We start from the raw sequence: 57,671 nt of genomic DNA, 5'->3' as shown, positions 1-57,671 counted from the left end.
AAGACCATTAGACTTGTTGCTGATCGCGGAAGTATATCCTTCGCTCGGAGAGATGGCAGCCATAACAAAATTCCTCTAAACACTTGTTCTTAATAAACATTAACGGCCAATCATCCATTAACTTTAAGATTTATTTATTTTATGCAAACTGACCGTAATTTTGATAATTTAGTCGAAAAATTTGAACAACGTGTTTATGGCACCTTAAAGGGCGGCCTGAGACTCAAACTTATCAAAGAGGATCTGAAAACCTTCCAGCAATCTTCCGCTCTTTCAATATGGGATGCTGGCTGTGGCTTCGCCCAAATCAGCGCCTGGTTTGCCGAAAGGGGTCATGACCTCACCCTCTGTGATTTATCCTCGAAGATGTTACAACGCGCCCAACAACACTTTACGGATCAAAATCTATCCGCCACTTTTTTACACGGTGCCGCTCAAGATCTCGCAGCCGATTTACCACAGTTTGACCTCGTGCTGTTTCATGCCGTTTTAGAATGGCTCGCATCCCCCAAGGCCACATTGAAAGCCGTTGCCGACAAGGTCGCACCCAAAGGCCATCTCTCTTTGTTGTACTACAATCGTAATTCAATCGTCATGAGCAATGCTCTTAAGGGGGATTGGCGACTACAATTTTTATTAAACGATCACTATATGGGCAAAGGGAAAAGGTTAACGCCCCCTAACCCGCAATTTCCGCATGCGGTTTTAGATTGGCTTCAACAATGGGGGTTTCGCGTTAAGGTCGAAACGGGCATTCGAGTATTTCATGACTATATCCCCCCCGCAGCGTTTGAAAAAACAGACTCGCAAGAACTGGCCGAACTCGAATATCGCTATTGCCGCGCGCCCGATTTTCGACACATGGCGCGCTATATTCATCTGGTTGCCCAACGACATTGAGTTAAGATACCAAAAATCAGGCACCCTTTTTTAAACTTATAAACGGAGGCCAAATCATGTTTGAAATGGCAAAACAAAGACTAAAAGATGTCTTTAACTATATCGATGTTGAAGAAGAGGTTATGACCCGCTTATCGGTTCCTAACCGCTCAATTATCGTTAATATTCCCGTCAGAATGGATGATGGGCGTTTACAAGTCTTCACCGGCTATCGCGTTCAATATGATGACACCCGAGGCCCCACCAAGGGCGGCATTCGCTATCACCCAAGAGTGAATCTTGATGAAGTCACTTCCCTCAGTTTTTGGATGACCGTTAAATGTGCTGTTGCAGGGTTACCTTTTGGCGGCGCAAAAGGTGGCATTACAGTTAACCCCAAAGAGCTCTCTTTACTTGAAATTGAGCGGCTCTCTCGAGGCTATATTCGAGCCTTTGCGGATATTATTGGGGAGAGCCGTGATATTCCTGCCCCAGACATGTACACCAATGCCACCATTATGGGATGGATGGCAGACGAATATGCGATGATTTCACGTCGCCAAATTCCGGGCATTATTACCGGTAAACCCGTGCATCTTAATGGGTCTGAAGGCCGTGAACAGGCCACGGGTCAGGGTGCGCTTTTCTGCTTGGATGTCTATGCCCATCGCCAAAACTGGGAACCCAATGAAATCACCATTGCCGTTCAAGGCTTTGGGAATGCCGGTTACCACTTTGCTCAATTAGCACAACAGCAAGGCTTTCGTGTTGTCGCCATCTCCGATTCGAAAGGCGCCATCAAATGCCCTTCTGGACTAAACATAGCCAATGTCAAAGCTTTTAAGGACAAAGCACACCAATTAGGGTCTGCCTATTGTGATGAATCAATCTGCGCCATTGAAACCTATGAAACCATAACCAATCAACAATTGTTAGAGCTAGATGTCGATGTTTTAGTATTGGCTGCAATGGAAAATCAAATTACGCAAGAAAATGTCGATCAGATTAAAGCGCATACTATTTTAGAAATTGCCAATGGTCCAATCTCCCCCCAAGCAGATGAAATTCTTTATGCTAAAAACATCCAGGTGATTCCCGACGTCCTAGCGAACGCAGGCGGTGTCACCGTGAGTTATTTTGAATGGGTACAAAACCGTGCTGGTTTTTACTGGGATGCCAAAGAGGTGCAAACCCAACTAGAAAAGACGATGAAGAAAGAAGCAAATAAGGTGTATGACATGGCTCACCACTTTGCATCTTCGATGCGCACGGCGGCGTATATTCATGGAATTAAACGGCTGGCAGGTGCCATTAATGAACGGGGAAATCGTAAACTCTTTAAAAAGAACTGAAACGCGCTTTCACATTCACAGCGCCCTACAGAATCCGTTATAATATTGAGCAGTTTTTATAACCATTTGCTTAAAGAGGTTAAAATGCATTCAACCATTTGTTTTATCGGTGCCGGAAATATGTCACTGAGCTTGATTGGCGGTCTGATTGCCAGTGGTTACCCCAAATCATTAATTACGGCAACCGACAAAAGTGACGCCCAGCGACGAACCATAACTGAAAAACTGGGCATTCATTGCGACGCCAACAATGCAGAAGCCGCCTCAAAGGCTGATATCATCGTGCTTGCTGTCAAGCCCCAGTTGCTGGAAACGGTCTGCACTGAGCTGGGTGAAGCTGCCAATTTACAAGATTCGCTAATCATATCAATTGCGGCTGGCGTTCGCTCAACCGACATTGACCGTTGGTTAGGCGGCGTAAACGCGATTGTCCGCGCGATGCCCAATACCCCCGCGCTCGTGCAAAGTGGCGCAACGGGTTTATTCGCTAATGCCAAAGTAACGCTCGCCCAAAAAGAGCAAGCAGAGCATATTTTGCGTGCGGCTGGACTGACACTTTGGCTCAAGCAAGAAGCCGACTTGGATACGGTCACAGCCTTGTCTGGCAGTGGGCCGGCTTATTTTTTCTTAATGATGGAAGCTATGCAACAAACCGGGCAAACCCTTGGATTAGATGAAACCGCTGCACGGCTGCTAACGATCCAAACGGCTTTTGGTGCGGCCAAAATGGCATTGGAGAGCCGAGAAGATTGTGCCGCCCTACGTCACAAAGTAACGTCTCCCAATGGAACCACTGAGAAAGCCATTGAAAGCTTTGAAGAGAATGACTTTAAAAACATCGTTGAAACGGCAATTCGTGCTGCGAAGCATAGAGCCACCCAACTCGCCGACGAACTAGGCGATTATAAAGGAGCGCCATAATGTCACCCGCAGGTCAAGGAGGCTTATTTCTTTTACAATTTCTAGCAGGCCTGGTTATTTTTGCCTTATTATTACGATTCTTTATGCGGGCTACCCATATTGACTGGCGGCACCCGGTTGTCAATTTTATTGCCAAAATCACCAATCCACTTTGCGCTCCGACCAACCAAGTTCTACCGCGCCCAAATCGTTGGGACTGGAGTGCTTTAATCACAGCAGCGCTTATTCAAGCACTCGTCGTCGTTGTTATTGGCTGGCTGACAGAACGCCAATTTGGTATTCCCTTAATCGTGATTTCTTCTGTGACCGAAATCATGAATCAGCTATTGGATATGATGTTTTGGTTAATCATTATCCAAGTGATATTGAGCTGGGTATCGCCTGGCTACAACCCGAACACGGCCATCTTTTACGCTTTAGCTAGCCCTATTTTAAAGCCATTTCAACGATTAATTCCGCCGATGGGGGGGCTTGATCTGTCACCGATTGTTGCCATTTTAGCGATTAAATTAACGCAAATAGTCGTTGTTGGATCCCTTGCTCAATATGGCCAACGGCTGGTGTCATAGCAAAGCTTATGAAAATGGATCAAGAATGGGTTAGCCCGCAAACACTGCATATTGATACACCACTTGAAATGGTTTCAGGCTCGGTTTTACCACAGTATGACCTAGTCTATGAAACCTATGGTCAGCTAAATGACACCGCATCCAATGCCCTGCTTATCTGTCATGCCCTGAGCGGCAACCACCATGTGGCTGGCTATTATGAAGGGGATAAAAATCCTGGTTGGTGGCATGCTTACATTGGCCCGGGCAAGCCGATTGATACCGACCATTTTTTTGTGGTTTGCTCCAATAATTTAGGCGGCTGTCACGGCTCAACGGGTCCAGCAAGCATTAACCCGCGTACTGGACAGGTTTATGGTCCCGACTTTCCCATCGTCACATGTAAGGACTGGGTGCATAGCCAAAATCAATTACGCCAACATCTTAATATTGACCGTTGGGCAGCCGTCATAGGCGGCTCTATGGGAGGCATGCAAGTTCTACAGTGGGCCATCGACTACCCTGATCAGCTACAACATGCGATCGTAATTGCCGCCGCCCCAAAACTCTCGGCACAAAATATTGCCTTTAATGAAGTGGCACGGCGTGCCATTATGACAGATCCCGACTTTCACAATGGGCGTTTTATTGAGGCCAACACCACCCCAAAAAAAGGGTTGGCACTGGCTCGGATGTTGGGGCATTTGACCTATTTATCGGACGATATGATGGGCACCAAATTTGGTCGTGAGTTGCGTGAAGGCAAGCTGAGTTATAGCTTTGATGTCGAGTTTCAAGTTGAAAGCTACTTACGATATCAAGGTGAAAAATTTGCCACCAAACAAAATTTTGATGCAAATACTTATCTATTAATGACCAAAGCATTGGATTATTTTGATCCTGCCGCCGAATTTGATAACAACCTTAGCCATGCCTTAGCCAAAGCGACGGCTCAGTTTTTGGTGATCTCTTTTACCTCTGACTGGCGATTTGCACCGGAGCGTTCCCGAGAAATTGTCAAAGCCCTGCTCGACAATGATGCTGAGGTGAGTTATGCGGAAGTGAATTCACAACACGGGCACGATGCATTTTTATTGCCCAATGATCATTATGAAGGTATTTTTAGAGCGTATATGAAAAGAATTTTAGCCGATACCTGCGCGGAAGGAGCCTCATCATGAGTTCTCGTCAGCCAGAGTTTAACCTGATTTCTGAATGGATTTTGCCCAATAGCCGTGTGCTTGACTTAGGTTGTGGTGATGGCACTTTATTGCATCACCTAAAGGAAACGCGCCAAACAACGGGTTACGGTATGGAAATTGATCCCGAAAAAAATATTGTGGCAATTTCCCGTGGCATTAATGTTATTCAAAGTAACCTCAATAGCAACGATATCTGCAGTTACTTTGATGAAGATTCTTTTGACTATGTCATTATGACCCAGGCGCTTCAAGTTGTCAGTCGCCCTGACCTACTGATTGATGAAATGCTGGCGGTGGGAAAAGAAGGCATTATCACGTTCCCCAACTTCGGACATTGGCGCAATCTGTCAAGACTGTTTTTCCAGGGGCGTATGCCACAAAATGCGACCCTACCCAACCCTTGGTACAATACGGCAAATATTCACCTCTGCACCTTCAGCGACTTTGAGGACCTGTGTGAGGAAAAGGACGTTGCCATTGTTGAACGCAAGGTTGTTAATAGTCAACATCAGTCCAGCTTAATCACCCATTTATCGCCCAACTTATTGGGAGAAGTCGCGCTTTATCGTATTAAACGTAAACCGAAAATAGAGTCCTCATCATCCAATTGACGACCATTCAAGCATGCCATAAAGAAATAACCCTTAACGCTAGTTGCATTTGTTAATAATAATTATTATCATTATCGTTATGACACAATTACCTCACCATACCCATCACCGCCTGTCAGAAGGACAAGCAGGTGAAACTTATCAAATTACGGCATTAAATGGGGATTTACCCTGCAAATTGCACTTGGTAAACCTTGGGTTTCACACAGATAGCTTTATCAAACTGATTCTAAAGCGACATCAACAATGGGTCGTATCAGTAGATGGCAGCCGTTTTGCCATTGGTCAAGATATCGCCCAACAAATTGAAGTCAAATCAGCAATATGAGTAAAAAGCATCCAGCTACCCCTCTTCAAATTGCGCTCATCGGCAGTCCAAATGCGGGTAAAACAACGCTCTTTAACCGTTTAACAGGTGCCAACCAAACAACAGGGAATTGGCCGGGCGTGACCGTTGAAAAGAAGGTCGGTCGATTAAAAGTCAATAAACACCCTGCCATTCTGACAGATTTACCTGGGGTTTATAGCTTGGAAGACAATGCGCACTCAGGGCTAGATGAGAAAGTTGCACGGGATTTCCTGCAAAGCCAGCCGGTTGATCTGTTAATCAATGTGGTGGATGCCAATTGTTTAGAAAGGCAACTGTTTTTGACAGCACAGCTTTTGCATATGGGACTCCCAGTGGTGGTTGCCTTAAACCGCACGGATCAACTCAGTGCAAACCACTTGGATGTAGATATTGAAAAGTTGTCAGAAAAACTAGGATGCCCCGTTTTTCCAATATCGGCATATACCAATGCAGGCGTATCAGCGTTCAAACAAAAACTACCAGGCCTGGTCGAAAAACATCCACCATTGCACCTGGATTTACCCGATACTTTACATAATTCAGTGCATGAAATCCGTGACCAGTTACCAAATAATCAAGCGCAAGATACCTGTTGGAAAGCGTTACACATTCTAATGAATCCCAAAGCCGCTCCAACTGAGTTACAAAGCTTTGCGCAACAGCAAAAACAACAACTTGAAGCACACTACCAAGAAGACTTAGCATTAATTACCGCCGACCTCTATTTTCAATTTGCCCATGAAGCGACTCATCTGAGCTTAACTCGAACAGACAGTTTAAAACGCAGTACCACTGATCAAATAGACAAGTGGGTACTACATCCTTGGTTTGGTATGCCGATTTTTCTATTGGTGATGTATTTCATGTTTGCCACCTCTATTACGCTGGGAAATCTGTTTATCGATTTTTTCGACCAAACCGCTCAAGCACTCTTTGTTGACTTACCGACAAATTTACTCACTGACCTAAATGCGCCCGCATGGCTAACCACCCTTTTGGCGGATGGGATTGGTAGTGGCCTACAAGTCGTTGCTACCTTTATTCCTGTCATTGGTGCTTTATTTCTAGTTTTATCATTATTAGAAGAAAGCGGCTATATGCAGCGCGCCGCCTTTATTATGGACAGAAGCATGCGTAGATTAGGGCTATCAGGACAAGCCTTTATTCCACTGGTGGTGGGCCTAGGGTGCAATATTCCTGCAGTGCTCGCCAGTCGAACCCTACCGGATCCGAAAGTGCGCATAATGACCACTATGATGACACCTTTTATGTCTTGTAGCGCGCGCTTAACGGTTTATGTCTTATTTGCCACCGCTTTCTTTGCTGATCATGCGACCTTAATGGTTTTTTCGCTGTATTTAATCGGCATTTTGGCAGCCATCTTGACGGCTTTATTGCTTAAACATACGCTATTAAAAGGTGAACCTCAGTCCTTACTGATGGAGCTACCAACTTACCACAAACCTGCCTTGACCAATATTGCACTCAATACCCACAATAAAATGAAAGGCTTTTTGTTTGGTGCGGGCAAAATTATCGTCATCGTTGTTCTGATTATCAATCTATTGAACAGCTTTGGTACTGATGGTAGCTTTGGCCACCAAAACCAGAATGACTCTATCCTCAGTCAAGCTGCTCAATTTGCCACCCCTGTGGTCGAACCCTTAGGGATTACCGAAGACAACTGGCCAGCTACTGTTGGGATTTTGACAGGTGTGTTAGCCAAGGAAGTCGTGGTGGGTGCTTTAGACAATCTCTACCACACAATGGATAATCCAGAGGCATTAGCCTCTCCTCAACACGATCGTCCTCTCAGCGAAAAGCTCCTGCAAGCGCTCACCACCATCTCCGATAACGGCCAACAGTTTATTCATGATCTGCTGGATCCGTTAGGCCTTGGCCAGCTGGATAAAATCGATAATGCGCAACAGATGGTGGCTGAATTAAATATCAGCGACCGGTCAATCGATAAACTAATTGGTCACTTTAACGGTACCGTTGGAGCCTATGCCTATCTACTGTTAATTTTGCTGTATTTCCCTTGTGTTGCGACCTTCGCCGCCATTCGTTCTGAGTTAGGCTGGCGCTGGGCGCTGAGCAGTGCAGGCTGGAGCTTGTTTTTAGGCTACACCACTTCTGTCGGCTTCTATCAGGCCATGACCTTTAGCCAAAATCCCGTAACGGCATCCATTTGGTTGGTATCGATTATCATCGCTTATGCGAGCGTCTACTTTGGCCTTAGACACCTGGGAGCGATTTCCACGGTTCGGAGCTTTCCGTGATTCTATTAGCCATCAAGGACTATATCCGCAAACACCAAGCCGTCAGTCGTCAGGCACTTCAAAATCACTTTGACTTAGATGCCGAAGCATTAGATGGCCTTTTGGGACCATTAATTCAACAAGGTCACGTGATTGAGACTCAGTCGCAAGCAGACTCGACCTCCAGCAGTTGTCAATCAGGAACTTGTGGCGATCATTGTCAGCTGCCAGACCCCAAGCTCATTCTCTGGTGTGAAAAACCTTTAAAGCCTCTACCTATTCGCATACAAATCAACTAAAATGAGGTCTTTGACAAGGCTCCCAACACAATAATCCGCGAGCCTCTGCTACATAATCTTGATTACCCCGCACAGAGTCATAAATGAATAGATGGTTCCATAAAGGTAATTCCAGGCGTTTTTTTCGAATGGATATGCCACTTAAAATCTTCGTATCGCCTGCCTCTCCGATCCGGGACAGAGATATTTTTGCGACGGGCATCGACTATTTCCCACCGACCATCAAACAATTAATGGAACTGCAAAAAAATGATACCTTCTATTGGATAGATCGTATCCAAGACCAGAAAGTCATTATGACTGACTTATTTGAAGAAACGATCAATACCATTGAGTTTTTTGGTCGATGTGCAGAGTCGGTTTCCAGGGGAATTAATCCTAAATTAGATCCAAACTATTGGGTCACTATCAAACAACATCAACAAGGGTTTTCTACCATAGAACCGCTACGTGAAACAGCGCCTAAAACCTATCGATATTTCAAACTGATTGAAGAAAAGTATCTCTATTTTCTCAATGCGCTCATTGAGTCTATCGATAAGTCTTCCCCAGCGCTTTTTGCTTCCAAGCGCGAGTTATCTTATGGCTTTAAAATTGATGAGATACTAGAACAATTCAAAGCAGAAAAGTTCCAAAAAATCCCATTGATTCAAGCAATTTTATCGTTAGCCAGTTATTTGGGCACCTATATTGAAGCTTATCGCCAGATTAACGATGACAATATTTTGCGAGACTTTCCTGAAGACTGGAAGCAACAACAAGTAAATGTCAGTGCTTCGGGGGTCGCTTTAGTGATGTCAAAACGCTTTAGACCCTTTGAAAAGGTCGATGTTTTTATCTTAATTCCCGTGAGAAATGTCGTCAGTACTTTTAGCGGCACGGTGATCGACATCCGAACCTTAGAAAGCCAGCATAAAGAACGAGTAGCCATCAATTTTGAATTCCCTGATTCAAAAAACCAAAACTTATTACAGAATGAAATCCAACGTTTTGAAATTGAAGAAAGCATGAGTATCAACCTGAACCATGAACAATCTAATACACCGTAAATGGCCAAGTGCACGACACCAATTATCCATCAAAAACAGTTCACTTGTTTTTTTGGCATTGTATTTGCAAGGACACTTACTTTTGACCACTTACCAATTGGACATAGATATTCATGAATAGATGGTTTCACAAAGGTAACTCTAGACGATTTTTCCGCATAGATATGCCAATAAAGGTTTTTATTATTCCGTCTGCACCGATACAAGACTATGAAATCTATGCCTCCGGCATCAACTATTTTCCAAGTTATATTGAAAAGGAAATTGAAACCTTCTCCGATAAAACCCTCTATTGGATGGAACGAATTCAAGAACACAAACAAGTCACATCAGCATTATTTCATGAGTGTATCAATGACATAGAATTTCTTGGACATTGCATCAGAACCATGACTCGGGGGTTAAATCCACGTAAAGACCCGAGCTTTAAAGACTCGCTAAACCATCACCTTCGTGGTTTCTCCACCATTGAATCCATCCATGATTCGGCACCCAAAACATACAACTACTTCAAAATGATTGAAGAAAAATTTACGATCTTTATGCACGCTGTCGGCGAAGCAGTCATGAACTCAACGCCAGACAAGTTTTATGGTGACCGTAATTTACCCAAAAAATTTAAAAGCGATCGGATCGAAACAGTATTTCAGGGAGAAGATGTCGAAAAAGTACCATTGGTTCAAGCCATTTTGAACTTAAACCGGCTACTCAATGCCTACACAGAAATTTACCGACAAATTAATAACGATAACGTCTTAAGACAATACCCTGAAGACTGGACAACACATAATACGAATATCAGTGCCTCAGGCATCGCTCTCTATTTTAATAAGCAATTTAAAATGTTTGAAAAGGTAGATGTATTGATGCAACTGCCAATGAATAAAGAAGTGCTCTTTTTTAATGGCACCATTGTTGACATTCGGCGAATGGACAAAGACAATCATGAAAGAGTGGCAATTAATTTCGATTTTCCGGATGGTAAAAATCAAAACCTATTGCAAAATGAAATTCAACGTTTTGAAATCGAGGAATGTATGAGCATTAAGCTCTCATAAAAAAACTATGCCAGGAAGAAACCATACCATAGAAGCAGGATTTTTAGATGAACTTCCCGTTTCATTGCGTGCACCTGCCGCAGATTTGCTGCATTATTATCGGTTAAAACAGCTGCTTGAAATGCACTTTAACGGTGTTGATGACTATTTATCAAAACAATTCTCCCTCTCCCCCACCGAATGGCAAAAGGTATTGGATTCAGTCATTCTAACCAAAGTCAGCTACTTTGAAGTGACGCCACAAATGAGCCCTAAGCATATCAATCGTCTCATTGAAATTACGGCCTTTGCCCTTCATGAACCAAAACCCACTTTATCTGGACTTTACAAACAAGTCGAGCGCCACTATCCCTACTTTGCCTCTTGGCTTAAAAATATTCAGACTGTTCGAGAGGACATTCTTAAAATGGCGAGAGCGAAAGGAATGAAAACCAAAACTTGATGCCATTGAGAAGGAAATGGCTCACCATTGATTATTAGATTTCTTCTAATTCAAATATCTCACTATCATTATCTTCATCATCATTTTTATCTTGGTGGATTTCAGTGGTATCAAGTAAAGCCTTATCGCTTGGAAGCGTAATCGTCGGTGCTTCGGCTATCGCATCACGTAATTCTTGATGTTGCACATACAGGGTAATCAAACGGGCATGCTGCTTTGAAATGGATTCAAACTCAACGCCCACCTTATACACCGAGAGAGATGGCAGAAACTTATTTAACACTACCCGACCTCGACACACCAGAATATCATCGCCCAATTTCATAAAGACATTCATCTTCGCAAAAAATGCAAACTTATTAGGCGTGTTAAAACTAAAACCGCCTGCTGAGAGATTGACCCTCTGTACCTGCCAGGTTTCATTATTGATTTTTGCCAAGTAGGCCTGTTTCAACTCAATCAATAATTGTTCATAAGCATTCAGTTTTTCAATTAATAAACTCAATACCTGGGCCGGTGCAAATCCATTATCTGCCAATTCTTGAAGGTTTTTTACATAGTCCTTTGCCTGGAAAATCGGCCGCATTTTGCGCGGATATAAAAATAGCTTGCCAGCAATACTATTTTGCACCACCTCAATCAATTCGTGAAGATGGTCATCCAACTGCACATAAATGCCTTCAATCAAGGGCATTATCTTGGTTTTTTTGCGAGCCTTGGGTAACTGGGTATTCATATCCGAGCGAACTCTAAATCGATACTCTGGTTGTTTTCGAGGGTCTTCAGACCGAATTAACAACTTTAATAACCAGGCCATAAAATCAATACGATGATCCAGCATTTGAAAAATGTGTAGTGTTTCAGAAGCGCCGGGAAAAGCTTCTCCAAATAGAATCTGAATATCTCGGTTTAATTTTTGCAGATAAGCGGCTTCTTTAGCAGTCATCAAATGCTCATAAGTTTGCCGTTGATCGATTTCTTGCTCGTCTGCTGTTTCAAAAAACAATGGAATTTCAACATCATACCGAAAATATCGTCTTACATTCCCCATAAACATCCTTTTCGATTTAAAATGACCAGTCCTGGTTATTTTTAATGGTTGTTAATCAATCGTTGCTGAATAAATTGTGACACGGCATTGATTTCTTCCATGCAAACTTGATGTTGCATTGGGTACTCATGCCAACTGGGCGAAAACCCTTGTGCTCGTAATTGTGCCAATGCCGCCTTTGCAACAGTGTACGGGCAAATCGGATCCATTAACCCATGCGCGATTAAAATCGGGCAGGTCGTCGGTTGTCGATACAGGCTTGTTGAACGCTCAGGAAAATAAGTCGACAAGGCAATGATCCCAGCTAAAGGCTGTTGCATTTGTAACCCTGCATGCAAAGCAATCACTCCGCCTTGCGAAAAACCTGCCACCAGGATGCGTTCCATTGGTATGCCATCTGACACCTGTTGTGCAATCCACTGATCCAATAAGACGACACTTTGATCAATGCCCTGCCAATCAACTTGCTCAGTTAAATCGGCTTGACGAATATCATACCAAGCGCGCATTTTCATCCCGCCATTCACGGCCACCGCTTGAATAGGGGCATGCGGAAAAATAAAACGAATACCATGGTCCGCCGGTAATGCCAATTGTGGCACAATCGCTTCAAAATCATGTCCATCCGCTCCTAAGCCATGTAACCAAATAACAGCGGACGTGGCTTTAGTATTCGGTTCCATCACTAGGGGGTCAATCGCTTGTTGCATTAGCCAACCTCATTTCTTGCACTTTTACTCGACGCCATCAAATTGACACCATCCTATTGAACCATTTTAACCAAAAGCGGCCAGTGAAAGGCAATCAATTGTTTACAAAAATACACTCCAGTTGCGATAAAATAACGCCTTGTTAAAAAAGAGAGTCATCATGCCTATTTATCACACTGGCAAAGCCCGCTTATTTCGCCAAAAATTAACCATATTCGTACTGTGCTTTCTGCTATCTGCGCTCAGTGGCTGTGGAAAAAAAGGCCCACTTTATTTACCCGATGACCCTAAGCCAACTGCACCCGCAAATGACACCCACTCATCGACGACACAGGATACCCCATGACAGCCTTTGGTAGCTTCCATTATCATCCGCAACATCACACCCTTTATGTAGAAAATATGGCTTTGGCCAAACTTGCCAATCAATATGGCACGCCGCTTTATGTTTACTCACGTGCCGAATTCGAGCAACGGTGGCAGGCTTTTGATCAAGCCTTTGGTGAGCAACCACATTTGGTCTGTTATGCGGTTAAAACCAATTCTAACCTTGCCATCCTAAACCTACTCGCGCGCTTAGGCTCAGGGTTTGATATCGTTTCCGGTGGTGAATTGGAAAGAGTGGTGCGCGCCGGCGGTGACCCGCGCAAAGTGGTTTTTTCTGGCGTCGCCAAAAAATCAGCCGAAATCCAACAGGCGCTTGAAGCCGGTATTCGCTGTTTTAATATTGAATCCCATGCTGAATTGGATCGCATTCAAGCCATTGCCAAACGCTGCGACATGATTGCCCCCATTTCAATACGTGTCAACCCGGATGTCGATGCCAAAACCCACCCCTATATTTCGACGGGATTAAAGGACAATAAGTTTGGAGTGGATATTGAGACAGCGCCACAACTTTATGCCGATGCCCAAGCCTGCTCCCATATCCAAATACTCGGAATTGATTGCCATATCGGCTCTCAATTAACAGAACTCTCGCCGTTCGTCGATGCGCTACAACGAGTACTAAAACTAAAGCAACAATTAGCGGATCAAGGCATTGAGATTCACCACTTGGATTTAGGCGGTGGATTGGGTATCCAATACACAGAAGAAACGCCGCCTGACATTCAAAACTATATTCAGTCGTTGCTAGCACAACTCAATGACCCAACCATAGAAATCATTATTGAACCGGGTCGCGCCATCGCTGGCAATGCGGGTGCCTTAATCACAGAGGTGGAATATTTAAAACCGACGGCTCATAAACAATTTGCCATTATTGATGCGGCAATGAATGATCTGATTCGTCCAGCACTCTACCAATCACACCAAACCATCCTACCGGTCACGCCACGAGAAGATGGTCAATTGGCTAATTGGGATTTAGTGGGCCCTGTCTGTGAAACAGGTGACTTCCTCGGCAAAGACCGTTCATTGAACCTCAAGGCTGGCGACTTATTAGCAGTCATGTCATCTGGCGCTTATGGCTTCACCATGAGCTCTAACTACAACAGTCGTCCACGTGCAGCAGAAGTATTGGTGGATGGGGATCAGGCCTATGAAATTCGGCCGAGAGAAACCTTAGACGACTTAATGGGTTCAGAAAAACTCTTACCCGAAACTTAGACTGTTGACTAACAGCCTGCCAACCAACAATGCCAATAACTTAATTGCTCTGAGTTGAGCAATTGATTATCGGCTTGACGACCTCTAGTAATCGTCCAACTTGCATTGTTTTCACCGTTATCAATCTCGGCGTGTGGCAATAAGATCGCTTCAACGCCCTGCTCAGCTGATCTCGCCCATAAAGATACGTTACCGGCTTCAAAATCCGACCAATCGGTTAACCAATAATGGTGTTGCAAAACACTTAATGCTTGCCATTGTTGTTTCGACGTTAAACGCACGGGTTGTTTAGTCAAGGCCAAATCCGTTGTCAAACTAGCCTGCTGTGCAGCTAAAAACCACCAGGCCTGGTATATCTGCTCAACTTCAACCAAATAGCGTGCTGAGGCGATTTGCGTAAAGTCCTGTTCAGGCGGTTGTAAAATGTCAGCAGCACGATAGACGTCTTCCAAGAGCGCAATCATTTTTTGACACTGTAGCGGACGGCAAGGTAATTTTGCCAAGCTCTGATGCAACCGAGAGCCAATTAACGCTGGGAAACGCGCGGCTAATGACAAGGCCATTGAATTGACTCTTGGCAAACGTTGCAAGCCCTGCAAACGACCATCATCCAATAAACAAGTTTCAACCGATTCGACGATATCGCTGTTAACAAATCGCAATCGAAGCTTCCTCAAAAAGCCAACCGCCTGTTGACTCCCTGGCCACCCCAGCTTTGCCACCAAGTCGGTCCGTTTATCCTGTAACAACTGAACGATCTCGTCTTCCGATAACGATGAACTCACCAATCGCCAGGCCAACAAGGGTGAATGATCTAGTAACTCCAACAATTGCGGATAGCGTCCAACAAAATGTAGGAGCCGCAACTGATGGGAAGGAAATAGCCCGCAACTCTCCCGAACCCAAGCGGGTATTTGTTTACGCCAAAAGGCCAGTTGCGGTTGATTTGACCAGTTTAAGATTTGTATGTCGACTGGATAACTTGGGATGGGGTCAGCTGATAGCATCATTGAATCCCAACTCGGAATCGCAACAACACCATACTGCGGCATCCACTGTCGGCAATCAATCCACAACGTCTGCGCTTCAGGATCCCAGTAACAGTGTCTGGCTAATTGTTTTTGTGGTACCGATAAAGTAGGTTTCATTTACAAAGACTTAGCGACTCTAAAAAAGAAAGTTTTAATATATTCGGTTTCTGAAATAGCAGGATGAACTGGATGATCAGGTGATTGATGTGCTTGGTCAAATAATTGTATCGAACGATCGATATGACGCGCCGCCAGTTGAACTTGTTTTAACAGCCCATCTCGACTCATGTGATGCGAACACGAAGCCGAGACCAAAATGCCATCCGGATTGAGGAGACGCATCGCCAATTCATTAATACGTCGATAGGCATCTGCCCCCGCTTTCAAATCTTTTTTACGCTTAACGAAAGCCGGCGGATCAACAATGACCACATCATATTTATGACATTCAGCCGCCAATGCCTTTAACACATCAAAGGCATTGCCTTCAATGGTAATCACTTTTTCAGCCACACCATTTAATACCGCATTCGCATCCACTCCATCTAATGCGAAACTAGAAGCATCGACACAGGTGACTTCTTTTGCTCCTGCCACAGCCGCTTCAATGCCCCAGCCACCTAGATAACTAAAAACATCCAATACGGTTTTATCTTTGACAAAATCTTGCAAGCGTCGACGCGCCATTCGATGATCATAAAACCAACCGGTTTTCTGACCGAGTTCCGCAGGAATAGCAAATTGAGCACCATTCTCTTCAATTAAAATTTGCTCGGGCATCGGACCAATCGCCACCTCGGTATAAAGCGGCAAGCCTTCTAGTTCTCGACTTTTACTATCATTTCGTAACATCAACGCTTTCGGGTGATATAAGTTTTCGATTGTCTGAATCAATTCAGCTTTTAAGTTTTCCATACCGGCAGTGGTAATTTGTGCGACAAACACATCGCCAAAACGATCAATCACCAAACCTGGCAACCCATCGGATTCACCAAAGACCAATCGATAATACGGGGTTGAAAAATTCATATCCCTTAGCGTTTGAGCCGCTTGAATTCGTTTTTTTAGGAAGGCTTGATTAAATTGAACTTTTGGATTGCGAGACAATAACCGACCACAGATGAGCGTTTTGGGATTAATATACGCCAGACCTAACGGCTTACCACTGTCCGCCTCAACCGTGACCACTTCTCCCGGCTGCCTATCTTTCAGTGGCGTCGCCTGAGTATCGATTTCATTACTGAATATCCATAGATGCCCTTGTTTTAAGCGCTTATCTTCATTTTTTTTTAATCGAATACTGGCGGTCATGCCCTGCTTCCTTTTTTGTGTGCTGTGTTGCTGTTAATGTGTGCAACATCATACCAAAATTAGCCAGGCCTGGGCATTTTAGAGGATGAATCAGCTCCGTTAACCCTTATGTTCTTAGATTTCAGATTGAAATTTAACTTGGTTTCGACCCGACTCTTTGGCTTGATAGAGCGCATTATCGGCACGCTTATAAAAGGCTGTACTGGATTCAGTTTGAAAAAGTTCAACCAAACCAATACTGATAGTCACGGTTTCCTGCAACTGTTCAAAGTGCAAAATTTCAACGGATTGACGCATTCGCTCGGCAATGACCATTGCATTTTGCAATGTGGTTTGTGGCATCATCACCACAAATTCTTCACCACCCACTCGACAGAACACATCAGTATCGCGTAACTCATTGCAAATAGTATTTGTCATGGTTTTTAAGACTTCATCACCGACATCATGCCCGTAATGGTCATTTATGTTTTTGAAATGATCGATATCAATAAACGCCATTGAGAGTGGCGTCTGATAACGTTGATGGCGCTTAATTTCCTGGTTTAAAACTTGATTAAAGTAATGACGGTTGTAAATACCCGTTAATTCATCTTGAATAATTAACTGCTCTAATTTATTTTTATAGCGATATTCTTCAGTGACATCTGACATTAATACACTGATATAACGCTCACCTTGGACATTGGTAATCTCAGTGGCCTTCACTAAAAAGATATAGATGGCATCCTGCTGCTTTACTTTTGCGTAGTGCACTTGATCTTTATGCTTCACTAAATAGTCTAACCAAAAATCTCCGTTAACAAACTGCGATAAATAACCCGTTTCAGATACAAAAAACTCACAGATACAATCATGGTGCTGATGAAAATCTTCAACCGTTTTAAATTGACTAAAAAACTCAAAAAAGCGCCTATTAGCAAGCAACATCCGTTGGGACTTTACGACAAAGACCATTTCCGTTGCCGTATCAAACACCTCAAAGAAAAAGCGTCGTTCAAATTCTGTCTGACGCTTAAAGTGAACCACCGCTACCAATAGCAAAACCAGCACAATTATAAATGCCGAAATCAAAACAATTTGACGCTGAGTTTGCTGTAGATTAACAAATTGAAAATCGGATAAAGGCAGAACACTGACCCAGTTTGCCATTCTTTGACCTTGCAGGTCTTCTATAGGATGACTGATTAACAATTGACCATCAAAGATTCGATATTGACTGTCTTCAAACATTGCTTCAACGCCTAGTCGATCAATCAATGCCATATCTGACTCTGAAACAGCATCATTAGCGACATAGTAATCACCAATAAATTTACCCGTTTTAGAGCGCGTCAACTGTGCTCGATAATCGCGATTTACCAATACTACCGAACGCACTCCATTTGCTTCCGCTAACATTCGGTCAATCGAATTAACATGGGAGATCACCTCTAAGATCCCCATCAATTGCCTGCGATCATCATAAAGAGGGACCAATGACTTAAAGGTCAACGCAAACTTACCCACACTGAAGTTATTCATATAGCGCGGTTGCTGAAGCAAAGAGGCGATATCCCGACGAATTTGACTTAAATCATCATTTTTTCGCTGGGTCCAACTTCGAGCCAAGCTCACCCCTTTTGCATCAACCAGTTGAATCCATACTTCTTTGTAGGGCGTCTGCTCTTTAAGGCGTTGACTATAGGCTGCCAAAATAGGTTGAATGGGAATGTCCTGACTTTGAAGTGCTTGCTTCAAAACCGGTAAAGTGGTAATGGAAACCGCGATCGCCTGAGTTATCTCTGCTTTACCTTGAATGAGCACGGCTAATTCATCATTTAAATGGGCTTTGTAGAACTGAAACTCTTGTTGGCGAGTATTTTCAATTTTCCATTGATAAACGCTATAAATCGTGACCAAAGCGCCACTGCAAAACAGGACAATGGCGAATAAAAACCGTTTTGAAACCAAATAACTTAACCAAGAAGGTGACAACATAAAACTTCCAAAGATATCAAAAAACTGCACTCAATAGCACAACATACAAACATTAGGGAACGGTAATATAGCAGTTTTTTTTCAATCTACAATAGCACTGGGCAGGATATTGGTAAAAAAATATACCAATATGGTTAAAATCATTATTAACTGCTTTGGCAACTTGAGCGCTATTCATATTTTGCCTTGAAGTTCGGATAATGCACCATCATCAACTCAACTTAAAAGGTCGTTCTGGTTTAGCTAAATAGTAACCCTGCAAGTAATCCACACTTTGTTCAGTTAACCATTTCAGTTGTTTTTCTGTTTCGACCCCTTCAGCAACCAACTCTAAACCCAATGCCTTGGCCATAGCAATAATCGCCATAATCATGGTTTCTACCTCAACTGAACTACCAATGTCTTTTACAAAACTTTGATCAATTTTAAGAATATTCACTGGTAAACTTTTCAAGATAGATAATGAAGCGTAACCAGTTCCAAAGTCATCCAATAAAATATCTGCTTGCTTTTCCTTTAAGGCCTCTAACCCCCCCCCATCAAATGAAGGTTTTCCATCGTTGCGGTTTCCGTGACCTCAAACTGAAAGCGGCTAAGGCTTAGACCATACTCTTTTGCTTTTAATTCCAGTTGCTCCAACAATCTCTGGTTGTAAAACTGCTGCTGTGATAAATTGACAGCCACTCGAAAGTCACTCGGAAGCAAACATTCAACGATATCACGACAAACAGATTCAAAAATCGCCATACCCAATTTATCCATTAACCCTTGTTGTTCTGCCAACTCTATAAAACTTCCAGGGTATATCAGCTGTTCACCATCAACTTGAATTCGAACCAAAGCTTCAAAATGCCGAGGAATATTCGTATCTTCTCTAGCATAAACGGGTTGATAGTGCATTTCGATAGTTTGTAATGGATGGTCTATAGCTTGCCATATATGACTTAAAACTGTATTCGCTTCGCTCAACTGTTGCTCATCTTCTGATTCAAAAACCTGGAAGCCATTCCGCCCTAGGTTTTTAGCTTTATACATCGCCGCATCGGCTCGACGCATCAGGTCACTCACTGTTTTACCATGTTCAGCTGAAAATGAAATGCCAATAGAGACAGATAATCGGTGCTGAGCTTGTTTGGTTTTAAAAGGGTTAGACAGGACTTCAAGTAAATCCTGAGCAACGACTTTTGCATCTTCAGCAACTTGAATTCGAGTTAATACCACTACAAATTCATCCCCTCCCACTCGACAAGCCATATCACCCTCTCGGATACGAGATAAGATTCTTTGTGAGGCCTCTCTTAGTATTCGATCACCTTCCGGATGACCATAATTGTCATTGACATCTTTAAACTTATCCAAATCTAGAAAACAAACAGCAATTTTTTCTGATGCTTTTGGACTGGTTAACTTCTCTTCGATGAAATTATTTAACATAGAACGATTCGGCAATCCAGTCAATATATCGTAAAAGGCCAACCGATCAAGTTGCTGTTGATGTTGTTTGCGTTCAGTTAAATCAGAGAAGTTAGCAACATAAAAGCTTTGCGCTAATTGATCGTCATGCACTCGATAAATGGTTAACCATTCAGGATAAGTTTCACCATTTTTCCGACGATTCCAAACTTCACCAACCCACCAGCCCGCATGAAAAAGCTGCTGCCACATTTCCTTGTAAAAGGCTTCATTATGATAGCCGGAGTGTAACAACCGAGGATTCTTACCTAAAACTTCACTCTCTGCATAACCGGTAATTTCACAAAAAGCGTGATTAACATTAATAATGGTTCCATCGGTATCAGTAATAATAACACCCTCTCTTGACTGCTCAAACATCACCGAAAACAATCGAAAAGAGTGAGGAGAAGGAACTTGAACATCAATTAAATTCAATGAAATCATAACACTGAAATTTTGAGTTATCTCTGGATTGATCATCCGAAACCAGGCATCAACCAAACTGCCATCCTTTAAGGTGACTAGTTGGTGCAATTGCTTCTGCTGTAAACTTGAATTCAGCTTTTGTAGCGCCATTAAAAAATTAACACTACTCTGAGCAACCAATAGCTTTCTAAAATTAATAGACTTTAGTTGCCCAACCTCTTTTTGCAACAACTCAACTGCTATCTCATTAACTTCAATAATATCCCCTCGTTCATTAACTAAGATTAATGCCATCGGTGCTTGAAAAAAAAGCTGTTCATACTTATCAATATCTACACAATCGTCATCACCTGTTTGAAATCTATACTGGGTCTCTGCTTCCATTTCAGAAACCTGCTGCTCCAACAGATTGAACTGATGCTCTAACGCAATATGCTGATCAAGTAGTCGCGCATTCTCATCTTTATAAGCTTCGATATCTCTGAGCAAATGCTGACAAACTTCGGGCATTAAATCTTCATTTAACTGCATCCAATATCTCCGGTTTTGTTAAATAACCAATAAAATGCTGCTTGCAGTTTAATGAAATTGATTCAACATTCAATTTCAACAATACCCGCTCACCTGGTTTTGTAAGAGCCGAAACATCACGCCATACACCTAAGTTGCCATCACTTGCCCCTGAAAGGTAATCTTGAATATAACCATCGTGATGCTGTCTGAATGGATTAGGCATGAGCATTTTGATATTTTGGTACATCAAATCCTCTTCACGATAACCTAGTAACAACTCCGTTTTATCATTTACTGCAACTATAATGCCATTTTCATCAATCACAATCTGAGCAAAAGGCACAACCTTCCCAAACAGCTCAATTTTCTTCCACTCTTGTTGAATCAATTCGGTCTCGGATGTAAACGGTATAGTTTCTTCAACAAACATCATAACCCCTACTTGTGAAACCGTATCAGTTTTGTAGGGGGAAAGGCGAATCACAAACTCTTGATCTCGTTTTCTAATCGGTAGATCATGCTCCGCATTTGATTCAATAACATTTAACAGTTCCTGACGTAAATTTGAAATTTCTACACCTAAATCCAAGGTAGTAATGATTTGACCTAAATCCTTTATGCTTAAATTTAAAACATGACTCGCCGCTTGAGTAAGCCTTTGCACTCTCAATCGATTATCTACCATCACGATTGGTTCTTTCATCATCGCCAACATATTTTCTAAATCATTATTAACCTGTTCTAACTCAAAAGTTTTGACTTCTAACTCTTCATTAACCGTTGACAGTTCTTCATTAGTTGATTGCATTTCTTCATTAGAAGTTTGTAATTCTTCATTTGCGGACTGCAACTCTTCATTTGAAGATTGCAACTCTTCATTAGTTGACTGTAATTCTTCATTGGTTGTTTCTAGCTCTTCTACCGCTGTTTGCAAACGTTCCTTAAAGACGGACACTTCCTGCCGTAGAGCTTCATTACTAATACCTTCTTTATCATCGATTAAACCTGTACCACTGATAAAGGCTTCACTGAGATCGACCTGTGTAAAGCTGAGCACAAAAACATCTTCCGGCATCCCCTCGACGGACATTCCTTGAACAGATAAAAACAAAGCATTCTTCTTAGTGGTATTTTCATAAAAAAGCGCCTGGGTTGACGCATTCCCATCTCGTTTGGCCTTTTGCATTAATGCTCGGACATCAACTTTTAGATCCTCTCTAACTAAGGTTAAAATATTGGTATCAATTCGACCTTGTGGAAAGTTTAAATAGCCACTCACATCACCACGAATGTGCATTACTTGCCCTTGATCATCAATAACGACTGCCGTTGGAATCAGCTGGTCAAGTAACGCTTGGTCAAGCAGCCCAAGCAAGTTATTTTTCTCTTGCAACATTAATGGCATTGCCTGTTCTTGACGCTTACGACCTTTCGAAACAGATACAGCACTCGATACATGGTCTATCCGTTGAGAGATACTGGTTTGCTTTCGTTGAAAAATCTGGTTTGTTTTGTCGTAGGAATCGAACAATTCTGGCGTCACCGAATTAGCCGACTCTGCCTTACCCAAAAACAAATACCCTCTAGTTTTTAATGCAAAATGAAAAGTTTGTAAGACTTGCCGCTGTAAATCGATTGAAAAATAAATCATCACATTTCGGCAACTGACCAAATCTAATCGAGAAAATGGCGGATCCATCACCACATTTTGACGCGCAAAAACTACATGATCTCGAACCAGCTTCTTAACCGTGTAAACACCTTCTTTCACATAAAAATAAGTATCCAGTAATTGAGGATCAATATTTTTAACTTGATGTTCTGAAAAGGTTGCTTTGCGTGCCTGAGACAGGGCAAATTCATCAATATCGGTTGCAAAAATCTGATAATTGACATCTTTTTTTAATGCAACCGCCGCCTTTTGAAATAATATTGAATCGAATAAGCTTCTTCACCATTCGCGCAACCAGCAACCCAAATGCGTATCTGGTCGTTGTCATTGTCATTGTCATTGTGATTTTTAACTAACTCGTATACAACCTTCCCCAAGGCATTAAAAGCTTCAGTATCTCTAAAAAAATCTGTCACTGAGATCAGTAAATCTTTAAATAAGTTTTCAACTTCCATTGAAGAAGACATTAGCAATGAAACATAATCTTCTAAAACTAATATCTTATGAACTGCCATGCGACGCGCAATTCGACGTTGAACCGTTTTAAGTTTATAGCCACTAAAGTCATAACCAGTTTCATCCAAGAGACATTTGAATAGTTTCTGCAAATTTGTTGATGATCTTGGCATCGATAAATGAGTGAGTAATTTACCCGAAGATTGAATAAAACTTTTTAGCTCCTCTGCTATTTTCTGAGGAGGGAGAACCAAATCAACAAATCCAGTTTCAATTGCTGAATTAGGCATGCTCGCATATTTAGCCGTTTCATTATCCTGAACAATAATTAGCCCTGCATTAGCTTTGATGGATGCTACTCCCTGAGCGCCATCTGATCCAGTCCCTGACAATATCACCGCAATAGATCTTTCTGCCACTTCGTCTGCCAAAGAATTTAGTAAAAGATTAATTGAGGGCTTTGGGCCTATCAAGGCCGCGGGCGTTAACATAATTTTGCCCCGCTTAATTTGAGCATTGTGCCCAGGAGAAATAATATAAATCGTATTCGGAACTGGCTGCATATCTTTATTTACCAATTCCACTGGCATATTAGAAACTCTTTCCAATAAGTCTTTGAGGATAGTAGGGTGTTTTGGATCTAAGTGCTGAGCAATAATATATATAGCTGGCGTTTTAGGATTCAGAACTTCCAATAATTCCTTTAAAGCCTCTAACCCACCGGCTGAGGCTCCAATAACGACCCAATAAAGTTTGTCAGGGTTGTTATCCATAGCAATCACGACTTGTTTATCTTCTTCCATTAAATAACCTTATTGAATTCAGTGTCGTTAACCATTAAAACGCCACCAATTTTTAACTAAAAACACCCACTAAAATGTTTAGCTGTCAAATTAAAAGAACAACTTAAAATTTGATACAAATTAGCTTTAGAAGCTTTATAATAGCAACGCAAATTCATGCGCCCGTAGCTCAGCTGGATAGAGCACTGCCCTCCGGAGGCAGGGGTCTGGGGTTCGAATCCTCTCGGGCGCGCCATTTGTTTTTTTTCCTACCTGCAATGTCCAACTACATAATAAACTAAGTATATTGTCTAAACTGTATCAAACAGGAACAATTTATCAGAAAAAAACATTTTTTGAAATCTAAATTTACACTAACACTTAGACATTACAGAAAATTCAAACAATCCTAAGCCATAACGGACAAAAACGATTGGACTGAACCAAATTTAGAAGAAACTAATGAGAATTGGAGAGAAAAATAGAGAAAAACCCTTCAATGAAGATTCAGTAAAGGGCTTGAGAGGATTTTACTGAGCAGTAACGTTTTCTGCTTGAGGCCCTTTTTGACCCTGTGTAACTTCCATGGTTACTGTTTGGCCTTCCATCAATGACTTACGACCAGTACCGTTTATGGCTGAAAAATGAACAAAGACATCTTTTCCACCTTCTTGTTCGATGAATCCAAAACCTTTTTCATCATTGAACCATTTGACTGTACCTGTAACTAACTCTGACATGCTTTTTCCTTATATAACAAATAATTAAAACCAAAGCATCATTCGTCAAATGTTCTACTGAACTTTCTCAGAAATAGACTTTAGCAATTTCATTATAATGAAAAAAGGTTAGAAAAATAAGTATTTATCATTTTTTTTAAAAAAAATTTAACCCGGCTTTTTCTTATCGAAATCTATCGATAGGCTGTGGTTTTTGAACGTAAAGCGAGATCAGCGGGATATGGATCTAAAATCACTTGCGTCGATAAATAATCTGAACCATAGTGCTGTAGAAACTGCTGCAACAATTTAATCACCGCGATTAACGGAATAATTTGCTGACGAAATTCTTCTCTGGATTCAATATACAAGTGTTTTTCTTGGTCTGACAACGACTTTTTAAAATAGCCATAGATATGATCTAACACATTAATCATCCCACCCACTTGCGTTCGACACGCTAACGCTGCCTGTAATTTTTTTTCATAGGCTTTTAACTGTTCAGTTCGGTTTTGAGCGGTTGCATTAGCAACTAGCGGTCCCATTTCACGATATGTTACCTCTGATTTCGAAAGCAGCAAATATTTATGATCACGATGAAACGCTTGAAATTGGGCAATACTGGGGTCAGACTGCAAAAAGTTTCGCCAACGTGCCAGTGTGTAAAGACGTAACATAAAATTTTCTCTTAACCAAGCATCCTGCAACCGACCTTCATCCTCTATCGCTAAACTAGGCGCTTCTTTAACCAGGCTTTGCGTAAAAAGTCCCTGCCCCATTTTATCTTGAGAGCCAAACCACTCTCCAGTGGGTCGGTAGTGCTTAATTCGCTCCAAGCCACAAGTTGGTGAGCGCGATTTAACAATGACACCATCTAAATTTTGTTTTAAAAGATTGGGAATAATCTTGTCGATATAGTGTTGCAAAGCATCTGTCACATCTTCTTGAGTGCGGGTTCCCCTAACCCGTATCTGACCATCGACATCCACTAACCGAATCGTTTCTCTTGGAACACCCAATACAGGGGCTTCAGGGCAAAATGGGAAAAATTTTGCATAAGACTCTAATGATTGATTAATAAAGTCTTCTTGAGCGTGCCCGCCATTATATCGACATTCCGTACCGCGCAGACAATCTGAAACAGCCAGTCTTAATTGCGGGTAAGCTTCATTTGACCAACTATACTGCACCATATTTATCCCCTCATGTTATACAGCAATTGTACAACAATATTGACCAATATTTGGTATGATTGGCATCCTCTTTTTTGCGGATTTAAGTGAGACATTTATATGGCCTATAAAAATTATACTGCTTATCAACATGGTACCGAGCCTGCCGTAGGGGTTTTGATTACCAACCTAGGCACACCCGATGCGCCAACCAAACAAGCCTTAAAGCCTTATTTAAAAGAGTTTTTGATGGATCCTCGCGTGGTTGAACCACCACCAGCACGCTGGCTATGGAAAACGATCCTAAATCTAATTATCTTAAACACGCGCCCCGCCAAATCCGCTGAAGCCTATCAAGAAGTTTGGGGGCATTATGGCGAAGGATCACCACTATTAGACATTGGCAATCAACAATTAAGTGCTCTTCAACAAAAGGTGTCTAACGCTTTTCATGGGCGTGTTGAATTTGCACTGGGCATGCGTTACGGCAACCCTTCTATCGCTGACGCACTTAAATCTCTGCAAGAACGCAATGTACAAAAACTGCTGGTATTACCACTTTATCCGCAATATGCCGCAGCCACAACGGCATCAACATTTGATGCGGTCACCTCAGAGCTACAAAACTGGCGCTGGTTGCCCGATTTCCGTTTTATCAAAAACTATCATAAACATCCTGGCTATATTAAAGCACTGGCCAATAGCATTCGTGAACATCAAGCTGAACACGGCAAACCAGATTTATTAATTCTGTCTTATCATGGTATTCCGCAGCGTTATTACAACAATGGCGACCCTTATCCTTGCGAATGCCATGCTACTTCGCGTTTGGTCGCTGAAGAGCTGGGACTATCTGATCAAGACTATAAAGTGACTTTCCAATCGCTGTTTGGAAAAGAAGAATGGGTTAAACCTTACACAGATGCCACCTTAAAAAGCCTACCCGCCCAAGGCGTTAAGCATGTACAAGTCATTTGCCCTGGGTTTTCGGCGGACTGTTTAGAAACCATTGAAGAAATTGACCAGGAAAATCGTGGCTATTTTGAAAGTGCAGGCGGCGAACAATACAGTTATATTCCCGCTTTAAACGCCAGAGAAGATCACACCGACATGTTGGCTGCGTTAATTTTACAACATAGCCAAGGCTGGCCAGAAAGAGATGGCTTCGACGTTGCACAGGCAGAAGCCGAACGCAAAATTCAAGCAGAACGAGCTGAAGGCCTAAAACACTCGCTTATCACCGAATTTGGTAAAGATATTATTTATCCAAACACGAAATAACCCCTCCTCAAAATTCTACTCGCTTTTTTCAAGACAGAACCAGAGCATTTCAAAGCACAAAACAACCAGGCCTGGTTGTTTTGCATGCCAACAACTTCTATTTACCACATTTAATCCATCACTCTAGGCACAGCCACTCTCTGAAAATGATCAACCTCGATCCATAAAATGTAAATATTTTACTTTTTTATTGACTCGCTCATTAATCCAACTACAATATGAAATGTAATATATTTACATTTATACAAAAACAAGGAGCACTCCATCATGTTTTCCAACCCATCAAAACACCTAGGTATGCCTACAATTATCAGCTTAGCGCTACTAACTGCCTGCACCAACCCGAATAGCTCATCCAGTTCTCTTGATATTTCAACAACAGATATCGTTGCAGAAAGAGGCCCGTTACTAAATGCGGTATTACAAGACGCAACAGGCAGTCGTGCGGAAGCGATCGGACAGGGTGTATACCGCTTTTCGGGCGAGATCCAATACCCTATCGAAACTACCGGTGGCATTATTGACTTGAATCGCAATAGTATTATTGATGAAGGCGATCTCAAAACAAATGGCATTAAACTAAAAGCCAATAGTGGCAAAGTCGTCACAATCGCCACTACCTTAGCCGGAAACGAAGTCCTCAAACAAAAATTAATTTCAGATCTCAACTTATCTGAAGACACTATTTTTAGTCAAACGCCCTCTTCCGATAAAGCTATAGCAGCCTTGAGCGACGAAGTCTTTAAGTATTGCATCGAAAATAATATTACTGATGCAGCAACGATTGCTGAAGCACAATGGGAAACGATTTTAATCCCGATTCAAAATCGTATTGATCGCTACACCCTCTCACCTCAACCAGCATCTGAATTAGAACAAGACTTGGTCACTAATGAACTTTCAGGTCAGGTTTTACCCTTGTTGCCATCCGATGCAGATTACCTTAATGGCATAACCTCACAAGGAACCAGCCTGGATACAACTTTAGCCAGTTTGCCGAATTATGCCCTAGACAATACACAAAAACGTTCACTGGCTTATTTATGGAATGAAGAAAAAATGGCGAAGGATCTCTATCTCGCGCTCAATCAGATATACCCAAGTAATACTCTGAATAACATTGCAAACAATGCTGAATCTCAACACCAATTGACCATGGAGTCTTTGTTGCAGAAGTACAACATTGATATTGAACATTATGACGATGAAAACTATTCATACACTCAAAGCGTATTAGACAATTACGCCGCTGGCAACTACGCGCTTTCCGACATCCAATCACTCTACGATAGCCTTTATGCAACGGGGATAAGCTCCGCACAAGCGAGCCTAGAAGTAGGTTGTCAAGTTGAAGTCACGGATATAGATGATCTAACACAACAAATTGAAATTGCAGGTGATGCTCAAGATTTGAAAATGGTATTTGAAAATCTACGTCGAGGTAGTTACAACCATTATTGGGCCTTTGATAATGCACTAAAAAAACAAGGTGTTACCGATGGGTGTTGCTCTTTAGGTACTGACTTCTGCCATCCTGAATATCCAATTCAAAAAAATGACCAACCGACCATTAGGAGTGGTAATGGCAAAGGGAAACACTAATTACAGCATATGGTTACTGACAAAAAGATGTAAATAATTTACATAAACCGCCATTCCAACCCAAAAATTGGTAGAATGGCGGTGGTTACTCTGATTACCAAGCCAAGGTTAGTGATAAATTAAATGCCCACTCATCAACCAAAACTTTATCTGCTGCTGAGCAGCTTGCTATGGACACCCAATGCTCAATCCGCAGATCAAACCATATCCCGTATCTCAACGGGCATATTTTATAGTCAGGGACAAAGCCAAGAAACAGCCTTGTCACACACCACTAGTTTTGCAATTCCCTATTTAATTTCAATCCAACACCAACGTTTTTATACCGCGATCAGTAGCTATTGGGCGCAACTCAGAGCCCCAACTTTGACAGATAATACCTTTGAAAACTCAGCAGGCCTGGGCGATTTATCGCTCGCTATTGGCTATAACCTGACGAAAGATGGCAGCTGGCGTTTTCAAGTAAAAGAGAAATTCGCAACGGACGATAGCGAATTTAGCTCTGGAAAAAATGATACCGCATTTCAACTTGATTATTTTTCCAGCCCGCATCCACAGCGTTTTATGTTTTACACACTTGGCTACGAATGGATTGGCAAAGTCCAAGCTTTAAACATGCAAAACAGCCTGTATAGCTCAATAGGACTTGGTCAAGTCCTCACATCGGCGACCACACTTAGCCTGTCATTTGACTATTTTCAGAGCCGTTATACCGAACTGGATGATACTTTTAACTTATCCCTATCAGCTAATTACGCCTTTAATTCAAGCTGGTCGATCTCTGGATTTAGCAGTTACGATACTAGCAATACCTATGGCATCGGCGCTTCAATCGTCAGAACCTTTTAACTTAAGAGACCTATTGATGACTACGGATTTTGAAACACAAGAAACAGCCTTAATTAAAGCCGTTAGAAAAATGCTGAAGCCATTAGTGCGGCTATTAATTCAACAAAATATCACTTTTGTTGGCTTGCAAAATTTATTAAAGCGCACCTATATTGAAGTCGCCGAAAAATCCTTTTGCTTAAAAAACAAAAAACTCACCGATAGTCGTATTAGCTTGCTCACGGGTATTCATCGTGCTGATGTAAAACGCATTCGCAACGAGGATACTGATCAAATTACGGAAAAGGAAATCAAGGCTGGGTTAAGCGCTCAAATTATTGCAAAATGGACTGGTGACCCAGATTATCTTGATTCTAATCAACTCCCCAAACCACTATTAAAATCGAGATCAACAGAAAAAAATATAGCCAACTTTGAGGACCTAGTGCTGTCGGTTTCCAAAGATAAGCATCCTCGATCACTGATGGACGAATGGCTTAATCAAGGTATTATCGAAATGAAAAACGAACAAAATCAGGAGTGGATTTTTCTCACAGAGAAAGGCTATGTCCCCGAAGCTGATCTTGAAGAAAAATTGTTTTTTGCAGGAAAGAATATCGGGGAACATCTAGAGGTCATTGCCAACAACTTGTCAAACAATGCTCAACCGTTATTTGATCGCGCGGTTTACTACGATCACTTAACGCAACAAAGCCTAGACGAATTGGAGGCGCTGGCTAAAGAAAAACTATTGCAGGTGTTGATGGAAATTAATCAAAAAGCCAATGCCTTACAAACAGCTGAAAAATCAAAGCCCGAAGCCTTGCATGCGTTTCATTTGGGAGCATATTTCAACAAACACCAAGACCCTAATCATGAAAATATCTAGCTTCTGCAACCTAGCATTTTGGCTAATCGTACTTCAGCTAACCGCCTGTCAATCAGCCCAAACACTCAGTGAATCTGGGTTTGGTGGCACTGGCTCACCCGTGATCGCTCAGCTTGACGATACCAGCGGATTTGGAGGCACCGGTCACAGTTCTTCTGGCTTTGGCGGAACCGGTATTATTGGCACAGTTGAAGCATTTGGCAGCATCTGGGTCAATGGCATTGAAATCGGTTATGGGGATCAAACCCGCATCGTTTCTAACTTATCTTCAACCGACACCTTGAAATTGGGACAACAAGTTATTTTAGAAACTTTGCCCCTTGAAGATAAAACCTTGACAGGCGAAATTTATATCCACTATCCAATCGCGGGTCAAATTACTGCAATCTCTGACAACACCATTATTGTGAACCATCAGCATCAAATTCACTTTACTCAACAAGGACATCAAGATAAAGGGCTTAAACTGACCACAGGAAACTATATTGCGATCAACGGCTTCAAAAATTCAGATCAAAGCTGGACAGCAACTCGATTGAACCATAACCCGCTGCAAAAGTCCTTCTATCAACCCGAACCCCAATTATCGTTGAGTCAAACCGTGTCACGCTGGATTGTTGAACCAAACCTTATCCAGCACAACCCTTGGTCAATACTGCGGTCTCTAAAACGCAGTGCAACCCAAGAAAATATTCAGGGCAGCCACAAAATGCAAAAATCTAGCTCAAAACACAAATTTTATCAATTTAACAACCCCATTCACCGCACCCCAAAGCCTGCCACAGATCCGACTTTGTTACCTCACCAACAAAGGCTTTCCGCATTACAAAACCAGACCAGACAACTGAAGCAAATGCAACATGAACACAATGTAATCCACCAACAACAAAAGGCTCTTCAACGTCAAAAAATACAGGCTCAACAGAAAATGATTCAAGACACAAAAATAGCTAGACAGCCAACTCGACATTAGCAGCAAGAGAGTTTAATGGTTTAAACACTGACCCAACTCTAACCGTGTGGCGGTTGAGGTTTGACTATTTAAAAGATATTGCACCGACTGCCAAATACCCTCCAAACCAATTTGTTGAGGAATGGCACTTTCTGCTAAACGTGCCGCCCTTTGAATTTCGGTATCTCGGTCATTAAAAATAACCAGGCCTGGTGCTAATACATTTAATTTCACCTTGGGCGCCCAAGCTTTAGCCAAGCTTTTCGTCATGGTTTCTAAAGCGGATTTGGACGCCAAATAGCCGCTGTATTCTGAATGGCCTGTTGACACTCGTGCATCGGAAAGGGCAATCACATCAGATGATTGCGCCTGACTGGCACACAATAACGGATAACACGCCATATTAATTTGATAAGGGGCAGAAACATGTACTCTTAATAAATCCTCCAGCAAAGTAGGAACTTCCGCTATTTGCGAATCAGTAACCCAAATCGATGCATTATGAATCACCGCTCTCAGACTTTGCACTTGACGAGGAAGTGCTTTTAAAAAAGCATCCAAGCTGTCCGTATCGTTAAAATCAACCTGAAACCCTAAAGCGCCTTTGGATTTTAGTACATCGACAGAGGGTCGATATTGGCGATAAGTAAACACCACGGGTTGACCCTGTTCCAGAAATTGCTCGGCCAAATATAGTCCGATACGCTGACCTGCTCCTGTAATTAAAATGGCCTCTTGCACCAAATCTCCCCTTAAATCCAATGCTCTAATGCCGCAGTTAACTTGCTAAGATTAATGGGCTTGGTTAAATAATCATTCATGCCGGCCTGGATACATTTTTCTCGATCCCCTTCCATGGCATTAGCCGTCAGGCCAATAATGGGCACTTTTTGACCTTTATCTCCCCCTTCTCGAATCTGATGGGTTGCAATATAGCCATCCATTATGGGCATTTGACAGTCCATCAATACCAAATCGTAATGTCCCGTCTCAAAGACGTCCACCCCTTCCTGTCCATTTTGAGCGATATCGACCTGATACCCTAGTTTTTCAAGAATTTTAGTCGCAACCACTTGATTCACATGGTTATCTTCCACCACTAAAATATGCTTATGCTGTGACTCCTGTTGAAGACGAACTGGACTTGGCTGCGAAGTTAAAGAACCAGCATTCTGCTGAACAGTCCCGTTGTTTAACACTCTAGAAACCACTTCACGTAAAATACTTTGGCGCAATGGTTTCCGTAAACAATAATCAAACAACTCCTTCGATTCTTCACTCCAATGATTGGAATAATGTGACGAAGCCATAATTAGTTTTATATCGGTACAGCTACTTAACTGTCGCATTAGTTGAGCCAACTCAATACCATTCATACCAGGCATTTGCATATCCAGAACCCCCAAATCAAACCGTTCTCCTTTAGCATGGTAAGCATTAATGAGTTTTAAAGCATCCGCGCCCGAATGCGCTATGACAGGTCTTAAACCCCACGCCCTAAGCTGCTTTTCCAAAACTTGGCAGTTGGTCTGATTATCATCGACAATCATCACACGTTGCTGCTGAAATGTCTCGGCCTGTAATTGTTGGTCTTGCTGTATTTTTTCGAGATTCGTTTCTTCTAGAGGGAGTTCAAACCAGAATAAACTTCCTTCATTCAGCTTACTTTCCACTCCAATCTGACCGCCCATCAGTTCAATCAGCTGTTTGGTAATACTTAAGCCTAGGCCAGTTCCGCCATAACGGCGAGTGGTAGAACCATCTGCTTGAGAAAAGGGTTGAAAAAGCTTCTGCTGTTGATCTTGGCTGACCCCTATTCCGGTATCTCTTATCTCAAATCGAACACGATTAACCTGTGAAGACACACTCAATTTTTTTGCAATGACTGAGACTTCGCCTGTTTCAGTAAATTTAATGGCATTTCCAATCAGGTTAATAAGTATCTGGCGAATCCGTATCGGATCTCCTACCACCCAACGGGGCACTTCCGGAGAGGGAGCCACAATAAACTCAAGGTCTTTTTGGCTAAATTGCATACCAAAAATTTCAGAAACATCTTCAAACAGTTCATACAAATCAAAGCTGACTTTTTCAGTTTCCATCTGACCTGCTTCAATTTTTGAAAAGTCTAAGATGTCATTGATAATCGCCAACAAAGCCTCACCCGAACGCTTAATCGTTCCTGCCAGCTCATGTTGTTCTGTCGTTAAATCTTCATCACTCAATAAACTGGACACCCCAATAATGCCGTTCAAAGGGGTCCGAATTTCATGACTCATAGTCGCCAGAAATTCTGATTTGGCTTTTGAACCGGCCTCGGCTTGTTGTTTGGCTTGGGCTAATTCACGTTCGTAAGCTTTTTGAGAAGAAATATCTCGGAATAACAACGCAATCGACGAAACATTATCGTTTTGTTTGATGGGCGAAAGCACAATCGAAACTGGAATTTTTGCACCCTTTTGGCCTAATAATTGAGCTGATTCAGACACCACCGCTTGACCCGCTATTAATTCGGCTTTTAGCCTTTCTGGATTTTGCTCGTAGCCCGAAATGGCAAACGTTTCAAAAATATTGACCTGAGAAAGTTGATTTTGTTGAACACCAAACAAGGATAAGGCGGCATCATTGGCATATTGAAACTGACAGGCCAAATCCAACTCGCACACACCATCATTGAGCGACTCTAAAATGGCTTTAAACTTTTTCTCTTGCGCCTGCAATTCAACAGCACTATGGCGGCGAATTTCATCATGCAATTGGCGCATTTCATCGGAGGATATTTGTAAAGAACGCTCCATCATATAACGATCTTGATCGTAATCATGAAACATTTGATTAATGCGCTCTAGCAATTTTTGCCAGACTACATCAGATGGCGCTTCTGTTTCAGTAATTTTAAGGCGCTTTAGTAATCGAGCCAAAGCACTGTGCCTTTTGGACGTCTCTAGCATAATAAATTACACTTCCCGGAAGGTTGTCAATGTCATCGTTTGATTATGCAAACTACAACGACCATTGGATAATGGTGATAACTCACCATAAGAATAGAAACCAATCTGTTGTGTATTGTCAGGTAGCGCCTCTAAAACCACCTCAACCTCTTCTTCAACTCGTCCCTTTAAGATCAAGCGACGGCCAACACAACTAATCGCAATAGATAACACTGGCTCATCAGATTCAGACCATCCAACCGACTCTGCGGCTGAAAAAGCTCCATCAATCAATCGATCAAAGTTTGCTTTCATTAATTGAACTCGAGCGCCCTCTGGCACATCTCCAGCAAAGATCAAGCTCTTTTTGTCCTCGTCGATTTGAACAATGGTTCTTACCAAAAAAGCCCCATCATCCCCGACGAGGGAAAGTGGATAAAGTAAAGCAGTACTCGGTAACCCCTCGGCTAAATCGCCTAAATAGGTTTTATATAAGTCTAACGCTGGCGTTCCATCAAACTCAAACACCTCATTTTCAACGGACTTTGTTACCAACCGCTCTGGGCCAAATACATCCCAGCCGCCTTGGGAGCCATAGCCCATTTGAAAAGCATCACCATAAAAGCCGATCGCAATCACCTGGCCTGACCGCCATTTATGATTAGCCAATACATGTGTTGTTTCAAATCGCGGTCCGTCTCCCATTAATCCACCCGTTATTAAGACATTTGGCGCCTGCTCAACCAGCCCCTTTGAAAGCTGAGTGCCATTGACATTCAAGCCATCCGACAACACAAATACGCCTTTGAGCGGGAACTCTTCAGATGACTTGTCAGTCAACTGCATAGACAAGCTCGTACCCAACGCATAACTGTCCGCATAATCATCCACATTGGTGATCGCCACTTCAAAACGCGTTTTTTCTAATTGCAACAATGCCACGACAACAGAACCATCCTTTACCTCTGACCCCAAAACTTCTCCCGCGCTTGACCCTCCGACAAAAGTCACGTCAGGAAAAGATCGAAAAAGCGTCTTTAAAATATCAGGAATGCCATCAAGCTGGTTATCTGCAAAAACCAACCCTAGCGTGTTAGGCGTATTCATTGCGGTTAGGGTTGTTAAATCATGTGACCATTGTTGATCTAAATATTCAAATGTCGAAATTTTCATGGCCACCCCCAAATGTGACTGTTTTATAACCGAATAATTTCATATTTTATCTAAAAATGACTATAACATAATAAGTTTGTCGCATTACGTTCGACTCAATCCCTATCTAGAGTTTCCGTCATACCTCCGGATTAAACACTTTAATAAAAAGCGTTGCTTGTCTATAATAAAACCCTTGCCCATTAATCGAGAATCATCTACTTTTGAAACACAAAATTCTATTGATACTTGCCTGTTGGTTCATCTTGTCAGGCTGCGATAATAATGGTACTGCACCAATGACCACTTGGAGCTTTTCAGGAAGTAATGGCCCAGAATTTTGGCACTTGGTCGTGGATACCAATGGCGAACCTTATTCCACCTGTAAATACAGCCAAACGCAATCGCCCATCGATATTCCAGCAGCCTCACTCGCGACCACCAATCTGACAAATGTGGATTTTCAATATCAGACAACCGATGTAAAAAGCACGAATCTAGGCTATAGCATTTATGGATTTAATATCCAGACAGACCCTAACAGCCAAAATCAAACTGCCACCAATCAAATTGTCGTGAATGGCACGGCGTCTGAACTAGAACAAATTCATTTACATACGCCAAGCGAACATAGAATTGATGGCAAACTGTTTGATGGCTCCATGCACTTTGTTCATAAAGACGCTAATGGTGTCTATACCTTTGTTGCGGTATTACTGCAAGTCGGGGAAAGAAATTCCAATATCGCCACTCTGATTGAACATCTTCCAGATTCAGTACTATTGGAAAATGTACCCACCTTTAATTTTGATATTACCACTCTGTTACCCATAGAATCTGAAAGAGCTACCTACCGCTATACGGGCTCTTTCACGGTACCACCCTGTACTGAGAATGTAAAATGGATCATTATGCAAACCCCGCTTGAGCTGTCACAAGATCAGCTTGAGGTGTTTCAAACCCTATTTGACGGCAATACCCGCCCAACCCAACCGATAAATGACCGGATCATCCAAGCGGATAATACCCCTTCCATCTAGCATCATGAACAGTAACGCGCTAATACAGCCAATCCGGCATTGTTCAACTTGAATTTTTTGCGTTTCACTGCTATGATGGCGCAAATTTTTGACCTTAAATTAAAGAGAGACTACTCATGAAAAGATTAGACCAAGTGTTGGCTAACGATGGTGTTCCAGCAGATTTAGAACTGGTTATTGACCATATTATGTTCGCTTGTAAAGACATCGCTTTCAAACTAAGACAAGGCGAATTAGCCGGCATCTTAGGCTCAACTGAAGATGAAAACGTCCAAGGTGAAACCCAGAAAAAATTAGATGTTATCTCAAATGATTTATTAAAAGATATTCTAGTCAGTAACCCTTATGTAAAGGGTGTTGGTTCTGAAGAAGAAGATTACACCATTGCTGGGAATAACGATGGCAAATTCCTTGTCACATTTGATCCGTTAGATGGGTCTTCTAACATTGACGTTAACCTTTCTGTCGGTACCATCTTCTCTATCCTAGAAGCACCTGCCGATAATCGTTCTGGCGATCAGCAAGAAGTCTTTTTGCAAACAGGTCGCAAGCAAGTTGCTGCTGGCTACGTGCTTTATGGCCCTTCTGTTATTTTGGTGATGACAACAGGGAACGGCGTTAACTTCTTTACCCTAGACACCACTATTGGCGAATTCACTTTGACTAAACGCGGCGTAACCATTCCTGAAGATACTTCAGAATTTGCGATCAACATGTCAAACCAACGTTTCTGGGAACCAGAAATGAAGCAATATATTGACGATTGTTTACAAGGTGAAGAAGGCCCTCTTGCTAAGCGTTACAACATGCGTTGGGTTGCATCAATGGTTGCTGAAGTTCACCGTATTTTGGTTCGCGGTGGGATCTTTATGTACCCTTATGACAACCGTGACCCTTCAAAAGCAGGTAAATTACGCCTAATGTATGAAGGAAATCCTATGTCAATGCTAGTTGAACAAGCTGGTGGTGCATCTTCGACTGGTCGCATGGATATTATGGATGTTGAACCTAAAGGGATTCATGACCGTGTACCGGTTGTTCTAGGTTCTAAAAACGAAGTGGCGAAAGTTGTTGCTTACCACACCAAGTAATCTATCCCGAACCTTCATAAACTCACCCGCTTAATGCGGGTGTTTTTCGTTTAATACAAACTTTTTAAAGGATATACTCATGGGTTATTCTGCTGTTCCTGCTGGTAAAGATGTACCAAATGACATTAACGTCATCATTGAAATTCCGGCTTTTGCTCCACCGATTAAATATGAAGTCGACAAAGACACGGACTTAGTTTGGGTAGACCGCCTTCAAGGCGCTACCATGCAATATCCGGCCAACTATGGCTATGTCAACGACACCCTATCGAATGATGGCGATCCGGTTGACGTGTTAGTCGTAACACCCCACCCACTCATGATTGGTTCTGTCATTCGTTGTCGTCCGATTGGCATTTTTCACATGACCGACGATGGTGGTGAAGACGCTAAAGTCATTGCGGTGCCAATTGATAAATTGACCCCAATTTATCAAAATGTAGAAAAAGTTGAAGATATTCCATTACTCAAAGAACAGGTTGAACTCTTCTTTAGCCACTACAAAGACATTGAACCTGGAAAATGGGTGAAAGTTGACGGCTGGGGAGATGTTGAAGCTGCCAGAAAAGAAATTCTTGACGGCATCGCACAATATAATGCTTCCAAGAAATAAGCGTTAAAGCGCTCAACCAGACCTGGTTTTCTGCCAGGCCTGGTCATTTTTCTTCAAAAAACCGTTGTTTTAGCTTCCCGACTCCGCTTCCACTTCTGACAACATAACTTTTTGCCAAGCCCCCTTCACCAAAGATTTCTCAGCTAAAAACCAACTTGCCGGAACCAACGCTTTTTCATTTTGCAATGCCAACCGATGATAAGTCGCACGATACTGACGGTAAACTTCTTCCAACGCTTCTACATCTGACTCAGGCAGAATATTGAGTGTTTTAATTTCTTCTAATAACCGAATATTATCAGACCAAGCCGTTAAACACTGAAAGCGATGCGCATAACCTAACACTAAATATTGCACCATAAATTCAATATCGACAATGCCCCCCGATCCTTGCTTTAAATCAAATAACTGTTCATCCGTCTTATCGAGCGATGACTGCATCTTCTGTCGCATTGACACCACTTCTTCACATAAATCCGATAATTGGCGTTCTTGAGTTATAAATTTTGATTTAAATTTTTCATAATTGGATTTCACTGCTTCTGAGCCCACCACCGCGCGAGTCCGAACCAATGCTTGGTGCTCCCAAACCCAGGCCTTATTGCGCTGATAAGCTTCGAATGAGGCTAGATCTGTGACAATCATGCCGCTATTGCCGTTGGGTCTTAGTCGTGTATCCACTTCATACAAAGTACCTGTGGGCATAAAGGTGGTTAGCAAGGAAATAATTTTTTGGGTCATTCGCATAAAATACAAATTATTTTCAAGCGGTTTAGCACCCTGACTTTGATCAGAAGCTTGGACACCATCATAAAGGAAAACAATATCCAAATCTGAGCCATAGCCTAACTCGATACCACCCAATTTGCCATAACCGATAATCATTAATGGCAGATCTTCTGACGAGGTGACACCGCCAGGTAGCCCATTTCGTTTTTGCATAAATTGCCAAGCATATTGAGTCGTCACCTCTAATACGGCTTCCGCGATCCAAGTTAGATAATCACTCACCTTCATAATAGGGAGATGACCGGTAATATCGGCTGCAGCAACTCGAAACACCTGAGCATGCTTCCATTGTCGCAACTGATTCATAAAAGCTTCGTCATCTAATGCGTTTTCGTCTAAAATCGCCATCGCTTCGGCTTTGAGTTCGGTCAGCTTCAATGGTTCATACAAAATGCGCTCATCGAGCAATTGATCCAACAGTGCCGGGTATTTCACCAGCATTTCTGCAGTCCAGGCACTCAGAGAACACAGTTGTAGTAAATGGGGAACCGCTTGTGCATTTTCTTTCAGCAGAACCAAATAAACACTGCGATTCATGACACTACTAATCACTTTTAAAACGCGTTCGAGTGCAACGACCGGATCTTCCACCAGCTTAAGCCCCAGCAAAATTGCGGGCAACACCGCTCTAAATCGGTTCACTGCATCAGCACTAGCATGAGTGTAGGCACGCGAGTTGAAAAATTGATCCAAGACAGCCACCAACTTTTCACTAGAATCTAGCCCAACATCATCCAACATATCTACATCAATCTGACTTCCCAGACAAGCTTCCTTCAAGCTAGCATCCTCTACAGCCTCAGAAGAAGCTGCTTCAGCAAAAACCGTATCAAATTCAGATTGCACAAACTGCAAATGCTCAGTCAAGACTTCAAAAAATGCGTCATAACTGTCAAATCCCATCGAGTTTGCCAAAGCCATTTGCTGATTGGCTTCGGTCGGTAAGTCGTGGGTTTGTTGGTCATTCCACTCTTGAAGACGATTTTCAGCACGCCGTAAAAAGCAATAGGCTTCCAATAACCCCTTCTGCGGAACAGCATCGATATACTGCCTTTCCGATAAAGTTTGTAACATAGGCATTAATTGACGGCCTTGTAACAAAGGATCTCGCCCACCATGCACCAATTGAAATGCCTGAACAATAAATTCAATCTCACGAATACCACCAGGGCCTAACTTGATATTGCGATGCTTATCCTTTTTCTTAACCTCGGCATTAATCATCATTTTTAATTCCCGTAGCGATTCAATCGCCGAGAAATCAACATATTTTCGATAAACAAACGGCCCCAGGATGTCAAACAACTCCACCCCCTTCTCTGGGTCGCCAGCAATCACTCGCGCCTTGACCAACGCATAACGCTCCCAGGCCCGGCCATGAATTTGGTAATAATTTTCCATCTCTGTAAAGCTGACCGCCAACGGACCTGACTGTCCAAAGGGTCGTAACCGCATATCCACTCGGTAAACCATGCCATCATGGGTTAACTCCGTTAAAGACTTATTGACGGCTTGACCTAAACGCGTGAAAAACTGATCATTCGGAATGCTTCTCGCCCCCCCTTGCGTTTGGCCTTTTTCGGGGTAGACAAAGATTAGATCTATGTCCGACGAAAAATTGAGTTCCTGTCCACCTAGCTTGCCCATCCCCAGCACCAGCAAGGTTTGCGGTTCACCTGATTCAGCACCAATCGGCGTGCCCGACTTGACAACCATTTGCTGATAATGCCATTCAACGGTTGAAGCAACCAAACCATCCGCTAGATCGGACAAATCTTGCAAGGTTTCATTTACGATTGCCAAGCCGTTTAAATCTCGAATCGCAATGCGTACCATTTCTGTCCGTCGAATATGGCGTAATTGCTGATTTAATGCTGCCAAACTCTCACTGGCTCCGATCAATTGGGCAATCTGGGATTGAAGTTCTCCAGACTGATAGGCTCTTTGCCAATGTTCAGATGTCAAAAGTTCAGGGAAACGACGCCCCTCTCGCTCAACAAATAAACTCCAGGACTGAATTTTTTCGATGGATACCGGTGTTGTCATTCACTTCTCTCTCTATTAACAATTAAGCACGACTGAAAGCGCACTCAAAATAACCAGGCCTAGTTATTTCAAGCTGCTTTAGGCTGAAAATCTTGCATTCGATACAGATATAATTTGGTTTTTCGACGGTCATCCAGCTCCCATATTTCGGAAGGTTCAACCTCTGGCACAGCAAAACTGTTCGATACGAAAATCGCATCCGAATGCATTTCATTCACCAGCTTTTGCCAAAGCTTTGGCATAGGTTCTGGCGACAGAAAAGCATAGACCACATCATAATAGGCCAACTGTGATTTCCACAGATCCATCGCAAAAACATTGCCACCCCGAACCAACGTAAACAGCTTCGCAATTAAATACGGGATAGGAGCCGTTTCAACACCATCTGACCGCTCAACATTCACCAGTTGGCTCATGAACACGACATTTCCCCCTAAACCACACCCCAAATCCAAAAAACGAACCTGTTGTTGCCTTTTGATCAGCTTTTTAAGGGCCTGACGCGTTGTGCCATTCGTTAAATATAGCGGTACACGCTCTTTAATCGCATTAAAGAAAATCATCCAAAGCACCACAAAAATCAACAAAGCCCACCAAGGATTAATTTGAAAATGCAACCCTAAATACAGACCCACCGGCAAGCTAAACTGGATCAATCGCCACCAACAAGGTAAGCCCAATCGGCAACTTAAAAACGCAGCTAGAACCCCTTGTGCAACTGCGAGCGCCCAAAACGGATACGGCGGCGCAACCCAAAGGGACAAAATCTGCACCACACCCGCTAAAATCAACAACGCCAACCCTTGAATCAATAATGCCAGTACGATTTTGGGAAGTCTTTTCATTATCACCTCAATTTTGCACCACAAATTATCACTATTGCACCACTAACAAATAATTGAAACTTAAAATTACACTCTACATAGCCATAACCTATTGTTTAATAGTTATTTTTATTAAGTGGCACGACCAAAGCTATATAGCGGTTGAACATTTCTTCAATTAAAAATCAGAGGTTAGTATGAAACTTGTAGTCGCAATTATCAAACCTTTTAAGCTCGATGATGTCCGCGAAGCGCTTCATGAAATTGATGTGCATGGCATGACCGTCACTGAGGCAAAAGGGTTCGGACGCCAAAAAGGCCATACCGAAATCTACCGTGGCGCAGAATATGCCATCGAATTTTTACCCAAGGTGCGCATTGAAATAGCCGTTACCCAAGACAAGGTTGAAAGCGTTATTGAAGCGATCGGCTCAGCTGCTCGTACTGGAAAAATCGGTGATGGCAAAATCTTCGTTAGCTCTATTGAACAAGCGGTTCGAATCCGAACTGAAGAGAAAGGGGAAATCGCACTTTAGAAAACGACTTTCTCCACGCATCTTTTGTTAAACGATAAGGAACTTTAATTATGGAACAAATATTAGAATTAAGCTACGCATTAGATACCTTTTATTTTCTAATGTCTGGCGCACTGGTCATGTGGATGGCAGCTGGTTTTGCCATGCTGGAAGCGGGATTGGTTCGCTCCAAGAACACCACTGAAATTTTAGCGAAAAACATCGGTTTATTTGCCATCGCTTGTATTATGTATATGTTAGTCGGTTATAACATTATGTATGGCGATTCAATCAACTCAGTTATCCCTGGTTTAAGCTTTTTAATCAGTGGTGACAATGCTACAGCTGCGGTTATTGCCGGTGGCGATGATGCACCTTACTACTCAAACATGTCTGACTTCTTCTTCCAAGTCGTATTTGTTGCAACAGCGATGTCAGTTGTTTCAGGTGCGGTGGCTGAGCGTATGAAGTTAATGTCATTCTTTGTATTTGCCATTGTCTTTACCTCTGTTATCTATCCTGTCCAAGGTTTTTGGAAATGGGGTGGCGGTTTCCTAGACGGTCTTGGTTTCTTAGACTTTGCCGGTTCAGGGATTGTTCACATGGCTGGTGCAGCTGCTGCTTTAGCAGGTGTGTTATTGCTAGGTGCTCGTAAAGGAAAATATGGTCCTGACGGAGAGTCACGTGCGATTCCAGGTGCAAACCTACCTTTAGCTACTTTAGGGACATTTATCCTATGGTTAGGCTGGTTTGGTTTCAACGGTGGTTCTGAGCTAAAAATCTCAAACGTAGATGAAGCCAATGCGGTTGCTATGATCTTCGTTAACACGCTTCTTGCAGCTGCTGCGGGTGTTGTTGGTGCGCTAATCGCTTCAAAAATGAAGTTTGGTAAAGCGGATTTAACAATGATGCTTAACGGTGCTTTAGCCGGGCTAGTTGCTATCACAGCGGAACCTTTAACACCAAGTGCTTTAGAAGCAACCTTAATTGGTTTGGTCGGTGGTATCCTGGTTGTATTCGCAATCCTAGTATTGGATACTAAGTTTAAAATTGATGATCCAGTTGGTGCTATCTCTGTGCACGGGGTTGTTGGTATCTATGGTCTAATCGCCGTTACCTTCACTAACCCAGATGCTAGCTTAGTGGCTCAGTTGATCGGTATTGTTTCAATCTTTGCTTGGGTATTCATTGCAAGCTTGATTGTCTGGAGTATTGTTAAAGCGGTGATGGGCATTCGAATCTCTGAAGAAGAAGAGTTCGAAGGTGCAGACCAATCTGAGTGTGGTATGGAAGCTTATCCTGAATTTTCAAAATAAGCGCAATACTCAGTCAATAAAAAAACCCTGCTATGCAGGGTTTTTTACGTCTAAGTGAAGCCCTTAAAAAACTCAAAGGTTACGAATTTTATAAAGCAGCTGTAACCAACGACTCTTCCAACTGGGTTTTGTCACAATAGGGTGGCGAAATTTTAAAACCACTGCCTCTGCATCGGGGTTATATAAAGGATGAGTTGCCCAGTTTTCAATAGTCTCTAATTCCATTCCAGAATCCAACGCAATCAATTGCCAGGGTAAAAATGGTTCACCATATTTTGCGACAGGCCCCTCTTCAAGAATCGTCAACGGAATTTTACGTTCTAAAATCACCGTTTCAGTTTTTCCCGATTCGGTCCAAATTCGAATCACTTCTTCTTCAGCCAACAAAGTGCCATACGGTAAAAATTGATAATTTGCCGACAATTGACTGACCGGATAATCTGTTAATGGCGGCCCTTCTGGAAACTCAAACTGACAATAACGACCTGAACAACAAGACATGCGGCTCCTTTCAAAACGGTACTTTTTGTAATTTTAATGATTTCGCATTTTAATCGATTTTGCGCATTAAAGAAGGCAATCCCATCCAGAAATAGCAAAATAAAACCCAGGCCATGTTAAATTTTTCTTTTAATTTCAATTGAAAGGCGTAAAATAAAATTTATAAAAGATGAAAGCACAAATGATCAACTTGTGACTTATCACTCCCCCAAAGCCCAGAAAAGGAGTCATAACATGGCTATCGAATCTTTAAATGTCGTTGACAACAGCTCAATAATGAACGGCTTAAATAAGACCAACCAAAGCTTAACGTCCGGTTCACAAATTAATAGTGCGGCTGATAATGCAGCTGGTAGTGCAATCGTCGCTTCCCTAAGCACTAAAATCAATACGCAAGACATTGGCATTCAAAATGCCACGACTGGTGGCAATTTGCTACAAACTGCGGATAGCGCTGCGGGTCAGATAACAGACCAACTTCAACGCTTAAATGAACTGAGCATACAGTCATTAAACGGGACTTATAACAGCGCTCAAAGAGCAGCGCTCAATGCTGAATTTCAACAAGGGTTAAAAAGCATTAACGACTTTGCTGAGTCCACCTCTTTTAATGGTATGAAACTGTTAAATTCGGACACTGCATCTGTGGATATCGCGCTTGGCAGTGATAATTCAGCAAGTTTAACCTTACCAGACTTAACCACCAATTCGCTTGGGTTAAACGGGTTAGATATTAGTGATCCAAATAATGCCCTAGCAGCGCAATCTCAACTCACCAATGCCTTGGGCGTCATTTCTGAAAATCGCGCTCAATTTGGTGCTGAACAGAATGGCTTAACTGCCTCTGCTTCCAATCTTGCCAATCAAAATGTTAATGCCCAGGCAACGCGTAGCCAAATTAATGATACAAATTATGCCAGTGCGGTATTGGATCAATCAAGACTTCAAATTTTGAACCAAGCGTCTTTGGCAATGCAGGCTCAAAACAACCAAAACTACAGTAACGTTCTCTCGCTCCTAAGCTAGTTCTCCTCCCGCTAAAATGGCCAGGCCTGGTCGTTTAGCGGGTTTTCAATGCATCCATTGCTGCATTTGCCAATGCATCTACTCGCTCATTTTCTGCATGCCCTGAATGTCCTTTAACCCACTGCCAATCAACTTCATGGGTTGATAACGCCGCATCAAGCGCTTGCCACAAGTCTTGATTTTTAACGGGTTTCTTTGCGGCCGTTTTCCAATTATTGCGCTTCCAATTCGGCATCCATTGGTTAATGCCATTTTTAACATATTGTGAATCGGTGGTCAGCACCACTTTACATGGACGAGTTAACGCCTTGAGTGCTTCAATCGCAGCTGTCAGTTCCATACGATTATTCGTGGTATCCATTGCGGAACCACTTAATTCTTTTTCTACCTCACCAAAACGCAATAACGCCCCCCAGCCACCAATACCGGGATTCCCTCGACAACCGCCATCCGTAAATATTTCAACAACTTGCATACTACTTTCTTTTCCTTATTGTTTCTGATGCCTGTCTATGACTTCGGTTAGTCGCCATGGGTCTTTGCCCTTTGGTGACAGTTAACCAATTTTTTAGTCGCCAGTTTAGACCCACTGGCGTTGGTGAAAAAATCCGTTTTTTTGCCAAAATAGCATAAACATTTCCAAAATGTAAGCCTGCGCGTCCTAAGCCACGTTCAAATGAATGCCACCAACGACCATTAGGTTTTGGGCTGAAACAATTACTGGCACTGTAGTTGATCAATTGAATGTCATAACCCAGCAAACTCAGCCAATCAACGAGACGATGAACTCGAATAAAATGTGCCTGTTTGAAGCCCCCTCCTGTATTCTGAATCCGATTGATTATGGTCCGACACCCTAAAGGGTTAAAGCCGGTAATTAACAAGTGACCTTCTGCAATTAACATTTGGTCGACTTGGCGCAACAGATGGTATGGATCCACCACCGATTCAAGGGTATGGGGTAGTAAAAACACATCCACCGAATCCGGCTGAATCGGCAAATAATCAATATCAGCTTGTATAAAACAGGCTGGTGGAGAAACGGGCAGATGATCATCGACTAAGATTTTGTGACTGACACGTGAATTCACTAGCAAATCCGTTTCGCAGATTTGCCCTAATTGAATTAAATAGAGCCCAAAAACTTGACTGAGCGTTCGGTCAATAATCGTTTGTTCCCCTTTTAACAAAGCATGCCCTTGTGGAGAACGAAAGAACTCTGTTAAAAAGCTTTGAAATTGCTGATTCGTCATGCTCTATTAGGTCAGATTTGTTAGAATACTGGCATTATAGCAATTAACAGGGCAGACATGAAAATCGTTGGGATACCGACTTTATCGGACAATTATACTTGGGTTATCCATAACGCCAACGACGCAACAGAAGCTTGGGTGGTTGACCCAGGAGAAGCCAACGCCGTTATTCAATACTTACAAACCCAGCAATGCCAGTTAGCTGGCATTTTAATTACCCACCATCATTATGATCATGTTGATGGCGTTCAAGGATTACTCGATCTCTTTGGTGAAGTGCCTGTTTACGGCAATAAAGAGGGGCCTTTTAAAGGGATCAGTCACCCACTCAAACATGGCGATACTGTGACACTATCAGGAGAGATTTTTAACGTCCTCTCGACCCCCGGACACTGCCCAGAGCATTTATCTTATTTCAATCCTCAAGCACTTTTTTGCGGGGATGTGTTGTTCACAGGAGGATGTGGCAAAATATGGGACTATCCGCCTGAGCTGATGGCTCAATCACTCCTAACTCTTCGTACGTTACCAGACACTTGTGGTGTTTACTGTGGCCATGAGTACACCTATGCCAACTTAAAGTTTGCGACTATCGCTGAACCGGATAACCTCACAACCCAAATGCGCCTGAATAGCGTAACCCAAAGAACCCTAATGCAACAACCTTGCGTCCCTGCGTCCTTAGGTATTGAAAAACAGACCAACCCTTTTTTGAGATTTGACCAACCCCCTTTAAAAAACACCCTAGTTGACCGTGGTGCGAACGCCGACTCACCAGCCAGTTTATTTGCAACCTTAAGGGCCTGGAAAGATGCATGCGATGCCTCTGGCATTCTGGAATTAAATGACAATGATTAAAACTTATCGTTCTCCCCTCTCATTAATCAGCCTAGCCTTATTACTCAGCTTAACGGGTTGCGCTCAATTACCAGAATTACCCAGTCTGACGTCGTTAAGCCAACCTAAAATCATCGCCAGCCAACCTGCAGCAGCCACTATAGAAGATGAAAGTACTACATTAGAAACCCGTCCCCCTTTGCCTGCGCTCCCCGTCAATGAACCACATATTCCACACGATGAAGCTTTTATCGACCCATTTAAACTGGCGGTTATTCAAGTAAAAAACCAATTCACATCAACTGCCATTGAAAAGCCAAGTGATGATACTGAAAATGTGTTCGCACCCGGCACTAAGCCTTACCAAAACCTTTGGAACGAATTGACGGACCATTTTTTTATTGAACCGGCACACATCACCCATTTTGAAGACTACCTTAATTACTACCAAAAAAGACCTAGTTACTTTAAGCGAGTTTCATTACGGGCTAAACCCTATTTACACTTTATTTTAAGTGAAGTGAAACGCCGCCAAATGCCTTACGAAATCGCTCTTTTACCAATCGTTGAAAGTGGCTATTACCCTTATGCCCGTTCCTATGTCGATGCGGCCGGCCTTTGGCAGTTCATGCCCGCAACTGGCTATATGTATGGATTGCACAAGAACTGGTGGTATGACGGCCGTCAAGATGTTGAAAAAAGCACCTTGGCTGCTCTCGATTATTTACAAGCACTTTATAAGCAAAATGATTATGATTGGCTATTGGCTTTAGCCGCATACAACAGTGGCTATGGCAATATTCTGAAGGCCAAAAAACGTTATTTGAAAAAACACCCTAATGGTTTGGCCAGTTTTTGGAATATTCGGGACTATTTACCCAAGGAAACGCAACACTATGTGCCACAACTACTCGCCATCTCGTATCTAATTCGACACCGACGTCAAGTCGGTATTGATTTAGAGCCGATACCCAATAAGCCCTATTTTGCCAAAGTGCCTTTATCCAATCAAATCAGCTTAACCAAAGTCGCTCAAGAATTGGATACACAAGTCGACACCTTAAAAACGTTAAACCCTGGCTATCTAAGACTGGCAACCCCTCCGACGCCGTCTAAAAACTATGCGCTATTATTGCCTATTGATAAAATGGCGACTTTTAAAAAAGCCTACCAAAAAGCCCCTCAGAACTTCGCCGTCAACTGGGTACAACATAAAATCAAGTCAGGCGAAAGCCTAAGTGTTATCGCCTATCGCTACCATACCTCAAGTAAGGAAATCAAAAGGCTCAATGGCATGAGAACCAGCTTCTTACGAGCTGGGAAAACATTACTCATCCCTCTCCCTAAAAGCCATACAATTGCCGAGCAACCTTTAAAAAAATCTCGGCGATATCAAGGGCAACAACACATTCATAAGGTACAGTCAGGTGAAAGCCTTTGGACCATTGCGCGCTACTATAACACCACCCCGAGAAAGCTTTGTGAATGGAATCGCATTAGCATTCGTAAGCCCATTCGCAAGGGGCAAAAATTAGTCATTCGATCAGACCGTTATGGCAAGGAGTTATCTCATACCCTAAAAAATGGTGAGAGCCTGTGGATTGTTGCTCAAAAATATCGCGTCACAACCCAAGAACTCTGCAATTGGAATGGTATAAAGCGTTCAGATATTCTTCAACCTGGAACTAAAATTACTGTTTGGGTCAAAAGCTAACGTATGCAACACCCCGCTCAATCTTTGTTTGGCACCCAGCTTCAGTCTTTAATACTCACGCTTCTACTGCTGTCAATACCCCTTTATAGTTTGGCTGCAGTGGATCGCAGCCAACTCACGGCCAAGCAACAAACTTTTTTAAAAGCTTATGAAGCAATTAAAGCCAATGATCGACCACTGATAGCCAAATATAAACAGCAATTAGTCAATTACAGTCTATATCACTATCTTCCCTATTTAGACTATATGTACCATTTAGAGGAAACGCCTGCGCCACTAATTGAAACCTATCTGGCTAACACCCAACAAAGCCCTTTGCCCTTCTTTTTAAAACGAAAATGGCTTTATCATCTAGGCAAAACACAACAATGGTCCCTGTTTCTTAAACATTACCCAGGGTCACAAATTAACTCAACCAGTCTAAGTTGCTATGCGCTTCGCGCAACCATTGCCCAACAGTCACCTGATTCAGTTCTGACCCAAGCTAAGCAGCTATGGGTGGAGTCATTGGTCATACCGTCTGCCTGCAAGCCGCTTGATCGGTATTTACGTCAAAAAAAGGCTCTCACTGGCTCTATGGTTTGGCAGAAAATTCAGCTGTCCATGCAAAAAGGCAAGATTCATATTGCCAAAAAAGTTGGCCGAGATCTTTCAAAGATTGAACAGAAAGCGTTAGCCTACTGGCTAAAAGTCTACCGAACCCCTGAGTTAGTCACTCGAGCAATGCCCGCAGGGATTTCGCCCGTTATTCGACAGCAAATTTTCAAACAAGGCATCTTACGGTATGCCTATAGCAAGCCTCATAAGGCATTGTCTTTACTCGAAAAACGCGCGACCCAATACGGTTTAAACATTGAAGAAGTCAGTGCGATTACCAAGACCATTGGCCTGCGAATGGCATATCGTTATGACCCTTCTGCCAGTGAAACTTTGGCTCAAATTGACCAAGCGAGCAAAGACAATAAAACCCTAGAATGGGAGTTACAACTCACTATTCGCAATAGCGATTGGCTGCGATATATGGACTTATATGACCGAATGCCCAGTGACTATCAGAACAAGAATCGCTGGCAATACTGGCTCGCCCGCTCCCTGTCAAAACTCAACCGAGCAAATGAAGCAAAAAGCATCTATCAACGTCTTGCTCAACAACGCAATTTTTATGGTTTTTTGGCTGCCGATTGGTTAAACCAACCTTATCGGTTCAACCCAGCAACCAGTCAATCTCAAAGTAAAGCCAGCTTACAGAAAAAATACCCACAGCTTCGCATTATTGAAGAATTGATCGCCATCGACTGGAAAATCAGTTTAAAAAGGGAATGGTATCATTTGTTAGAGCATACAGATGCGAACGACTTTGAAGCCATTGCCAATCTAATGTCGGATTGGAATCAACACCATCTTGCCATTCAAACCATCTCTAAAGTCAAAAAATGGGATGACTTATCATTGCGCTTCCCAACCCCCTATAAAGAGCCCGTCATGCAGGCGGCTAACAAAAACACCATTGATCCCGCTTGGGTTTATGGTGTCATGCGTCGAGAAAGCGCTTTTGCCAATAATATCAGTTCATCTGCAGGTGCGATTGGGCTGATGCAACTGATGCCCAATACGGCGCGTTATATAGGCAAAAAGATAGGGCTACCGAAATGGCGTTATAATCGACTTACGCACGCACAAGATAACATTCAACTGGGCAGTGCGTATCTCAGTTATTTACACCAAAAATATAATGGTAGTCGTATTCTCGCTACCGCTGCTTACAATGCGGGACCCAAACGAGTTGATCAATGGATCCCAAAACACCAAACTATGGCGGCAGACCAATGGATTGATACCATCCCTTTTTCTGAAACCCGCGGCTATGTCAAAGCGGTTCTAGAATACACCACCATCTTTAAATCAATCCTCAATAAAAAGTATGATCGTTTAGAAAACTTTATGCACCCTATCGGTGGCCAATAGCCTCCCCCCTTTTCGACAGACAGCAGCTAGCCTAAAAAGCATCGCCTTTTCTCCATAACGAGCACATCTATTAGAAAATTGAGATAAAAAAAAGCCCCAGGGACACCTGAGGCTTGAAATGCATTAATTCCCTTTCGAGAAATAATCAGAGGAGGATACTCATGAAAAAACCATGAATTGAGCACAGTTTAATAGAAAAAATTTATATTGTCAAATCCTAATATTAAAAATTCCATAAAAACTTCATAAGCTATCCTTATATTTTCCGCCAAGTGGTGCCGGTGGCGCTATCCAACAGCTCAATGCCTTGCGCCAATAATTCATCTCGAATCGCATCTGACCGAGCAAAATCTTTAGCTTGACGTGCAGCAGCCCGCTCAGCGATTAATGACTCTATCGCTTGATCATCAAGGCTTGATACAGAAGGTTGTGATTTAAAAAACTGCTCTGGCGTCTGTTGCAACAACCCCAATTGATTGGCCAATTTCTTCAGTAAAACAGCCAGGCCTGGTTGTTTTTGAATATTAATCTGCTTCGCCAATTCAAATAACACCGCCAACGCTTGCGGGGTATTTAAGTCATCATTCATTGCAGCCATAAATTCTACTTCTAGCTCTGACTGAGCGACTGATGCGGAGGCCAAGTCATCCGTCGGAATAGCTTCTAATGCAGAATAGAGACGTCCAACACTGGCTTTGGCATTATTTAAGTTTTCTTCAGAATAATTAACTGGGCTACGATAATGACTGGCCAATAAAAAATAACGAATCACTTCAGGATGATACTGCTTTAGCACTTCTCGAATGGTAAAAAAGTTACCCAAGGACTTCGACATCTTTTCGTCATCAATGCGCACAAACCCACAGTGCATCCATAAGTTGACATAGGTTTCACCAGTGGCACATTCTGATTGGGCAATTTCATTTTCATGATGTGGAAAACTTAAATCCATACCACCGCCATGAATATCAAAATGGCTCCCTAAACAGTCTGTTGACATAGCAGAACATTCAATATGCCATCCAGGACGCCCGTCTCCCCACGGAGAAGGCCAGGCAGGTTCATTTTCTTTAGAGGCCTTCCACAATACAAAATCTAATGGATCCTTTTTTGCGGTATTGATTTCAACCCGCGCACCGGATTCTAAATCGGCAAGCGTTTTGCCCGATAAACGGCCATAATCTTCATCGGCTTTAACATGAAAATAGACATCGCCATTGTCTGCGGCATAAGCAAATCCCTTATCCACCAGCTTCGCAATCATTTGCTCAATTTTCGGCATATAATCCGTTGCTTTTGGCTCAATATCCGGACGCAACACATTTAATGCAGCTTCGTCTTCGTGCATTGCCTCAATAAAACGCTGTGTTAACGATTGAATGGATTCTTGATTTTCGAGGGCTCGCTTAATAATCTTGTCATCAATATCGGTGATATTTCTAACATAAGTCACCTCATACCCCTGTTGTCGCAAATGACGTACGAGGGTATCAAACACCACCATCACTCTGGCATGTCCTACATGACAAAAATCATAGACCGTCACGCCACAGACATAAAGTCCAACCTGATTCGGCTTTATCGGCTTAAAAGTTTCTTTTTTTCGTGTTTCCGTATTATAAAATTTTAACGGTTCTGAACCAGAAGATAAGTTCTCCATTAAACTTGACTCCATGTATCTCTAAGCCCAACCGTTTTATTAAACACTAAGGCTTGCTTGGCTTGGTTATCTCGGCAAAAATACCCTTCACGTTCAAATTGATAAGCTTTTTCTGGCTGAGCATCAGCCATATTGGCTTCAACAAATCCTTGCTTAATGACCAAAGATTCGGGATTAATCACCGCTTCAAAATCATCCGATTTTGCCGGGTTTGGCACACTAAACAAGCGATCATATAGTCGAAATTCTGCGGATAACGCCTGGGTTGCTTCGACAAAATGAATCACCCCTTTGACCTTACGTCCATCTGCAGGGTTTTTGCCCAAGGTTTCTGGATCATAGGTAGCATAAATTTTCGTCACTTTGCCAGTATCATCCGTTTCCATTTTGTGCGCTTTAATGACATAGGCATTTCTCAAACGCACTTCTTTATCGAGGGCTAAACGCTTCCATTTTTTATTAGGTGCAACCTCCACAAAATCGGCCTGGTCAATATAAAGGCGACGGCTAAAATGAATCGTTCTTTGTCCCATCGCCTCATTTTGGGGATGTAAAGGCGCTGACAGGGTTTCTAACTGATCTTCAGGATAGTTTTCAATAATAAGCTCAACAGGATCAACCACCCCCATTGTTCTAGGAGCGACCACATTCAGATCGTCCCGAATCGCGGCTTCTAATATACCCATTTCGGTCATACTATCGACCTTTGAGATACCGATACGCTCAGCAAAATCACGAATAGCCGCTGGTGTCACCCCACGACGTCTTAATCCAGAAAGGGTCGGCATCCGCGGATCATTCCAGCCTGACACCAATTCATCTTGCACCAGTTGATGCAATTTGCGTTTGGACATCATCGTATATTCAAGATTCAGACGCGAAAATTCATATTGATATGGACGATCAGGACGATTAAAGTCCTCTAAATGATCCAGTACCCAATCGTACAAACGACGATTGTCTTGGAATTCAAGAGTACAAAGAGAATGCGTTACCCCTTCAATTGCATCAGAAATACAATGAGCAAAATCATACATTGGGTAGATACACCATTCATTCCCCGTCTGATGATGGTAAGCAAAACGGATACGATATAAAGCTGGATCCCGCAGGCACATAAAGGCCGAAGACATATCGATTTTTGCCCTCAACACACATTCACCCTCTTTAAAGTCACCGGCTTTCATTTTGGCAAATAACGCTAAGTTCTCCGCTACTGAGGTATCACGATACGGGCTATCTTTTCCAGGCTCCGTTAAAGTCCCTCTATAAGCACGGGTTTCTTCTGCATTTAGAAAGCAAACATAGGCTAACCCTTTTTCAATCAATTCAACCGCGTACTGATAAAAACGGTCAAAATAATTGGAGGAATAGCGAGGCTCACCTGCCCAATCAAACCCCAACCAAGCAACATCTTTTTTAATGGCTTCAACGTATTCCATTTCTTCTTTGGTCGGATTGGTATCATCGAAACGTAAATTGCAAAGGCCTTGATAATCCTCTGCCAAACCAAAGTTCAAACAAATTGATTTTGCATGGCCGATATGAAGGTACCCATTTGGCTCTGGCGGAAAGCGTGTTTGAACCTGAGAGATTCGATTAGAATCCAGATCCTTATCAATAATTTGACGGATAAAATTGGTGGGTTTATCGACTGGGGATGCAGTGTTTTGACTCATGTGAAATTAAACCTGTCTAGTCTAAAAATAATAACCGAGCATTATACCACGCACACTGATGCAAGCAGTTGATAATGTCTGAAGTTGCCTATCGAATTGATTAATAAAGATACGGAATCAGTCGCTGTGTTCGTCGTTGATAATCGACATAATCGGTAAACCGATTTATTAACAACTGCTCTTCGTAATGCAGTTTTATCAATAAATCGAATACCAGAACCCCAAATAAAACACTGGTTTCAAACGACGCATGAGTGACCGTCATCGGAAAAAACACATAAAGTAGCGAGGCATACATCGGATGTCTGATCCAACGGTAGGGACCGGTTTGCACTAAAACACCATCCGGGCGTGGATCAGGAACGATATTAAACCGCCCTAAATGCATGGTCAAAACCGCCCAAATGGCTAACAGTGCGCCAGCAAGTTGCATAAGACCCCAAACATTGAGAGCAATCCAATCCGCTGAAAGTAGCATCCCTGCCATGGCCAAAAACTGAATAGCGACCAACCCATAGGACAACGCCGGTTTCTTTATAGACCCTTTCATATCCGAGCTCATTCATCCACCTTCATTATCATCCTCAACCAATAATAAAAAATTTAAATAATACATGACAGTCTGGTGACGGGGACAGATTTAAAACCATCCTCCGAAAAACAAACTTCCAGTCTGATCTCAGCCAAAAATCCAATATTCGGCGCCATACAAAATGTCATCATGCTAAAATAATGACCACTTTTATTTGGGAGTTCAACCATGAAACGTTTTTTACTTTGGGCCCTTTTGAGCCAATTATTCTTCTTCAATAGTGCTTTTGCAGCCGACCAAAAGTTACCACAAGTACTGATTGAAACCACGAAAGGCAATATTATTATTGAACTTTACCCCAATAAAGCCCCTAAAACGGTAAAAAACTTTTTACGATACGTAAATGAAGGTTTTTATGAAGGAACGATCTTCCATCGAGTGATTCCGAACTTTATGATTCAAGGCGGTGGCTTCACTGAGCAGATGCATCAAAAGAAAACGCATGCCCCCATTCAAAACGAAGCCGACAATGGCCTTAAAAATCAAATTGGCACCGTCGCTATGGCACGTACCAATGACCCGCATTCTGCCTCATCTCAGTTTTTTATCAATGTCGCTCAAAACAGTTTTTTAGACTTTCGTGAAAAAACCGAACGTGCTTATGGCTATGCTGTATTCGGTCGTGTCATTAAAGGAATGCGCGTCGTGAATCAAATTCGTCAAGCCAAAACCGGTTTTAACAGCGGAATGGGCGATGTGCCTTTATCCCCAATCATTATGACGAAGGTTACACAAATACAATAAGTCACCACCTAGGGACTTAAAACGACCAGGCCTGGTCGTTTTAAGTCTATAAAGTACACAACCAACTCCTTATTTTTTATCTTAATTACTAACAGGAATCTAACCATGACAACCCAAGTTATCTTTGAAACCACTTTGGGCGACATCACCGTTGAAGTTGACCACGAAAAAGCACCGATTGGTGCTGAAAATTTTGTTCATTATGCAATGGATGGTTTCTATAACGGCACCATTTTTCACCGAATCATCCCAGGCTTTATGGTGCAAGGCGGAGGCATGTTGCCCGGCATGGAAGATAAGCCCGCAGGCGACCCTATTGAAAATGAAGCCGACAATGGCTTAAAGAATGTTCGAGGCAGCCTTTCTTACGCACGAACAATGGACCCTAATTCCGCAACCACTCAGTTCTTTATGAATCTGGTCGATAACGACTTTTTGGATCACCGCTCTAAAGATTTGAATGGCTGGGGCTACGCCGTATTTGGCAAAATTGTCGATGGTTTAGAGGTCATTGATGAAATGGCAAAGGTCGAAACCACGACTCGCCGAGGGCATCAAGACGTTCCCGTTGAAGATATTATGATCAAAAATACACGCGTGATTGAATCTGACTAAGCATGTCTGCTTCCGGCACCTCCTATACGTTACTGGTTGCAGATATTCATTTGCAACCAGATCCCTCTCACCCAATCAACCAAGCCTTTATTCACTTTCTCGAAACGGATGCACGCCATGCAGATGCACTTTATATCCTAGGCGATCTATTTGAAATGTGGGTCGGAGACGATATCGGCTTAGTCGAATATCAAACGGAAATCGCTGCGCTTAAACAGCTCAGTGACAGTGGTGTCCGACTTTATGGTCTTTATGGCAATCGGGATTTTTTAATGCGCGAGGCTTTTTGGCAAGCCAGTGGCATTCAGCCCTTAACGGACATAAGCTGCGTCACGCTGTATGGTTTGCCTTTATTGCTGTGTCATGGTGATGAACTTTGTACAGAAGATACGGGCTATCAACGCATGCGGCGATTCCTGCGACACCCTTGGGTTCAACGCCTGTTTTTATGGCTCCCGAAAAAGCGGCGCTTAGCGATTGGCAATGCCATGCGCCAAGGGTCAAAAACCGCCAGCCAACAAAAAACCATGCACTATATGGATGTCTCCAATACGGCGGTTGAAGCCCTCTTTAAAGCACACCCCCAATGCGACCATCTTATTCATGGCCACACTCATCAGCCGGCACATCATCAATTGCAAGTCAATCAACAAACCAAACATCGTTGGGTGCTCGGTGACTGGCGACCCCAGGCTCAAATCCTAAAAATTCATAGCGACCAGCGACTAATGCTCCTCTCGACAACCGAGCACTAACACCGACTCTCTAATCACAATGATTGACTTCAATCGTAATGTGCTTTAACTGCTCAAACCTTTGCAGCCGAGCTTTATAGTTTTCAGGTAAATCAGGAGACGTCGAGACCAAACCAATAATCACCGCATAATCTTCAGCATTTAATTTCCAAGCGTGAAAATCCACCACCTTGGTTTCCGGAATCGACTCTAAGACATCGACAATCTCAGATTCGATATCAGGCGAAATACTATAATCCAGTAAAATCTTCGAGGTATCACTGGTCAATCGCTTGACCCAGATAAAAATAATCACCCCACCCACAATCCCCATCATCGGATCCATCCAGCCCCAACCAAACCACTTGCCTGCCAACAAGGCAATAATCGCAGCCAAAGAGGTTAAGGCATCAGCAAGGACATGTAGGTAAGCCGCTTGGTGGTTATGGTCTTTACTCACATGACCGTGTGAGTCATGGGTTTCACTGTGATCATGATGCAGTAACAGCGCTGAAACCAAATTTACAACCAAGCCCACGACTGCAACAATGAGCGCTTGATCAAAGGCAATCGACTCTGGGTGAATAAATCGCAGAACCGATTCAACAATCATTAAAACTGCA

At 42.6% G+C, this 57,671-nt stretch carries 55 protein-coding genes and 1 tRNA gene (2 of these 56 cut by a window edge); 32 read left to right on the top strand and 24 right to left on the bottom strand.

What is annotated here, in order from left to right; genetic code table 11:
• On the bottom strand, positions 1 to 63 hold the 5' end (the start) of the coding sequence (locus CYQ88_RS04380; protein ID WP_101840132.1) for a hypothetical protein. The gene continues 960 nt to the left of window position 1, outside the view; only the first 63 of its 1,023 coding nucleotides appear in the window; its start codon is at positions 61 to 63; its stop codon lies off the left edge, out of view.
• Between the two features lie 78 nt (positions 64 to 141).
• Here CYQ88_RS04380 and CYQ88_RS04375 point away from each other — a divergent pair, with 78 nt between their 5' ends.
• The 12 genes from CYQ88_RS04375 (at position 142) to CYQ88_RS04320 (ending at position 10,971) form a co-directional block, all read left to right on the top strand.
• Complete coding sequence (locus tag CYQ88_RS04375; protein ID WP_101840131.1) at positions 142 to 900, top strand: methyltransferase domain-containing protein; 759 nt, start codon at positions 142 to 144, stop codon at positions 898 to 900.
• A gap of 56 nt (positions 901 to 956) precedes the next feature.
• The gene (locus CYQ88_RS04370; protein ID WP_101840130.1) at positions 957 to 2,231 is read left to right on the top strand and encodes a Glu/Leu/Phe/Val dehydrogenase; all 1,275 of its coding nucleotides are present in this window, start codon (positions 957 to 959) and stop codon (positions 2,229 to 2,231) included.
• A gap of 84 nt (positions 2,232 to 2,315) precedes the next feature.
• Entirely contained in the window at positions 2,316 to 3,152 is an 837-nt protein-coding gene (gene proC, locus CYQ88_RS04365) for a pyrroline-5-carboxylate reductase (RefSeq protein WP_101840129.1), read from the top strand.
• The gene (locus CYQ88_RS04360; protein WP_101840128.1) at positions 3,152 to 3,721 is read left to right on the top strand and encodes a YggT family protein; all 570 of its coding nucleotides are present in this window, start codon (positions 3,152 to 3,154) and stop codon (positions 3,719 to 3,721) included. The genes proC and CYQ88_RS04360 overlap by 1 nt, the downstream gene beginning before the upstream one ends.
• Positions 3,722 to 3,729: 8 nt before the next feature.
• Positions 3,730 to 4,881, top strand: a complete 1,152-nt coding sequence (locus tag CYQ88_RS04355) for a homoserine O-acetyltransferase (protein ID WP_101840127.1) — start codon at positions 3,730 to 3,732, stop codon at positions 4,879 to 4,881.
• Positions 4,878 to 5,513, top strand: a complete 636-nt coding sequence (metW, locus tag CYQ88_RS04350) for a methionine biosynthesis protein MetW (protein ID WP_101840126.1) — start codon at positions 4,878 to 4,880, stop codon at positions 5,511 to 5,513. Before CYQ88_RS04355 ends, metW begins: the two co-directional genes overlap by 4 nt.
• Positions 5,514 to 5,592: 79 nt before the next feature.
• Complete coding sequence (locus CYQ88_RS04345) at positions 5,593 to 5,841, top strand: FeoA family protein (protein WP_143483758.1); 249 nt, start codon at positions 5,593 to 5,595, stop codon at positions 5,839 to 5,841.
• Entirely contained in the window at positions 5,838 to 8,144 is a 2,307-nt protein-coding gene (feoB, locus tag CYQ88_RS04340) for a Fe(2+) transporter permease subunit FeoB (protein WP_101840124.1), read from the top strand. The genes CYQ88_RS04345 and feoB overlap by 4 nt, the downstream gene beginning before the upstream one ends.
• A complete protein-coding gene (locus tag CYQ88_RS04335) occupies positions 8,141 to 8,422 on the top strand; it encodes a FeoC-like transcriptional regulator (RefSeq protein ID WP_101840123.1) in 282 nt (93 codons plus the stop codon). Before feoB ends, CYQ88_RS04335 begins: the two co-directional genes overlap by 4 nt.
• A 128-nt stretch (positions 8,423 to 8,550) precedes the next feature.
• Complete coding sequence (locus CYQ88_RS04330; RefSeq protein ID WP_233188810.1) at positions 8,551 to 9,471, top strand: PilZ domain-containing protein; 921 nt, start codon at positions 8,551 to 8,553, stop codon at positions 9,469 to 9,471.
• A gap of 164 nt (positions 9,472 to 9,635) precedes the next feature.
• Positions 9,636 to 10,529: a PilZ domain-containing protein gene (locus CYQ88_RS04325; RefSeq protein WP_233188809.1), complete on the top strand. Its 894-nt coding sequence runs from the start codon at positions 9,636 to 9,638 to the stop codon at positions 10,527 to 10,529.
• A 7-nt stretch (positions 10,530 to 10,536) separates the two neighbouring features.
• Positions 10,537 to 10,971, top strand: coding sequence for a hypothetical protein (locus CYQ88_RS04320; protein WP_101840120.1), 435 nt, complete (start codon positions 10,537 to 10,539; stop codon positions 10,969 to 10,971).
• Positions 10,972 to 11,005: 34 nt separating this feature from the next.
• Here the strand turns inward: CYQ88_RS04320 and CYQ88_RS04315 are convergent, their stop codons facing one another.
• A complete protein-coding gene (locus CYQ88_RS04315; RefSeq protein ID WP_158236007.1) occupies positions 11,006 to 12,022 on the bottom strand; it encodes a PilZ domain-containing protein in 1,017 nt (338 codons plus the stop codon).
• Between the two features lie 41 nt (positions 12,023 to 12,063).
• On the bottom strand, positions 12,064 to 12,732 hold the full coding sequence (locus CYQ88_RS04310) for an alpha/beta hydrolase (RefSeq protein WP_101840118.1): 669 nt from the start codon (positions 12,730 to 12,732) through the stop codon (positions 12,064 to 12,066).
• A gap of 160 nt (positions 12,733 to 12,892) precedes the next feature.
• Between CYQ88_RS04310 and CYQ88_RS11670 the strand changes: the two genes are divergently transcribed.
• Together CYQ88_RS11670 and lysA are read left to right on the top strand one after the other, a co-directional pair.
• The gene (locus tag CYQ88_RS11670) at positions 12,893 to 13,078 is read left to right on the top strand and encodes a lipoprotein (RefSeq protein ID WP_101840117.1); all 186 of its coding nucleotides are present in this window, start codon (positions 12,893 to 12,895) and stop codon (positions 13,076 to 13,078) included.
• Positions 13,075 to 14,343, top strand: coding sequence for a diaminopimelate decarboxylase (lysA, locus tag CYQ88_RS04300; RefSeq protein ID WP_101840116.1), 1,269 nt, complete (start codon positions 13,075 to 13,077; stop codon positions 14,341 to 14,343). Before CYQ88_RS11670 ends, lysA begins: the two co-directional genes overlap by 4 nt.
• Positions 14,344 to 14,351: 8 nt before the next feature.
• On the opposite strand, the gene CYQ88_RS04295 is transcribed toward lysA, so the two are convergent.
• The 7 genes from CYQ88_RS04295 to CYQ88_RS11655 all read right to left on the bottom strand — a co-directional run bounded on the left by CYQ88_RS04295 (position 14,352) and on the right by CYQ88_RS11655 (position 23,990).
• Complete coding sequence (locus CYQ88_RS04295; protein ID WP_101840115.1) at positions 14,352 to 15,491, bottom strand: hypothetical protein; 1,140 nt, start codon at positions 15,489 to 15,491, stop codon at positions 14,352 to 14,354.
• Positions 15,492 to 16,685, bottom strand: a complete 1,194-nt coding sequence (locus tag CYQ88_RS04290; protein ID WP_101840114.1) for a class I SAM-dependent rRNA methyltransferase — start codon at positions 16,683 to 16,685, stop codon at positions 15,492 to 15,494. It lies immediately after the preceding gene.
• 114 nt (positions 16,686 to 16,799) lie between these two features.
• Positions 16,800 to 18,665: a diguanylate cyclase gene (locus tag CYQ88_RS04285; protein WP_101840113.1), complete on the bottom strand. Its 1,866-nt coding sequence runs from the start codon at positions 18,663 to 18,665 to the stop codon at positions 16,800 to 16,802.
• A gap of 211 nt (positions 18,666 to 18,876) precedes the next feature.
• A complete protein-coding gene (locus CYQ88_RS11665) occupies positions 18,877 to 19,158 on the bottom strand; it encodes an EAL domain-containing protein (protein ID WP_158236006.1) in 282 nt (93 codons plus the stop codon).
• Between the two features lie 32 nt (positions 19,159 to 19,190).
• Positions 19,191 to 21,077 carry a bifunctional diguanylate cyclase/phosphodiesterase gene (locus tag CYQ88_RS04275; RefSeq protein ID WP_101840111.1) on the bottom strand — a complete coding sequence of 629 codons (1,887 nt, stop codon included), beginning with the start codon at positions 21,075 to 21,077 and terminating at the stop codon, positions 19,191 to 19,193.
• Positions 21,064 to 22,911 carry a CheR family methyltransferase gene (locus CYQ88_RS11660; protein WP_255408748.1) on the bottom strand — a complete coding sequence of 616 codons (1,848 nt, stop codon included), beginning with the start codon at positions 22,909 to 22,911 and terminating at the stop codon, positions 21,064 to 21,066. Before CYQ88_RS11660 ends, CYQ88_RS04275 begins: the two co-directional genes overlap by 14 nt.
• A 50-nt stretch (positions 22,912 to 22,961) precedes the next feature.
• Complete coding sequence (locus CYQ88_RS11655; protein ID WP_101840109.1) at positions 22,962 to 23,990, bottom strand: chemotaxis protein CheB; 1,029 nt, start codon at positions 23,988 to 23,990, stop codon at positions 22,962 to 22,964.
• A gap of 158 nt (positions 23,991 to 24,148) precedes the next feature.
• Between CYQ88_RS11655 and CYQ88_RS04260 the strand changes: the two genes are divergently transcribed.
• Positions 24,149 to 24,225: transfer RNA gene (locus CYQ88_RS04260), tRNA-Arg, on the top strand.
• 274 nt (positions 24,226 to 24,499) lie between these two features.
• On the opposite strand, the gene CYQ88_RS04255 is transcribed toward CYQ88_RS04260, so the two are convergent.
• Both CYQ88_RS04255 and CYQ88_RS04250 read right to left on the bottom strand, forming a co-directional pair.
• Positions 24,500 to 24,709 (bottom strand): cold-shock protein, encoded by a 210-nt coding sequence (locus CYQ88_RS04255; protein WP_101840108.1) that lies wholly within the window; start codon positions 24,707 to 24,709, stop codon positions 24,500 to 24,502.
• 173 nt (positions 24,710 to 24,882) lie between these two features.
• Entirely contained in the window at positions 24,883 to 25,881 is a 999-nt protein-coding gene (locus CYQ88_RS04250; protein ID WP_101840107.1) for a DUF523 and DUF1722 domain-containing protein, read from the bottom strand.
• Between the two features lie 99 nt (positions 25,882 to 25,980).
• Here CYQ88_RS04250 and hemH point away from each other — a divergent pair, with 99 nt between their 5' ends.
• The 5 genes from hemH (at position 25,981) to CYQ88_RS04225 (ending at position 31,433) form a co-directional block, all read left to right on the top strand.
• The gene (hemH, locus tag CYQ88_RS04245; RefSeq protein WP_101840106.1) at positions 25,981 to 27,141 is read left to right on the top strand and encodes a ferrochelatase; all 1,161 of its coding nucleotides are present in this window, start codon (positions 25,981 to 25,983) and stop codon (positions 27,139 to 27,141) included.
• Between the two features lie 267 nt (positions 27,142 to 27,408).
• Complete coding sequence (locus CYQ88_RS04240; protein WP_101840105.1) at positions 27,409 to 28,743, top strand: DUF2202 domain-containing protein; 1,335 nt, start codon at positions 27,409 to 27,411, stop codon at positions 28,741 to 28,743.
• 123 nt (positions 28,744 to 28,866) lie between these two features.
• Positions 28,867 to 29,592: a hypothetical protein gene (locus tag CYQ88_RS04235; protein ID WP_101840104.1), complete on the top strand. Its 726-nt coding sequence runs from the start codon at positions 28,867 to 28,869 to the stop codon at positions 29,590 to 29,592.
• A gap of 16 nt (positions 29,593 to 29,608) precedes the next feature.
• Entirely contained in the window at positions 29,609 to 30,460 is an 852-nt protein-coding gene (locus tag CYQ88_RS04230; protein WP_101840103.1) for a DUF6502 family protein, read from the top strand.
• Positions 30,447 to 31,433: a DUF5666 domain-containing protein gene (locus CYQ88_RS04225; RefSeq protein WP_101840102.1), complete on the top strand. Its 987-nt coding sequence runs from the start codon at positions 30,447 to 30,449 to the stop codon at positions 31,431 to 31,433. The genes CYQ88_RS04230 and CYQ88_RS04225 overlap by 14 nt, the downstream gene beginning before the upstream one ends.
• A 12-nt stretch (positions 31,434 to 31,445) precedes the next feature.
• On the opposite strand, the gene folM is transcribed toward CYQ88_RS04225, so the two are convergent.
• Genes folM through CYQ88_RS04210 form a run of 3 tightly spaced genes read right to left on the bottom strand, consistent with a single transcriptional unit; the run spans position 31,446 to position 35,515 of the window.
• Positions 31,446 to 32,153, bottom strand: coding sequence for a dihydromonapterin reductase (gene folM / locus CYQ88_RS04220; RefSeq protein ID WP_233188808.1), 708 nt, complete (start codon positions 32,151 to 32,153; stop codon positions 31,446 to 31,448).
• An 11-nt stretch (positions 32,154 to 32,164) separates the two neighbouring features.
• Positions 32,165 to 34,363 (bottom strand): response regulator, encoded by a 2,199-nt coding sequence (locus CYQ88_RS04215; protein ID WP_101840100.1) that lies wholly within the window; start codon positions 34,361 to 34,363, stop codon positions 32,165 to 32,167.
• A gap of 6 nt (positions 34,364 to 34,369) precedes the next feature.
• Positions 34,370 to 35,515: an FIST signal transduction protein gene (locus CYQ88_RS04210; RefSeq protein WP_101840099.1), complete on the bottom strand. Its 1,146-nt coding sequence runs from the start codon at positions 35,513 to 35,515 to the stop codon at positions 34,370 to 34,372.
• A 278-nt stretch (positions 35,516 to 35,793) separates the two neighbouring features.
• On the opposite strand from CYQ88_RS04210, the gene CYQ88_RS04205 reads away from it, so the two are divergent.
• The 3 genes from CYQ88_RS04205 (at position 35,794) to ppa (ending at position 38,238) form a co-directional block, all read left to right on the top strand.
• Positions 35,794 to 36,534, top strand: a complete 741-nt coding sequence (locus CYQ88_RS04205; protein ID WP_101840098.1) for a carbonic anhydrase — start codon at positions 35,794 to 35,796, stop codon at positions 36,532 to 36,534.
• A gap of 116 nt (positions 36,535 to 36,650) precedes the next feature.
• Positions 36,651 to 37,625 carry a class 1 fructose-bisphosphatase gene (locus tag CYQ88_RS04200; RefSeq protein WP_101840097.1) on the top strand — a complete coding sequence of 325 codons (975 nt, stop codon included), beginning with the start codon at positions 36,651 to 36,653 and terminating at the stop codon, positions 37,623 to 37,625.
• Positions 37,626 to 37,704: 79 nt separating this feature from the next.
• Entirely contained in the window at positions 37,705 to 38,238 is a 534-nt protein-coding gene (gene ppa / locus CYQ88_RS04195) for an inorganic diphosphatase (RefSeq protein WP_101840096.1), read from the top strand.
• 69 nt (positions 38,239 to 38,307) lie between these two features.
• Here the strand turns inward: ppa and glnE are convergent, their stop codons facing one another.
• Entirely contained in the window at positions 38,308 to 41,073 is a 2,766-nt protein-coding gene (gene glnE / locus CYQ88_RS04190) for a bifunctional [glutamate--ammonia ligase]-adenylyl-L-tyrosine phosphorylase/[glutamate--ammonia-ligase] adenylyltransferase (protein ID WP_101840095.1), read from the bottom strand.
• Between the two features lie 68 nt (positions 41,074 to 41,141).
• A complete protein-coding gene (locus CYQ88_RS04185) occupies positions 41,142 to 41,918 on the bottom strand; it encodes a hypothetical protein (RefSeq protein ID WP_101840094.1) in 777 nt (258 codons plus the stop codon).
• A 176-nt stretch (positions 41,919 to 42,094) separates the two neighbouring features.
• Here CYQ88_RS04185 and CYQ88_RS04180 point away from each other — a divergent pair, with 176 nt between their 5' ends.
• Both CYQ88_RS04180 and CYQ88_RS04175 read left to right on the top strand, forming a co-directional pair.
• Positions 42,095 to 42,433, top strand: coding sequence for a P-II family nitrogen regulator (locus CYQ88_RS04180; RefSeq protein ID WP_101840093.1), 339 nt, complete (start codon positions 42,095 to 42,097; stop codon positions 42,431 to 42,433).
• 50 nt (positions 42,434 to 42,483) lie between these two features.
• The gene (locus tag CYQ88_RS04175) at positions 42,484 to 43,728 is read left to right on the top strand and encodes an ammonium transporter (protein ID WP_101840092.1); all 1,245 of its coding nucleotides are present in this window, start codon (positions 42,484 to 42,486) and stop codon (positions 43,726 to 43,728) included.
• A gap of 72 nt (positions 43,729 to 43,800) precedes the next feature.
• Here CYQ88_RS04175 and CYQ88_RS04170 read toward each other — a convergent pair whose 3' ends face one another.
• Entirely contained in the window at positions 43,801 to 44,229 is a 429-nt protein-coding gene (locus CYQ88_RS04170) for a hypothetical protein (RefSeq protein ID WP_101840091.1), read from the bottom strand.
• A 234-nt stretch (positions 44,230 to 44,463) separates the two neighbouring features.
• Here CYQ88_RS04170 and CYQ88_RS04165 point away from each other — a divergent pair, with 234 nt between their 5' ends.
• On the top strand, positions 44,464 to 45,255 hold the full coding sequence (locus CYQ88_RS04165; protein ID WP_101840090.1) for a flagellin: 792 nt from the start codon (positions 44,464 to 44,466) through the stop codon (positions 45,253 to 45,255).
• A 34-nt stretch (positions 45,256 to 45,289) separates the two neighbouring features.
• On the opposite strand, the gene rnhA is transcribed toward CYQ88_RS04165, so the two are convergent.
• Both rnhA and CYQ88_RS04155 read right to left on the bottom strand, forming a co-directional pair.
• On the bottom strand, positions 45,290 to 45,730 hold the full coding sequence (gene rnhA, locus CYQ88_RS04160) for a ribonuclease HI (RefSeq protein WP_101840089.1): 441 nt from the start codon (positions 45,728 to 45,730) through the stop codon (positions 45,290 to 45,292).
• A gap of 1 nt (position 45,731) precedes the next feature.
• Complete coding sequence (locus tag CYQ88_RS04155) at positions 45,732 to 46,508, bottom strand: methyltransferase domain-containing protein (RefSeq protein ID WP_101840088.1); 777 nt, start codon at positions 46,506 to 46,508, stop codon at positions 45,732 to 45,734.
• Between the two features lie 57 nt (positions 46,509 to 46,565).
• On the opposite strand from CYQ88_RS04155, the gene gloB reads away from it, so the two are divergent.
• Genes gloB through CYQ88_RS04140 form a run of 3 tightly spaced genes read left to right on the top strand, consistent with a single transcriptional unit; the run spans position 46,566 to position 51,024 of the window.
• A complete protein-coding gene (gene gloB / locus CYQ88_RS04150; RefSeq protein ID WP_101840087.1) occupies positions 46,566 to 47,366 on the top strand; it encodes a hydroxyacylglutathione hydrolase in 801 nt (266 codons plus the stop codon).
• Positions 47,353 to 49,059, top strand: a complete 1,707-nt coding sequence (locus CYQ88_RS04145; RefSeq protein ID WP_233188807.1) for a LysM peptidoglycan-binding domain-containing protein — start codon at positions 47,353 to 47,355, stop codon at positions 49,057 to 49,059. The genes gloB and CYQ88_RS04145 overlap by 14 nt, the downstream gene beginning before the upstream one ends.
• 3 nt (positions 49,060 to 49,062) lie before the next feature.
• Positions 49,063 to 51,024 carry a lytic transglycosylase domain-containing protein gene (locus tag CYQ88_RS04140; RefSeq protein WP_101840085.1) on the top strand — a complete coding sequence of 654 codons (1,962 nt, stop codon included), beginning with the start codon at positions 49,063 to 49,065 and terminating at the stop codon, positions 51,022 to 51,024.
• Between the two features lie 256 nt (positions 51,025 to 51,280).
• Here the strand turns inward: CYQ88_RS04140 and cysS are convergent, their stop codons facing one another.
• The 3 genes from cysS to CYQ88_RS04125 all read right to left on the bottom strand — a co-directional run bounded on the left by cysS (position 51,281) and on the right by CYQ88_RS04125 (position 54,925).
• Positions 51,281 to 52,684 carry a cysteine--tRNA ligase gene (gene cysS, locus CYQ88_RS04135; RefSeq protein WP_101840084.1) on the bottom strand — a complete coding sequence of 468 codons (1,404 nt, stop codon included), beginning with the start codon at positions 52,682 to 52,684 and terminating at the stop codon, positions 51,281 to 51,283.
• Entirely contained in the window at positions 52,684 to 54,363 is a 1,680-nt protein-coding gene (locus tag CYQ88_RS04130; protein ID WP_101840083.1) for a glutamine--tRNA ligase/YqeY domain fusion protein, read from the bottom strand. The genes cysS and CYQ88_RS04130 overlap by 1 nt, the downstream gene beginning before the upstream one ends.
• 100 nt (positions 54,364 to 54,463) lie before the next feature.
• Positions 54,464 to 54,925 (bottom strand): isoprenylcysteine carboxylmethyltransferase family protein, encoded by a 462-nt coding sequence (locus CYQ88_RS04125; protein ID WP_101840082.1) that lies wholly within the window; start codon positions 54,923 to 54,925, stop codon positions 54,464 to 54,466.
• A gap of 198 nt (positions 54,926 to 55,123) precedes the next feature.
• On the opposite strand from CYQ88_RS04125, the gene CYQ88_RS04120 reads away from it, so the two are divergent.
• The 3 genes from CYQ88_RS04120 (at position 55,124) to CYQ88_RS04110 (ending at position 57,069) form a co-directional block, all read left to right on the top strand.
• Positions 55,124 to 55,699, top strand: coding sequence for a peptidylprolyl isomerase (locus CYQ88_RS04120; RefSeq protein WP_101840081.1), 576 nt, complete (start codon positions 55,124 to 55,126; stop codon positions 55,697 to 55,699).
• Between the two features lie 105 nt (positions 55,700 to 55,804).
• The gene (locus CYQ88_RS04115) at positions 55,805 to 56,314 is read left to right on the top strand and encodes a peptidylprolyl isomerase (protein WP_101840080.1); all 510 of its coding nucleotides are present in this window, start codon (positions 55,805 to 55,807) and stop codon (positions 56,312 to 56,314) included.
• 2 nt (positions 56,315 to 56,316) lie between these two features.
• Complete coding sequence (locus CYQ88_RS04110) at positions 56,317 to 57,069, top strand: UDP-2,3-diacylglucosamine diphosphatase (RefSeq protein ID WP_101840079.1); 753 nt, start codon at positions 56,317 to 56,319, stop codon at positions 57,067 to 57,069.
• Positions 57,070 to 57,079: 10 nt separating this feature from the next.
• Here the strand turns inward: CYQ88_RS04110 and dmeF are convergent, their stop codons facing one another.
• On the bottom strand, positions 57,080 to 57,671 hold the 3' portion of the coding sequence (dmeF, locus tag CYQ88_RS04105; RefSeq protein ID WP_101840078.1) for a CDF family Co(II)/Ni(II) efflux transporter DmeF. The gene runs 320 nt beyond the window's last position; only the last 592 of its 912 coding nucleotides appear in the window; the start codon falls outside the window, past its right edge; the stop codon is at positions 57,080 to 57,082.

Source organism: Hydrogenovibrio sp. SC-1 (assembly GCF_002848135.1).
Lineage (GTDB): Bacteria > Pseudomonadota > Gammaproteobacteria > Thiomicrospirales > Thiomicrospiraceae > Hydrogenovibrio.
The sequence above is the reverse complement of the archived record's forward strand: the minus strand, read 5'-3'. Positions and strand labels throughout refer to the sequence as shown.

Coding starts and splice junctions, on each gene's coding strand:
- CYQ88_RS04375 (WP_101840131.1), top strand. CDS start 142: ATGCAAACTGACCGTAATTTTGATAATTTAGTCGAAAAATTTGAACAA.
- CYQ88_RS04370 (WP_101840130.1), top strand. CDS start 957: ATGTTTGAAATGGCAAAACAAAGACTAAAAGATGTCTTTAACTATATC.
- proC (WP_101840129.1), top strand. CDS start 2,316: ATGCATTCAACCATTTGTTTTATCGGTGCCGGAAATATGTCACTGAGC.
- CYQ88_RS04360 (WP_101840128.1), top strand. CDS start 3,152: ATGTCACCCGCAGGTCAAGGAGGCTTATTTCTTTTACAATTTCTAGCA.
- CYQ88_RS04355 (WP_101840127.1), top strand. CDS start 3,730: ATGAAAATGGATCAAGAATGGGTTAGCCCGCAAACACTGCATATTGAT.
- metW (WP_101840126.1), top strand. CDS start 4,878: ATGAGTTCTCGTCAGCCAGAGTTTAACCTGATTTCTGAATGGATTTTG.
- CYQ88_RS04345 (WP_143483758.1), top strand. CDS start 5,593: ATGACACAATTACCTCACCATACCCATCACCGCCTGTCAGAAGGACAA.
- feoB (WP_101840124.1), top strand. CDS start 5,838: ATGAGTAAAAAGCATCCAGCTACCCCTCTTCAAATTGCGCTCATCGGC.
- CYQ88_RS04330 (WP_233188810.1), top strand. CDS start 8,551: ATGGATATGCCACTTAAAATCTTCGTATCGCCTGCCTCTCCGATCCGG.
- CYQ88_RS04325 (WP_233188809.1), top strand. CDS start 9,636: ATGCCAATAAAGGTTTTTATTATTCCGTCTGCACCGATACAAGACTAT.
- CYQ88_RS04320 (WP_101840120.1), top strand. CDS start 10,537: ATGCCAGGAAGAAACCATACCATAGAAGCAGGATTTTTAGATGAACTT.
- CYQ88_RS04315 (WP_158236007.1), bottom strand. CDS start 12,022: ATGGGGAATGTAAGACGATATTTTCGGTATGATGTTGAAATTCCATTG.
- CYQ88_RS04310 (WP_101840118.1), bottom strand. CDS start 12,732: ATGCAACAAGCGATTGACCCCCTAGTGATGGAACCGAATACTAAAGCC.
- CYQ88_RS11670 (WP_101840117.1), top strand. CDS start 12,893: ATGCCTATTTATCACACTGGCAAAGCCCGCTTATTTCGCCAAAAATTA.
- lysA (WP_101840116.1), top strand. CDS start 13,075: ATGACAGCCTTTGGTAGCTTCCATTATCATCCGCAACATCACACCCTT.
- CYQ88_RS04295 (WP_101840115.1), bottom strand. CDS start 15,491: ATGAAACCTACTTTATCGGTACCACAAAAACAATTAGCCAGACACTGT.
- CYQ88_RS04290 (WP_101840114.1), bottom strand. CDS start 16,685: ATGACCGCCAGTATTCGATTAAAAAAAAATGAAGATAAGCGCTTAAAA.
- CYQ88_RS04285 (WP_101840113.1), bottom strand. CDS start 18,665: ATGTTGTCACCTTCTTGGTTAAGTTATTTGGTTTCAAAACGGTTTTTA.
- CYQ88_RS04275 (WP_101840111.1), bottom strand. CDS start 21,077: ATGCAGTTAAATGAAGATTTAATGCCCGAAGTTTGTCAGCATTTGCTC.
- CYQ88_RS11655 (WP_101840109.1), bottom strand. CDS start 23,990: ATGGAAGAAGATAAACAAGTCGTGATTGCTATGGATAACAACCCTGAC.
- CYQ88_RS04255 (WP_101840108.1), bottom strand. CDS start 24,709: ATGTCAGAGTTAGTTACAGGTACAGTCAAATGGTTCAATGATGAAAAA.
- CYQ88_RS04250 (WP_101840107.1), bottom strand. CDS start 25,881: ATGGTGCAGTATAGTTGGTCAAATGAAGCTTACCCGCAATTAAGACTG.
- hemH (WP_101840106.1), top strand. CDS start 25,981: ATGGCCTATAAAAATTATACTGCTTATCAACATGGTACCGAGCCTGCC.
- CYQ88_RS04240 (WP_101840105.1), top strand. CDS start 27,409: ATGTTTTCCAACCCATCAAAACACCTAGGTATGCCTACAATTATCAGC.
- CYQ88_RS04235 (WP_101840104.1), top strand. CDS start 28,867: ATGCCCACTCATCAACCAAAACTTTATCTGCTGCTGAGCAGCTTGCTA.
- CYQ88_RS04230 (WP_101840103.1), top strand. CDS start 29,609: ATGACTACGGATTTTGAAACACAAGAAACAGCCTTAATTAAAGCCGTT.
- CYQ88_RS04225 (WP_101840102.1), top strand. CDS start 30,447: ATGAAAATATCTAGCTTCTGCAACCTAGCATTTTGGCTAATCGTACTT.
- CYQ88_RS04215 (WP_101840100.1), bottom strand. CDS start 34,363: ATGCTAGAGACGTCCAAAAGGCACAGTGCTTTGGCTCGATTACTAAAG.
- CYQ88_RS04210 (WP_101840099.1), bottom strand. CDS start 35,515: ATGAAAATTTCGACATTTGAATATTTAGATCAACAATGGTCACATGAT.
- CYQ88_RS04205 (WP_101840098.1), top strand. CDS start 35,794: ATGACCACTTGGAGCTTTTCAGGAAGTAATGGCCCAGAATTTTGGCAC.
- CYQ88_RS04200 (WP_101840097.1), top strand. CDS start 36,651: ATGAAAAGATTAGACCAAGTGTTGGCTAACGATGGTGTTCCAGCAGAT.
- ppa (WP_101840096.1), top strand. CDS start 37,705: ATGGGTTATTCTGCTGTTCCTGCTGGTAAAGATGTACCAAATGACATT.
- glnE (WP_101840095.1), bottom strand. CDS start 41,073: ATGACAACACCGGTATCCATCGAAAAAATTCAGTCCTGGAGTTTATTT.
- CYQ88_RS04185 (WP_101840094.1), bottom strand. CDS start 41,918: ATGAAAAGACTTCCCAAAATCGTACTGGCATTATTGATTCAAGGGTTG.
- CYQ88_RS04180 (WP_101840093.1), top strand. CDS start 42,095: ATGAAACTTGTAGTCGCAATTATCAAACCTTTTAAGCTCGATGATGTC.
- CYQ88_RS04175 (WP_101840092.1), top strand. CDS start 42,484: ATGGAACAAATATTAGAATTAAGCTACGCATTAGATACCTTTTATTTT.
- CYQ88_RS04170 (WP_101840091.1), bottom strand. CDS start 44,229: ATGTCTTGTTGTTCAGGTCGTTATTGTCAGTTTGAGTTTCCAGAAGGG.
- CYQ88_RS04165 (WP_101840090.1), top strand. CDS start 44,464: ATGGCTATCGAATCTTTAAATGTCGTTGACAACAGCTCAATAATGAAC.
- rnhA (WP_101840089.1), bottom strand. CDS start 45,730: ATGCAAGTTGTTGAAATATTTACGGATGGCGGTTGTCGAGGGAATCCC.
- CYQ88_RS04155 (WP_101840088.1), bottom strand. CDS start 46,508: ATGACGAATCAGCAATTTCAAAGCTTTTTAACAGAGTTCTTTCGTTCT.
- gloB (WP_101840087.1), top strand. CDS start 46,566: ATGAAAATCGTTGGGATACCGACTTTATCGGACAATTATACTTGGGTT.
- CYQ88_RS04145 (WP_233188807.1), top strand. CDS start 47,353: ATGACAATGATTAAAACTTATCGTTCTCCCCTCTCATTAATCAGCCTA.
- CYQ88_RS04140 (WP_101840085.1), top strand. CDS start 49,063: ATGCAACACCCCGCTCAATCTTTGTTTGGCACCCAGCTTCAGTCTTTA.
- cysS (WP_101840084.1), bottom strand. CDS start 52,684: ATGGAGAACTTATCTTCTGGTTCAGAACCGTTAAAATTTTATAATACG.
- CYQ88_RS04130 (WP_101840083.1), bottom strand. CDS start 54,363: ATGAGTCAAAACACTGCATCCCCAGTCGATAAACCCACCAATTTTATC.
- CYQ88_RS04125 (WP_101840082.1), bottom strand. CDS start 54,925: ATGAGCTCGGATATGAAAGGGTCTATAAAGAAACCGGCGTTGTCCTAT.
- CYQ88_RS04120 (WP_101840081.1), top strand. CDS start 55,124: ATGAAACGTTTTTTACTTTGGGCCCTTTTGAGCCAATTATTCTTCTTC.
- CYQ88_RS04115 (WP_101840080.1), top strand. CDS start 55,805: ATGACAACCCAAGTTATCTTTGAAACCACTTTGGGCGACATCACCGTT.
- CYQ88_RS04110 (WP_101840079.1), top strand. CDS start 56,317: ATGTCTGCTTCCGGCACCTCCTATACGTTACTGGTTGCAGATATTCAT.